50 protein-coding genes are annotated in these 57,671 nt (G+C 43.0%); 41 read left to right on the top strand and 9 right to left on the bottom strand.

What is annotated here, in order from left to right:
- Nucleotides 1-23 precede the first annotated feature (23 nt).
- The 7 genes from LIR34_RS10840 to LIR34_RS10810 all read left to right on the top strand — a co-directional run bounded on the left by LIR34_RS10840 (nucleotide 24) and on the right by LIR34_RS10810 (nucleotide 6,501).
- Entirely contained in the window at nucleotides 24-1,331 is a 1,308-nt protein-coding gene (locus LIR34_RS10840; RefSeq protein ID WP_173903183.1) for a Na+/H+ antiporter NhaC family protein, read from the top strand.
- A 79-nt stretch (nucleotides 1,332-1,410) separates the two neighbouring features.
- Nucleotides 1,411-1,890 (top strand): hypothetical protein, encoded by a 480-nt coding sequence (locus LIR34_RS10835; RefSeq protein ID WP_173903184.1) that lies wholly within the window; start codon nucleotides 1,411-1,413, stop codon nucleotides 1,888-1,890.
- Between the two features lie 112 nt (nucleotides 1,891-2,002).
- Nucleotides 2,003-2,644 carry a MerR family transcriptional regulator gene (locus LIR34_RS10830; RefSeq protein WP_161285566.1) on the top strand — a complete coding sequence of 214 codons (642 nt, stop codon included), beginning with the start codon at nucleotides 2,003-2,005 and terminating at the stop codon, nucleotides 2,642-2,644.
- Entirely contained in the window at nucleotides 2,625-2,936 is a 312-nt protein-coding gene (locus LIR34_RS10825) for a YbjQ family protein (RefSeq protein WP_161285565.1), read from the top strand. The genes LIR34_RS10830 and LIR34_RS10825 overlap by 20 nt, the downstream gene beginning before the upstream one ends.
- 153 nt (nucleotides 2,937-3,089) lie before the next feature.
- Nucleotides 3,090-4,427 (top strand): MATE family efflux transporter, encoded by a 1,338-nt coding sequence (locus LIR34_RS10820; RefSeq protein WP_161285564.1) that lies wholly within the window; start codon nucleotides 3,090-3,092, stop codon nucleotides 4,425-4,427.
- Between the two features lie 67 nt (nucleotides 4,428-4,494).
- Nucleotides 4,495-5,286: a uridine phosphorylase gene (gene udp, locus LIR34_RS10815; RefSeq protein ID WP_173903185.1), complete on the top strand. Its 792-nt coding sequence runs from the start codon at nucleotides 4,495-4,497 to the stop codon at nucleotides 5,284-5,286.
- A gap of 24 nt (nucleotides 5,287-5,310) precedes the next feature.
- Nucleotides 5,311-6,501: a phosphopentomutase gene (locus tag LIR34_RS10810; RefSeq protein WP_173903186.1), complete on the top strand. Its 1,191-nt coding sequence runs from the start codon at nucleotides 5,311-5,313 to the stop codon at nucleotides 6,499-6,501.
- A 97-nt stretch (nucleotides 6,502-6,598) separates the two neighbouring features.
- On the opposite strand, the gene LIR34_RS10805 is transcribed toward LIR34_RS10810, so the two are convergent.
- Nucleotides 6,599-7,855 carry an RNA-guided endonuclease InsQ/TnpB family protein gene (locus LIR34_RS10805; protein WP_227239925.1) on the bottom strand — a complete coding sequence of 419 codons (1,257 nt, stop codon included), beginning with the start codon at nucleotides 7,853-7,855 and terminating at the stop codon, nucleotides 6,599-6,601.
- A gap of 312 nt (nucleotides 7,856-8,167) precedes the next feature.
- Between LIR34_RS10805 and LIR34_RS10800 the strand changes: the two genes are divergently transcribed.
- Nucleotides 8,168-8,656 (top strand): DUF4867 family protein, encoded by a 489-nt coding sequence (locus tag LIR34_RS10800; RefSeq protein ID WP_173903116.1) that lies wholly within the window; start codon nucleotides 8,168-8,170, stop codon nucleotides 8,654-8,656.
- Between the two features lie 42 nt (nucleotides 8,657-8,698).
- Here LIR34_RS10800 and LIR34_RS10795 read toward each other — a convergent pair whose 3' ends face one another.
- Both LIR34_RS10795 and LIR34_RS10790 read right to left on the bottom strand, forming a co-directional pair.
- The gene (locus LIR34_RS10795; RefSeq protein WP_173903115.1) at nucleotides 8,699-9,859 is read right to left on the bottom strand and encodes a YibE/F family protein; all 1,161 of its coding nucleotides are present in this window, start codon (nucleotides 9,857-9,859) and stop codon (nucleotides 8,699-8,701) included.
- A gap of 16 nt (nucleotides 9,860-9,875) precedes the next feature.
- Nucleotides 9,876-11,495: a purple acid phosphatase family protein gene (locus tag LIR34_RS10790; protein WP_173903114.1), complete on the bottom strand. Its 1,620-nt coding sequence runs from the start codon at nucleotides 11,493-11,495 to the stop codon at nucleotides 9,876-9,878.
- Between the two features lie 282 nt (nucleotides 11,496-11,777).
- On the opposite strand from LIR34_RS10790, the gene LIR34_RS10785 reads away from it, so the two are divergent.
- The 3 genes from LIR34_RS10785 to LIR34_RS10775 all read left to right on the top strand — a co-directional run bounded on the left by LIR34_RS10785 (nucleotide 11,778) and on the right by LIR34_RS10775 (nucleotide 13,476).
- Nucleotides 11,778-12,482 (top strand): YjjG family noncanonical pyrimidine nucleotidase, encoded by a 705-nt coding sequence (locus LIR34_RS10785; RefSeq protein WP_161285558.1) that lies wholly within the window; start codon nucleotides 11,778-11,780, stop codon nucleotides 12,480-12,482.
- A 16-nt stretch (nucleotides 12,483-12,498) separates the two neighbouring features.
- On the top strand, nucleotides 12,499-12,918 hold the full coding sequence (locus tag LIR34_RS10780; RefSeq protein WP_161285557.1) for an SseB family protein: 420 nt from the start codon (nucleotides 12,499-12,501) through the stop codon (nucleotides 12,916-12,918).
- Between the two features lie 99 nt (nucleotides 12,919-13,017).
- Nucleotides 13,018-13,476 carry a ferritin-like domain-containing protein gene (locus LIR34_RS10775; RefSeq protein ID WP_173903113.1) on the top strand — a complete coding sequence of 153 codons (459 nt, stop codon included), beginning with the start codon at nucleotides 13,018-13,020 and terminating at the stop codon, nucleotides 13,474-13,476.
- Between the two features lie 98 nt (nucleotides 13,477-13,574).
- Here the strand turns inward: LIR34_RS10775 and LIR34_RS10770 are convergent, their stop codons facing one another.
- Complete coding sequence (locus tag LIR34_RS10770; RefSeq protein ID WP_173903112.1) at nucleotides 13,575-14,537, bottom strand: aldo/keto reductase; 963 nt, start codon at nucleotides 14,535-14,537, stop codon at nucleotides 13,575-13,577.
- A gap of 225 nt (nucleotides 14,538-14,762) precedes the next feature.
- Here LIR34_RS10770 and LIR34_RS10765 point away from each other — a divergent pair, with 225 nt between their 5' ends.
- From LIR34_RS10765 to LIR34_RS10740, 6 genes are all read left to right on the top strand, one after another.
- A complete protein-coding gene (locus LIR34_RS10765) occupies nucleotides 14,763-15,626 on the top strand; it encodes a substrate-binding domain-containing protein (RefSeq protein ID WP_173903111.1) in 864 nt (287 codons plus the stop codon).
- Between the two features lie 129 nt (nucleotides 15,627-15,755).
- A complete protein-coding gene (pstC, locus tag LIR34_RS10760; protein WP_161285553.1) occupies nucleotides 15,756-16,613 on the top strand; it encodes a phosphate ABC transporter permease subunit PstC in 858 nt (285 codons plus the stop codon).
- A 31-nt stretch (nucleotides 16,614-16,644) separates the two neighbouring features.
- Nucleotides 16,645-17,508: a phosphate ABC transporter permease PstA gene (pstA, locus tag LIR34_RS10755; protein WP_373090335.1), complete on the top strand. Its 864-nt coding sequence runs from the start codon at nucleotides 16,645-16,647 to the stop codon at nucleotides 17,506-17,508.
- 6 nt (nucleotides 17,509-17,514) lie between these two features.
- Entirely contained in the window at nucleotides 17,515-18,273 is a 759-nt protein-coding gene (gene pstB, locus LIR34_RS10750; RefSeq protein WP_161285551.1) for a phosphate ABC transporter ATP-binding protein PstB, read from the top strand.
- Between the two features lie 2 nt (nucleotides 18,274-18,275).
- Entirely contained in the window at nucleotides 18,276-18,938 is a 663-nt protein-coding gene (gene phoU / locus LIR34_RS10745) for a phosphate signaling complex protein PhoU (protein ID WP_173903109.1), read from the top strand.
- Complete coding sequence (locus tag LIR34_RS10740) at nucleotides 18,935-20,608, top strand: sensor histidine kinase (RefSeq protein WP_161285549.1); 1,674 nt, start codon at nucleotides 18,935-18,937, stop codon at nucleotides 20,606-20,608. Before phoU ends, LIR34_RS10740 begins: the two co-directional genes overlap by 4 nt.
- Before the next feature lie 44 nt (nucleotides 20,609-20,652).
- Here LIR34_RS10740 and LIR34_RS10735 read toward each other — a convergent pair whose 3' ends face one another.
- Both LIR34_RS10735 and LIR34_RS10730 read right to left on the bottom strand, forming a co-directional pair.
- The gene (locus tag LIR34_RS10735; protein ID WP_161285548.1) at nucleotides 20,653-20,841 is read right to left on the bottom strand and encodes a hypothetical protein; all 189 of its coding nucleotides are present in this window, start codon (nucleotides 20,839-20,841) and stop codon (nucleotides 20,653-20,655) included.
- Between the two features lie 69 nt (nucleotides 20,842-20,910).
- Entirely contained in the window at nucleotides 20,911-21,771 is an 861-nt protein-coding gene (locus LIR34_RS10730; protein ID WP_161285547.1) for a class I SAM-dependent methyltransferase, read from the bottom strand.
- 358 nt (nucleotides 21,772-22,129) lie between these two features.
- On the opposite strand from LIR34_RS10730, the gene LIR34_RS10725 reads away from it, so the two are divergent.
- From LIR34_RS10725 to LIR34_RS10700, 6 genes are all read left to right on the top strand, one after another.
- A complete protein-coding gene (locus tag LIR34_RS10725; protein WP_173903108.1) occupies nucleotides 22,130-23,419 on the top strand; it encodes an aminotransferase in 1,290 nt (429 codons plus the stop codon).
- Nucleotides 23,420-23,478: 59 nt separating this feature from the next.
- Complete coding sequence (locus LIR34_RS10720; protein WP_173903107.1) at nucleotides 23,479-24,894, top strand: L,D-transpeptidase family protein; 1,416 nt, start codon at nucleotides 23,479-23,481, stop codon at nucleotides 24,892-24,894.
- 86 nt (nucleotides 24,895-24,980) lie between these two features.
- Nucleotides 24,981-26,015 (top strand): D-alanine--D-alanine ligase family protein, encoded by a 1,035-nt coding sequence (locus LIR34_RS10715; RefSeq protein WP_173903106.1) that lies wholly within the window; start codon nucleotides 24,981-24,983, stop codon nucleotides 26,013-26,015.
- A 64-nt stretch (nucleotides 26,016-26,079) separates the two neighbouring features.
- Complete coding sequence (locus LIR34_RS10710) at nucleotides 26,080-27,450, top strand: UDP-N-acetylmuramoyl-tripeptide--D-alanyl-D-alanine ligase (RefSeq protein ID WP_173903105.1); 1,371 nt, start codon at nucleotides 26,080-26,082, stop codon at nucleotides 27,448-27,450.
- 239 nt (nucleotides 27,451-27,689) lie between these two features.
- On the top strand, nucleotides 27,690-28,316 hold the full coding sequence (locus LIR34_RS10705; RefSeq protein ID WP_161285542.1) for a hypothetical protein: 627 nt from the start codon (nucleotides 27,690-27,692) through the stop codon (nucleotides 28,314-28,316).
- Nucleotides 28,317-28,520: 204 nt separating this feature from the next.
- Entirely contained in the window at nucleotides 28,521-29,588 is a 1,068-nt protein-coding gene (locus LIR34_RS10700) for an acyltransferase (protein ID WP_173903104.1), read from the top strand.
- Nucleotides 29,589-29,716: 128 nt separating this feature from the next.
- On the opposite strand, the gene LIR34_RS10695 is transcribed toward LIR34_RS10700, so the two are convergent.
- Complete coding sequence (locus LIR34_RS10695) at nucleotides 29,717-29,983, bottom strand: hypothetical protein (RefSeq protein WP_161285540.1); 267 nt, start codon at nucleotides 29,981-29,983, stop codon at nucleotides 29,717-29,719.
- Between the two features lie 233 nt (nucleotides 29,984-30,216).
- Between LIR34_RS10695 and LIR34_RS10690 the strand changes: the two genes are divergently transcribed.
- From LIR34_RS10690 to LIR34_RS10670, 5 genes are all read left to right on the top strand, one after another.
- Nucleotides 30,217-32,475, top strand: coding sequence for a hydratase (locus LIR34_RS10690; protein ID WP_173903103.1), 2,259 nt, complete (start codon nucleotides 30,217-30,219; stop codon nucleotides 32,473-32,475).
- Between the two features lie 1,290 nt (nucleotides 32,476-33,765).
- On the top strand, nucleotides 33,766-34,470 hold the full coding sequence (locus LIR34_RS10685) for an RluA family pseudouridine synthase (protein WP_173903102.1): 705 nt from the start codon (nucleotides 33,766-33,768) through the stop codon (nucleotides 34,468-34,470).
- A 141-nt stretch (nucleotides 34,471-34,611) separates the two neighbouring features.
- On the top strand, nucleotides 34,612-35,718 hold the full coding sequence (locus LIR34_RS10680) for a substrate-binding domain-containing protein (protein ID WP_173903101.1): 1,107 nt from the start codon (nucleotides 34,612-34,614) through the stop codon (nucleotides 35,716-35,718).
- Between the two features lie 100 nt (nucleotides 35,719-35,818).
- Nucleotides 35,819-37,285 (top strand): sodium-dependent transporter, encoded by a 1,467-nt coding sequence (locus LIR34_RS10675; RefSeq protein ID WP_202017324.1) that lies wholly within the window; start codon nucleotides 35,819-35,821, stop codon nucleotides 37,283-37,285.
- Nucleotides 37,286-37,365: 80 nt separating this feature from the next.
- A complete protein-coding gene (locus LIR34_RS10670; RefSeq protein ID WP_173903100.1) occupies nucleotides 37,366-38,556 on the top strand; it encodes a pyridoxal phosphate-dependent aminotransferase in 1,191 nt (396 codons plus the stop codon).
- Nucleotides 38,557-38,646: 90 nt separating this feature from the next.
- Here LIR34_RS10670 and LIR34_RS10665 read toward each other — a convergent pair whose 3' ends face one another.
- A complete protein-coding gene (locus LIR34_RS10665; protein WP_173903099.1) occupies nucleotides 38,647-39,348 on the bottom strand; it encodes a GTP pyrophosphokinase in 702 nt (233 codons plus the stop codon).
- 571 nt (nucleotides 39,349-39,919) lie between these two features.
- On the opposite strand from LIR34_RS10665, the gene adhE reads away from it, so the two are divergent.
- On the top strand, nucleotides 39,920-42,529 hold the full coding sequence (gene adhE / locus LIR34_RS10660; protein ID WP_173903098.1) for a bifunctional acetaldehyde-CoA/alcohol dehydrogenase: 2,610 nt from the start codon (nucleotides 39,920-39,922) through the stop codon (nucleotides 42,527-42,529).
- A 321-nt stretch (nucleotides 42,530-42,850) separates the two neighbouring features.
- Nucleotides 42,851-44,158 carry an AI-2E family transporter gene (locus tag LIR34_RS10655; protein WP_227239915.1) on the top strand — a complete coding sequence of 436 codons (1,308 nt, stop codon included), beginning with the start codon at nucleotides 42,851-42,853 and terminating at the stop codon, nucleotides 44,156-44,158.
- A gap of 67 nt (nucleotides 44,159-44,225) precedes the next feature.
- Here LIR34_RS10655 and typA read toward each other — a convergent pair whose 3' ends face one another.
- Entirely contained in the window at nucleotides 44,226-46,058 is a 1,833-nt protein-coding gene (gene typA / locus LIR34_RS10650; protein WP_161285534.1) for a translational GTPase TypA, read from the bottom strand.
- Nucleotides 46,059-46,254: 196 nt separating this feature from the next.
- Between typA and LIR34_RS10645 the strand changes: the two genes are divergently transcribed.
- The 11 genes from LIR34_RS10645 to LIR34_RS10595 all read left to right on the top strand — a co-directional run bounded on the left by LIR34_RS10645 (nucleotide 46,255) and on the right by LIR34_RS10595 (nucleotide 57,512).
- Nucleotides 46,255-46,881, top strand: a complete 627-nt coding sequence (locus tag LIR34_RS10645) for a single-stranded DNA-binding protein (RefSeq protein WP_161285533.1) — start codon at nucleotides 46,255-46,257, stop codon at nucleotides 46,879-46,881.
- A gap of 152 nt (nucleotides 46,882-47,033) precedes the next feature.
- A complete protein-coding gene (locus LIR34_RS10640) occupies nucleotides 47,034-47,552 on the top strand; it encodes a cob(I)yrinic acid a,c-diamide adenosyltransferase (RefSeq protein WP_161285532.1) in 519 nt (172 codons plus the stop codon).
- Nucleotides 47,553-47,581: 29 nt separating this feature from the next.
- Nucleotides 47,582-48,475: a 4-hydroxy-tetrahydrodipicolinate synthase gene (dapA, locus tag LIR34_RS10635; protein WP_173903097.1), complete on the top strand. Its 894-nt coding sequence runs from the start codon at nucleotides 47,582-47,584 to the stop codon at nucleotides 48,473-48,475.
- Nucleotides 48,476-48,499: 24 nt separating this feature from the next.
- Nucleotides 48,500-49,258 (top strand): 4-hydroxy-tetrahydrodipicolinate reductase, encoded by a 759-nt coding sequence (dapB, locus tag LIR34_RS10630; protein WP_173903096.1) that lies wholly within the window; start codon nucleotides 48,500-48,502, stop codon nucleotides 49,256-49,258.
- Between the two features lie 384 nt (nucleotides 49,259-49,642).
- Nucleotides 49,643-50,641, top strand: a complete 999-nt coding sequence (locus tag LIR34_RS10625) for a BMP family protein (protein ID WP_161285529.1) — start codon at nucleotides 49,643-49,645, stop codon at nucleotides 50,639-50,641.
- Nucleotides 50,642-50,754: 113 nt separating this feature from the next.
- Nucleotides 50,755-52,284, top strand: a complete 1,530-nt coding sequence (locus tag LIR34_RS10620; protein WP_173903095.1) for an ABC transporter ATP-binding protein — start codon at nucleotides 50,755-50,757, stop codon at nucleotides 52,282-52,284.
- On the top strand, nucleotides 52,281-53,351 hold the full coding sequence (locus LIR34_RS10615) for an ABC transporter permease (protein ID WP_173903094.1): 1,071 nt from the start codon (nucleotides 52,281-52,283) through the stop codon (nucleotides 53,349-53,351). Before LIR34_RS10620 ends, LIR34_RS10615 begins: the two co-directional genes overlap by 4 nt.
- A 2-nt stretch (nucleotides 53,352-53,353) precedes the next feature.
- Entirely contained in the window at nucleotides 53,354-54,274 is a 921-nt protein-coding gene (locus LIR34_RS10610; RefSeq protein ID WP_161285527.1) for an ABC transporter permease, read from the top strand.
- A 157-nt stretch (nucleotides 54,275-54,431) separates the two neighbouring features.
- Nucleotides 54,432-54,884 (top strand): hypothetical protein, encoded by a 453-nt coding sequence (locus LIR34_RS10605; protein WP_173903093.1) that lies wholly within the window; start codon nucleotides 54,432-54,434, stop codon nucleotides 54,882-54,884.
- Nucleotides 54,885-55,069: 185 nt separating this feature from the next.
- Nucleotides 55,070-55,846, top strand: a complete 777-nt coding sequence (hisA, locus tag LIR34_RS10600; RefSeq protein ID WP_173903092.1) for a phosphoribosylformimino-5-aminoimidazole carboxamide ribotide isomerase — start codon at nucleotides 55,070-55,072, stop codon at nucleotides 55,844-55,846.
- A 520-nt stretch (nucleotides 55,847-56,366) separates the two neighbouring features.
- On the top strand, nucleotides 56,367-57,512 hold the full coding sequence (locus tag LIR34_RS10595; RefSeq protein ID WP_173903091.1) for a YARHG domain-containing protein: 1,146 nt from the start codon (nucleotides 56,367-56,369) through the stop codon (nucleotides 57,510-57,512).
- The last annotated feature ends 159 nt before the right edge of the window (nucleotides 57,513-57,671 follow it).

The raw sequence follows: 57,671 nt of genomic DNA, 5'->3' as shown, positions 1-57,671 counted from the left end.
AATAAAAGGAAGAGGATTTGATAATGAAAAACAAAAAAGGTAATGCCCTTGCTCTTGCTCCGATCGGGGTATTTCTCATACTGTATCTGGGGCTGGGAATTTTGTTCGAGTATGTGATGAAGATTCCGATGGGATTTTATAATGTACCGATCGTAGTCGCGTTTCTGGCAGCGATTCTGGTAGCATGTCTGCAGAACAGAACCGTATGTTTTGACAGAAAACTTGAGATCATGGCACATGGTGTCGGGGACAAGAATATTATTACAATGCTGCTGATCTTTTTGACAGCGGGATCTTTTGTTGGTGTAGTGGGAAGAAGCAGTGCGGAGAGCGTGGCATATTTTATGCTGACTTTGATTCCTGCCAGATTTTCTGTGGCAGTTCTGTTCGTAGTTGCCTGCTTTGTATCGGTGGCAATGGGAACTTCTGTTGGAACAATCACACTTCTGGTTCCAATTGCAGCTGCTGTGTCTGATGCATCAGGCTTTGATCTGGCATTTTGTGTGGCATCTGTCATGGGTGGCGCAATGTTTGGGGATAATCTTTCTTTTATTTCCGACACAACAATTGCAGCCTGTAATGGGCAGGGATGTGCGATGAAAGATAAATTCCGGGAAAACTTCTGGATCGCATTTCCGGCCGCTTTGCTAACGCTGGCTGTGATCCTGCTTCTTTCTTTTCAGACAGAAATACAGGGACATGTCAGCCAGTCCTATCATCTGCTGCAGGTACTTCCGTATGTGCTTGTACTGATCGGCGGCATTGTTGGTATTAATGTTTTTGTAGTTCTTTTGACGGGAATCGTTTCAGGAGCATTCATTATGCTTTGGGGCGGGCATATCACGCCGGTAGAACTTCTGACGAATGTGGGATCTGGTGTTAGTGGCATGTTTGAAACCTGTATGGTGGCGATCCTGGTGGCTGCAATGTGTGCACTGATCCGTGAATATGGAGGATTCGATGCTTTATTGAACTGGATCCGCAAAATTTTCCGTGGACAAAAAGGCGGCCAGCTGGGTATGGGACTTCTTGTCGGAACCATAGACATTGCAACTGCGAATAATACCGTAGCAATTGTTATGGCTAATCCAATTGCAAAAGAAATGTCACATGAGTATGGAATCACACCACGAAAAACAGCGTCCATACTGGATACTTTTTCTTGTATTTTCCAGGGGATCATTCCATATGGAGCACAGATGCTTGTAGCAATCTCGGCAGTTAATGAGCTGGGTGGAGAGATTTCTGCTTTCCAGATCATGCCGAAGCTCTTTTATCCTATGTTTCTTTTTGTGGTTTCCATCATTACCATAGCGAGAAGTGAGAAATAAAGGTATGGTTTTCAGGAACAAAAATGTAAAACAGAGAAGTATAATAAAAAATAAAGTTTTACAGGAAGGAAGAATGATCATGAAGAAAAAAATAATAATTGCGGCAGGAATTCTGGTGGTTATAGCAGTGGGAGCAGGAGTATATCTGAACCATCCATCTGGTGGAGGGGTGGATCAGGAGATTCTGGCCCGTCTTGCAGGGCAGTATGGAATTCCATATGATGATGATATGGATGAGGATGCCTATTATGATAATGAGTGTTTCTGGGAGATGGTCATTTTTACAGAACCAGATGAATTCTTTACGACAAAGCCGCCGGTTCTGATGATCTATGATGCGGAGGCCGGAGACCCTGGCCTGGCAGGAACGATCGTAGAGCTGGACACTGACACCATAAAGATAAAAATAGACAATGATATGACAGATAAAGAATACTATCCGTCCGGATGGGAAATGGAATCAAATACCATGGAGTTTACCTATGAAGAAACAGAGGATGGTCTGGAACTGACCAATCACGGCAAAACATTCACATTTGTAAAATATCAGGAAGATTAAACGTAAAAAAATAAAAAACACTTGACCTTCCACCTTATGGAAGCTGTATAAAACAAGTACAGACAGCAACAGAAACGGTTTTCAGGCTGTCGGGAAAGCAAGAGGTAGTACAATGAAGATCAAACAGGTGGAAGAGCTTGTGGGAATCACAAGAAAAAATATCCGTTTTTATGAAGAGCAGGGGCTTCTTAATGTAGAACGTGCAGAAAACGGATACAGGGAATATCATCAGGAGGATGTCATACGGCTTCAGGAAATTAAGCTGTTCCGCAAGATGGATATTTCTATAGAAGAGATGAAATCCCTCTTCGAAAAAAAGAAAAGCCTGCAGATCTGCCTGGAGCAGCATCTGAGGGAACTGGAACATCGCAAAGAAGATCTCTCAAAGATGCAGGGGATGTGTGAACGTCTGATCCTGGAACATCGATCACTGGATTCTTTGAATGCAGAGGACTGTCTGGAAGAAATCGAGAAGATGGAGAAAGAAGGTGCGAGGTTTATGGATGTAAGCAAAACAGATGTCCGAAAGAAAAAAAGAACAGGAGCAATTGCAGGTGCTGTGGTAATGATACTGCTCATGGCATTTACCATTGTATTGATCTTGTGGGCGAATACACAGGATCCGATTCCATTAGGACTGCTTCTGCTTATAACAGCGATTCCGGTTATCATAATCATAGGAACGCTCATAGCACTTGCAGGAAGAATGAAAGAGATCGAAGGAGGAGAAGAGGATGAAGCTTCTAAGTATTGAAAACATTCCTGGTGTGGATTTTGAGCCACTTGGAATTGTCAAAGGAACAGTTGTCCAGACAAAGAATATAGGAAGGGATTTCATGGCAGGCATGAAAACTCTGGTTGGCGGTGAGATCGTAGGTTACACAGAGATGCTGAATGAGGCACGACAGATTGCTACGAAACGCATGGTGGATGAAGCCAAAGAAATGGATGCAGATGCCGTGATCGGTGTGAAATACGGATCTTCACAGGTCATGTCAGGAGCAGCTGAAGTAATCGCATATGGAACAGCAGTGAAATATAAATAACCAGAAAGAACAAAAAAATCAGAGAATCCCATGTCACAGACAACAGTGATGTGGGATTCTTACTATATACCAGAAATAGGATGAAAATCTGTGCCAAACCATGTATAATAGGATTTGTGGATGATGAAAAATAAAAATGGATGAGGAATGAAAATGGAAGGAAATTTAACAAAAGGTCCTATTTTAAAAACGCTGACGAAACTTGCGGTTCCGATCATGGCGTCATCGTTTCTGGGGACTTTGTACAACATCACAGATATGGCCTGGATTGGTCTGCTTGGTTCGAAGGCAGTTGCCGGTGTAGGTGTTGGAGGTATGTTTACCTGGCTTTCGCAGGGACTTGCAGCTATGGCCAGAATGGGCGGTCAGGTGCATGTGGCACAGTGTATCGGACGTGGAGACAGAGAAAGGGCACACGGTTTTGCGCAGGCAGCAGTACAGCTTGCCGCATTTATGGGAATGGCATATGCAATTCTTTCGCTGCTGTTTACCAGACAGATGGTAGGATTTTTTCAGCTTGCAGATGCACAGGCTCATGCAGCGGCAATGTCATATACGAGGATTGCCTGTGGGCTGATCGTATTTTCATTTATGACGCTGACCCTGACAGGACTTTATACTGCACAGGGAGATTCAAAGACGCCTTTTATAGCGAATCTTGTCGGCCTGGCCACAAATATGGTCCTGGATCCTGTGCTGATCCTTGGGGTGGGAAGTTTTCCGAAGCTTGGTGTTGTCGGGGCTGCAATTGCAACGGTAACAGCACAGGCGATCGTTATGAGTATCATGATAGTTGGAATTGTCATACAGAAGAAAGAAAATGTATTAAAAGGAACCAGGCTTTTTGCAAAGATCCCGCGGGAATATCTGCAGGGGATCTGTAAGATTGGAATTCCGACAGCAATACAGGGAATGGCATATTGTGCAATCTCCATGGTGCTGACACGTATGATCTCAGGATATGGTGCAGAAGCTGTTGCAACGCAGAGAGTCGGAGGTCAGATTGAATCAATATCATGGAATACTGCAGATGGTTTTGCAGCGGCATTAAATGCTTTTATTGCACAGAACTATGGTGCAGGCAGGAATGATCGTGTCAGAAAGGGCTATAAGGCTTCTTTATGGACGGTTGGCATTTGGGGACTGCTGATCTCAGCTGTATTTATATGTGTTCCAGAGCCGATTGCCAGGATCTTTTTCCATGAACCAGCGGCAATTGCAACGGCAGTTGAATATCTGATCATCATAGGTTTCAGCGAAGCTTTTATGTGTGTGGAATTAACGACGGTTGGTGCATTATCAGGACTTGGCAGAACCCGGCTCTGCAGTATTATCAGTATAGCCTTTACCAGTGCTAGAATCCCGCTGGCGATCATTCTCGGAGGTATTATGGGGCTGAATGGAATCTGGTGGGCACTTTCTTCTACATCAATTGTAAAGGGCATTATTTTTACCTGTACATTCTTATGGATCACAAGAAAACGGAAATAAAGTCAATCGCATGTGAGACAGGGCATGTATAATACAGAACTACCAAAGGAAAGGATGGTGGACGGATATGAAAAATTATTCAGAGGATACGAGCAGGCAGTATCACATTCAGGCAGGAAAAGGAGAAGTCGGACGATATGTAATCTTACCGGGAGATCCGAAACGCTGCCAGAAAATTGCAGAGTATTTTGATGATCCGGTTTTTGTGGCGGACAACCGAGAATATGTAACCTATACAGGAATGCTGGATGGTGTAAAGGTAAGCGTAACATCTACCGGGATTGGCGGTCCGTCTGCCTCAATCGCAGTGGAAGAGCTGTATCGCTGCGGAGCAGATACATTTGTCCGTATTGGAACCTGTGGAGGAATGCAGACAGAGGTAAAGAGCGGTGACATTGTAATCGCAACAGGGGCAATCCGTATGGAAGGAACCAGTAAGGAATATGCTCCTATAGAATTTCCGGCAGTAGCGAATCTGGAAGTGACGAATGCGCTTGTAGCGGCAGCCGGGAAAAAGGGCTGTACATTTCATACAGGTGTGGTGCAGAGTAAAGATGCATTTTATGGACAGCATGAACCGGAAACAAAGCCAGTCAGCTATGAGCTTATGAATAAATGGGAGGCCTGGAAACGGATGGGATGTCTTGCATCGGAGATGGAATCTGCTGCGATTTTTGTTGTGTCAGGGTATTTAAAAGTCCGTGCAGGTGCCTGTTTTCTGGTAATGGCAAATCAGGAAAGAGAGAAACTGGGACTGGAAAATCCGGTGGTACATGACACAGATAAAGCAATCCAGATAGCTGTGGAAGCAATCCGTGAACTGATCCGTGCTGACAAGGCAAAGGCAAAGCAGAAATAGGCATAATAGCAGAAAGGAACGCTTATGGAAACGTATAAGAGAGTGTTTGTAATTGTCCTGGATTCACTTGGAATCGGAGCGATGCCGGATTCGGAAGAATTTGGTGATAAAGGTGTGGATACCTTTGGACACATCCTGGATAAAATGGGAAAACTGGATATTCCGAACCTTCAGAAGCTTGGAATGCTGAATCTGCATAAAGGCGGCACTATGGAAGGTGTAGAGAAACCTCTGGGGTGTTATATGCGGATTGCGGAAAGAAGCAATGGCAAGGATACGATGACCGGACATTGGGAAATGATGGGAATCTATACACAGAAACCATTTAAAACCTTTACAGAAACCGGATTTCCAAAGGAACTGATTGATGAACTTGAGAAAAGGTGCGGCAAACGTGTTATTGGAAATAAGAGTGCAAGTGGGACAGAGATCATTGAAGAACTTGGTGAAGAGGAAATCAATACAGGTGCGATGATCGTATATACCTCTGCTGACTCTGTACTGCAGATTTGTGGAAATGAGGAAACATTTGATCTTGCCAATCTGTATCGCTGCTGTGAGATTGCTAGAGAACTGACACTTAAAGATGAGTGGAGAGTTGGAAGAGTCATTGCAAGACCTTATATCGGAATGAAAAAAGGGGAATTTAAGCGAACCAGCAACCGTCATGATTATGCCCTCAAACCAACAGGCAGAACAGTTCTGAATGCATTGAAGGATGCGGGGCTGGATGTGATCGGTATTGGAAAGATCCATGATATTTTCTGTGGTGAGGGAATCACAAAAACCTATCATTCTGACAGTTCTGTCCAGGGGATGCAGCAGGCAGCAGAAGTCGGTGCAGAAGATTTTCATGGGCTGTGTTTTGTAAATCTGGTAGATTTTGATGCACTGTGGGGACACAGAAGAAATCCGGAAGGGTATGGTCATGAGATTGAGAAGTTCGATAAGGGACTTGGAACTTTGCTGAATAAACTGAGGGAAGATGACCTGTTGATTCTGACCGCAGATCACGGAAATGATCCAACTTATACGGGAACCGATCATACAAGAGAATATGTACCATTTATCGCATACTCTCCCAAGATGCAAGAGACAGGTCCTATAGAAGATCAGGATACATTTGCTGTGATAGGAGCATCTGTCGCAGAAAATTTCGGTGTGGAAATGCCGGAGGGTACAATTGGAAAATCGATTCTGGATCGGTTAAAGTGAACTACTCGGCAACTAAGTTACCAGAGCATCTGAAATCTGGCGGGATACCGCCTTTTTTCAGGGTGCGTCCATGACACCAATACTGCTTGCCTTTCGGCTATGCAGCTACTTTTATTATTTCTGGATTCTTTAGTCCGGTTACGGACAGTTCCTTCTGTTTTTCGGATACGGAAAGATATTTCCGCAGGATATTAAACGCGCCTACTGCATCTGCATTGTATCTTACTCCGTCAGTTATATACATGCCCCGTTCTTTTCGGTTTGATGCTTCTGCATATCTTTTTGATACTTCTGGTGATAACGGGCTACACTGGCTGGTATAGCTTTCTTCCTGCTTGATCAATTGAATCCCATACAGTTTCAACTTATATTCCAGCATGATGTATAGTTTGTTATATGGCAGTCCGTGAAACTTCTGGTTGGTCTTGTGTCCCATATCTTTTTCTTTACGGATATTTCGGATGTTCCCCACAATCATACAGCGGATGTCTTCTTTTCTACAGTATTCTGCAATCCATCTGGTCACTTTGTGAAGGTAATCCTTCACTGCATTCTGCTTTTTCCTGTAAAGTCTCTGGATATGTTTCGATGATTTTGGATATTTTATTCCTCTTTCCGATTGCTGTGCATACCATACAGACTGCACTCTGGCGATCTCTTTATGAAAATATCTTTCCAGAGAAAGATATTTTCTTCCCAGAATAAAAGTCCTGCCATTTCCAGAATCATAGCAGGTCATCAGATTATGAAGTCCCAGATCAATCGATAAATAATGTCCATTCTGAGAAAGCTGCTCCGGTTCTTCAATCTCATAGATAACAATAAGGTCGTATTTTCCATTTTCCGGCGGATAGATCCGCAGCTGCTTTATATGATCCATGTTCCTGAAAATCTTATTTTCAAGATATAGAAATTTTTCATGGATCCCGTATGTTTCTTCCATGTAGCTTTTCAGTTCCTTTGGCAGAGACAGCCTCAGCTGGTCCGAACCTTTCTCATGCCTGATCCCCATCTGCATGTATGTGACCGGTATATTTCCCTGTTTAAAACGGGGCGGATTTGGATCTTTGATCCCTCCGGTCTTTTTCAGGACATAAAAAGATTTCCATGCTTTATCCAGCTGCTTGCAGGTCTCCTGCGCTGTCTGTGACGGAAGCTGTTTATACCACAGATTTCCTTTATGTGCTTTTTTCTGATAATACCAGTCAGGATACTTTTCCAGTCCCAGTTCTTTATAATGACGCCGTTCATAGTTGCAGATATTCCAGAGTTTGGATGCTGCATAACACATATGCCCTATGATATTGGAATATTCCTGACTGATCTTTATGGATGTTTTATGTGACAGCAGCATCTCCATTCTCCTTCTGGTTCATAATTTCTACTATGGTTATAGCATAGCACAAAATGCTCTTGCTTTTCAATATAAATCTGGTCTGCTTTCTTTTGAAAACAAATACAAGAATCAGGAGATATAAGAAATCAATCTTTGTTGTTATATTTTTTGTGCGGATACGCACAATCCTGTGCTTTCATCTCGGTAATTGAATTGCAGAGGATTCCCACCTATTGTCCTAAATAGCTTGAGACTGTTTTTTTACTATGTTATACTGGATGTATTGAGAGAATCAACGGGGTTTTTATTAAAAAGAGGAGGCTTTTCTATATGAGAGAGGTAAAAGCAGTAAAAATTAACGCGGCAGATTTTGCACCGTATGGAACATTCTACAGCATGACAGAACCGGAGGGACATCCGCTGGAAGGTGAAATCCATAAATTTTATCCAGATCGTATTTCTGGTGCCTGTGTCGGAAGTATGGCATTTTCTCCGCTTGCTGTCCGCAAAGATGAGAGAATTATTAAAGCAGCGGAATATCATACAACTACATGGGAGGGAATTGTTGCGTTGGACGATGACATGATTATTCATGTTGCACCGGCATCCGGCGGCACACCTGTCCCGGAACTGACGAAGGCTTTTCTTGTGCCGAAGGGATACATGGTAAAACTGAATGCGGCAATCTGGCATCTCTGTCCGCTTCCGGCAAATAACGAAGTACTTCATGCAATGATCATTCTTCCGGAATGTACTTATGCAAATGACTGTATAGTAGTTGATTTTGACGAGAAGGACTGGTTTAAGATTACCGTATAAAAAGTCTCCGGGTTGAACCCGGAGACTTTTTTTCCACGAAGATCATAATTTTACAGCAGTTTCTTTTCTGTGAAAAAGAATTGTACAGATCAGTACAGTAAGTGGAACGGAGAGTACGATTCCGAAACTTCCGGCAAGTCCCTGCATGATCGCAATACCAATATTGTTTGAGTTGATGATCTGCTGATATGGAAGATCATAGGCATAATCCAGAAGAAGCGTACTTACACTGCTTCCTGCGAATGCAAGAATCAGGGTATTACTGTCAGTTCCCATCATATCTCTTCCGACACGCATTCCGGCCTTAAACAGTTCTTTTCGTGTGAGGGAAGAATTCTGTTTGTAAATCTCATCAATGGCACTGCTGATGGACATGGCAACATCCATGACAGCACCGAGACAGGAGATCAGAAGCCCGGAAAAAAGAAGTCCGCCAACCTGGATCCGGTTGGTATTCCACAGAGTCATCAGCGTTTCAATATCAGATACATTGTAGCCGGAAATGCCGGATGCTTTGCTGAAGCACCATGCAGAGATACCGGCAAGAACAACACCTGCCAGGGTGCCCAGTGTAGCTGCACAGGTTTTCTTTGTCGGTCCGCCGATCAGATACATAGTGACCAGTGTGGTAAGAAAACAGATAAATACTGCTGACCAGAATGGTGAATATCCAAGATACACAAGCGGAAGATATACAAAGATCACGCAGAAAAAAGTAAAGATCAGGCCAAGACATCCTTTGATCCCCTGTTTACCGCCGATGATGCATAATGCAAGAAGATAAAGAAGGGCAAAGATGTAAATAACCCACTCACGATCCTGAGAGTAAACGCTGGCGATCGTGGTCTCACCGGCAACGCTCTGCATGACAATGACCTTCATTCCTACTGTGCAGGCTGCACCAAAAAGATAACCGGAGCTGCTGGTGACATCAAGTTCTTCTCCCTTTCGTACACCAGTGAGCATTTTTACCCGTACCTTCTGTTCTCCTACACGGGTTCCGTTGGAATCGAGATTATCCTGAAGGATTTCTGTGACTTTTCCCTTTTCAAATGTCTGCCCCGTCCGGACAACCAGTTCTGTTTTTTCTACCTGATTAAGCTTAAAGACAAAAACAGCGAACACACAGACAAGTAAAAGATAAATAAGATACCGGACTGCTTTTTTTCTGGAAAGCAGCCCGGTAAATCTGGCGTGAGTCATACGAGTTCAGATCCCCTTAATTTGCAGAATCGTCGGCTTCAGTATCAGAAGCATCTGTGGTGTCAGCAGATGTATCTGTACCGGATTTCTGGATGGTAAAAGTATCATCGATAGCTTCAGTTTTGCCATCATCGGTGATCTGGTAAGTGTCGATGGAGAAGGAATCAGCACTCATTGTGATGACGGAATAACTTGGAAGCCAGTTCTGGCTGCGTACTGCTACATAATCCTGCTGTGTGGAGAGCAGTTCGTAATATTTGGAACCGGAAGCGGAGTTTGCTGTCATGTAAAGGATTCCCTGAGGATCTGTTACAGTATTTCCGTCTACATCCTCAATTGTATAGCAGTTGTTGTCCTCGTGGAATGCATCGAGAGCAGCCTGTGCATCAGTATTGCCTTCTTCCGGAGCAAGTGTGATCTGATCGCCGGTATCTACATTTGTAGCGTGATCCCAGTCATAGTCCGTGCCGTCTGCGTTTAAACTGAACTCATAGTTCTGATGAGTCTGTCCGTCACCGTAGAGCATTTTGGAACGGCTGTAGGTGTGGTCATGACCCTGGAGAACGACATCAATATCGTTAGCATCAAAGACAGGAGTAAGCTGGGTACGAAGGATCATACCATCTGTATCAGAATGATCAAGACCGGAGCCGTAAATATCCTGATGGATAGTTACGATACGCCATTTTGCATCCGGATATGCCTTTACAGCCTCCTCGATGGTTTTCTGATGCTCTGCCACGTTATAGTTGTTTGTATTAAGGACAATGAAAAGTCCTTTGCCATAGCTATAATAGTAATCACCGCCGGCAGCAGTTTTTCCGTTGTCTGTATTGTTCGGGTTGTTAAAATGGTAGGAGTAATCAGGATTCAGAGAGTCATGATTACCGATGGTTGTTGCTACCGGAAGGCTTTTCAGTGCGTCTGCACTCAGATAGGAGGCGTATTCCTCTTCTTTGGCTTCACCGGTTTTGTTTACCTGATCACCGGCAGAGATGACAAAGTTTACATCTGGATTTTCAGAAAGTGCGGTATTCAGTGTACGATTCCAGGAAAAGCCATCGTTCTCGGCAGCAGTATTAGCTTCACCGGATTCGTTGGTCAGTTCGGCACCATCCTGGGTCTGACCTTTGGAAGCACCAATCTGCGGATCGCCTACATAGAGGATTTTTACGGAATCTGTTTTCTGTGTTTTATATTCGCACACGTCTGTCTGCTGACCGTTTTTCTCTACTGTGTAGTAGTAGGTTGTCTCTGGTTCAAGTCCGGTTACAGTTACGTGATTATATTCATATGCTTTATCGCCGGTAAGTTCCTGATCTACATCGCCGGCAGTACCCTCGAAGGTTTCAAGATTGTCTTTATCGGTTCCGAAATGGACAACAGGAGTAGCAGTACTGTCACCTTTTTCGCTGTACCATGCAAAGTTAAGCTGTGTGTCATCTGCACCCGGAGTGAGAGATACTTTGGTAAAATCTGCTGCCGTATCTGCCCAGCTGGAAGTCCAGTCAGACCATCCGGAATCAGCACCGGTAACGCTGCTGTCTGTGTAGTGTTCTGTGGATGCATAAACGGAAGGACATACAGTTGTAATGGAACAAAGAGTTAAAAAACCGACAATCAATTTTCTTTTCATAATAATATAAACTCCTTTAAGAGATAGATAATTAAAATGTAATAGATATTTGTTGGATCCAATCCTTACCCTCAGTCGACGCTGTGAAGTATATCACTGTAATTTTCAGAAAACAATAGCATTTACGGAGGTTTGATTGAGATTTTACAGAATCTTCATATAAAAAATATCGACGCATTCAGTTCGGATTACAGAGAATGAAGGGAACAGAAGGCTTTTTGCTTGGAAACCTGTAAAATATGTGATATGGTAAGATGAAACAGAAAAAATGAGGAAAACTATATGAACCATAAGATAAGAGTTCTTTTTCTGGATATTGATAATACTCTGCTGGATTTTGATGCAGGTGCTGCATGGGGAATGGAGCAGTGCTTCCGGAAGGCAGGACTGGAATACAGATCAGAAATGTTTTCTGTATTTACAGAAGAAAACAACAAAATATGGCAGAGGATTGAGCGCAGAGAGCTGACTATGGACGATCTTTTTCATGTGCGCTGGCAGGCAATCCTTGCACATCTCGGACTGGAAGCGGATGGAGTCGAGATGGAAAAGGAATTCCGCAGACTGCTTCATCTGACTGCGATTCCGGTGGAAGGCGCAGAAGAACTTCTGGAATATTTATATAAGAAAGACTACTGTCTCTGTGCCGCAAGTAATGGTCCTTACGAGCAGCAGATCAATCGTCTGAAAAGTGCAGATATGCTGAAATATTTTGACTATTGCTTTGTTTCAGAAAAGATAGGGGCAGATAAGCCGGGAAAACAGTTTTTTGATGGTTGTATGAGGCTTCTTCCGGGAGTGCAGCCAGAAGAATGTATGATGATCGGAGATTCCCTGACAGCAGATATTGCAGGCGGGAAACTCTATGGGATGTCCACCTGCTGGTATGTGCCTTCGGTGGAAAAATATAACGAAGAAAAATCAAAAAGTGGAAAACCGGCAGAGTATATTATCCATGAATTGAGAGAACTAAAAAATATTCTGTAAAAGAAGAGGAAAAAACATGAACAATAACACAGACAAAGGATTACAGGGCAACGAAAAAATAGAAGAGGCGATTGCGGGACTTCAAAAAGAAACCACACAGGAAATGCTGGCACATACGCTTACCGTGATCCGCCGCTGTATGAAAGCGGACGGTCAGTTCATCATTGCTGTGGAACCACCAAAGGGAGATGGACAGATCCGACTGGAAGCGATCAAAACAGAGGATGGAAGAAGTTGGTGGGCAGCATTTACCAGTTTTGAGGAAGAACTGAAAGGGGGCGGAAATGTCAAATCTACATTTCTTACAGATATTGACAGATTATTTGAAACCGCACTTACTGCAGATGAAATCGAAGGTGTGATCCTTAATCCCTGGAACCGCACGATCATGTTGGATAAATACCTGATCAAGGTGATTCTGGGAAAAAATATATAAGATTTTTGCTGAAATAAGATTATAAGTTCAGGTATAATATTTCCCATCACAGCAGATACTGTCATCGTATTGCAAAATCAAAGAGAGGAAGCGTATACGATGATATTAAAAGAAAAGGAACGTACCACGATTGAAGACTTACAGACACAGGAAAAAAGCTGCATTGAGAAATACGGAAGATATGCGCAGCAGGCGAAAGATCCTGAACTGAAGAATCTTTTCCAGACTCTGGAAAAGAAGGAAAGGGAACATTATGATTCTCTTGAACGTGTACTCAGGGGAGAAGTCCCGCAGTGTAACTGCAACGACAATGCAGGGAAAGAGTATCAGCCGAAGGCTGTCTATACGGCGATGAGTTCACCGGAGGACAAACAGCTGGATGCTTTTCTGGCGACGGACTGTATTGCGTCAGAAAAGCTGGTATCAGGAGAATACAATTCAAATGTATTTGTCTTTGGTGACAGTGGAGTGCGTAAACTGCTCGCAGATATTCAGGTAGAAGAGCAGAATCATGCAGAGATGCTGTATAAGTACAAAACAGTAAACGGCATGGCATAAGATAACAGGTTACTGTGAACAGTAACGATAACAGAAGATGAGGGCACAGTTCAGATAAAATGAGCTGTGCCCTCTTTACTTTAGAGGAAATTAGTCAATCATACTTCCGGATAATACTCTCTGAGGAATGGAATGGAGAAGGTTTCCATGGCTTCTCTGAGATCCGCTGTATTTCGTGGCCCGTAAAGTGGCAGGCAGGTAAAATCGCGGCAGGCAAGATATCCAAGAACGGCCTGAGTAAGAGAAATCTGGTATTCTTCCATCAGTCCGTGAAGTCCCTCGGCAATCTTGAGATTCTCAGGCGTATAGTACTCGGAATCTTTTACAGCGGCTGTTCCGTCGGCATATAATTTATGGAAAAATCCACTGCACACAGACATATATGGCATGGCCAGATTCTGAGGATTTTCTGCGTGATACTTCTGCATCTCCTGATCCATGATGGCCAGGGTGTCATCTGCAGGCGGACGCATGGAGGAGGAACCGATATTAAACAATGCCTCATTTGCCGTGAAACCGCGGTATCCTTTGGATGCGGCATAGGCATCTGCTTCTTTCATACGTGCGGTACTCCAGTTGGAGCAGCCATAGTAACGGATTTTTCCCTCTTTTCGGAAATTTTCCATTATTTCAATTAATTCTCCTGCAGGAATCGCTTCATTATCTCTGTGATAAAAATAAATATCAATATAATCTGTGCCAAGTGCACGAAGAGAAAGTTCCAGATCTGTACGCATGTTTTCAGCAGAAATCCGTGAAGCGTGCATATCAGGGGTGGCAGAAGTCATATCCGGATGTCCGCCCTTGGTGAGTAATATAACGTCATGACGCTTTCCGCTCTGACGGAGCCACTGACCAAGTACACGCTCACTGCGTCCGATCTCAGAAGGAATCCAGTCAGAATAGACGCGGGCAGTATCATAAACATTGCCGCCCATATCCAGAAAAGCATCAAAAATCCGGTAAGCATCCTCGCCGTCCCATTTGATGCCGGCATTTACACAGCCCGTTCCCATTGGAGAAAGTTCGAGATCTGTATTCATAAGAGTTATTTTTTTCATATAAATAAGTACCTTTCCTGTTGTGTGATATAAAAATAGAATCAGATATATCCTTATTATAAGCTATAGCCAGCGTACAGGTCAAAGTTTTTTGAAGGTTTCTATTTTACAAAGATTTTACAGGGTTACGATTTTGTATTTTACTTTTCTTCCATATAATTGCACTTGTCAATGAGGAAAACAAAAAAATTAAATAAAGCAAAATCAAGAGGAGAGTTATTTATTATGAAGAAAAAATTTCTTGCAATCGTAACAGCAGCACTTATTGGAACTACCGCTTTCGCATCTGTAGCAAGCGCAGCAAGCGGAACCATTGATGTAATTTCCCGTGAAGATGGTTCAGGAACACGAGGAGCATTCATCGAGCTGTTTGGGATTGAAGAAAAACAGGGTGATGAAAAAGTAGATATGACAACAGAGGATGCAAGCATCACAAACAGCACTTCCGTTATGATGACAACTGTATCAGGTGATGAGAATGCAATCGGATATATTTCCCTTGGTTCTTTGAATGACACTGTAAAAGCAGTTAAGATCGACGGTGCTGAGGCATCCGCAGAGAATGTTGCAAATGATACATACAAAGTATCCCGTCCATTCAACATCGTAACAGGTGAGAAACTCAGCGATGCAGCTCAGGATTTTGAAAATTATATCATGAGTGCTGACGGACAGCAGATTGTAGAGGACAACGGATACATCAAAGTAGCAGATGATGCAAAAGCTTATGAGCAGAGCAATGCAGAGGGTAAAGTTGTTGTAGCTGGTTCTTCATCTGTAACACCGGTTATGGAAAAACTGAAAGAAGCCTATGAAAAAGCAAACGGCGGAAAAATCACAGTAGAAGTACAGCAGAGCGATTCTACAACAGGTATCACATCCGCAGCAGAAGGAATCTGCGATATCGGTATGGCTTCCCGTGAACTGAAAGATGAAGAAACAAGCGAAAATCTTACAGCAACAGAGATTGCAAGAGATGGTATCGCAGTTGTAGTAAACAATGACAATGACATTGATGATCTGACCAGTGATCAGGTAAAAGCTATCTTCACAGGTGAGACTACAGAGTGGGAAGACCTGGCTAAATAAGACATATACAGACTGACAGAACAGGGTGCCCGGTTTGTTCCGGGCTTCCTGTATGTCTGAGTACATTGATTGCATATAAAGGAAGCGCCAGCAGCGCATCCGCTAAGTTGGAGAGAGGAAGAGTCCTGTATGAATAAATTCAAAGAACAGGCCATGAAAATTGTATTTATGGTGGCTGCCTGTGCTTCTGTTCTGGCAGTATTTCTGATCTGTCTGTTCCTGTTTGCGAACGGACTTCCGGCCATCGCAAAGATAGGGCCGCTTAAGTTTCTTCTTGGAACCGTATGGAAACCATCCAATGACAAGTTTGGAATTTTTCCAATGATCATTGCAAGTATCTATGTGACAGGTGGAGCAATCCTGATTGGTGTTCCAATTGCACTGTTCACATCAGTATTTATGGCACGCTACTGTCCGCAGAAAATCTATCGTCCGCTGAAATCAGGAATTGAACTGATGGCTGGTGTACCGTCTATCGTATATGGATTTTTTGGTCTGGTCCTTATGGTACCACTGATCAGAAGTACTTTTGGCGGCACCGGAACGAGCTGGCTGGCTGCTTCACTTCTGCTGGCGATCATGATTCTGCCGACGATTATCGGACCTACAGAATCCGCACTTAGAAGTGTTCCGGAAAGCTATTATGAAGGTTCTCTGGCACTGGGAGCAACAAAAGAAAGAAGCATTTTTATGGTTATGCTTCCGGCAGCGAAATCCGGTATCCTTGCAGCAGTTGTTCTTGGTATCGGACGTGCAATAGGTGAGACAATGGCAGTTATTATGGTAGCAGGAAACCAGGCAAGAATGCCGGTAGGACTGCTCAAAGGTCTTCGTACCATGACTGCAAACATCGTAACAGAAATGGGTTATGCTACAGGGCTTCACAGAGAAGCACTGATCGCAACAGGAGTAGTACTTTTCGTGTTTATCCTGATCATCAACCTGAGTCTTTCTTTACTGAACAGGAGGTCAGAACATGCAAACTAATGCAGCAGCAATAGATCCGGAAACGGAAAATATGGAAAAGAGAAATCAGACATCAGTATCGGACCGCATCCGTTCCTATCTGAGCCATCCAGGTTCAGGAGTGCTTGCACTTCTTACGATAGGAGCAGCAGTAATTACTTTTTCTGTGCTGATCTTCCTGGTAGCATATATCCTTGTCAAAGGTATCCCATATCTGACTCCAAGTCTTTTCAGTTTGGAATATACCTCAGAGAATGTCTCTTTGATGCCTTCTCTTATCAACACCTTTATCATGACCGGATTGTCACTTGTGATCGCAGCACCACTTGGAATTTTTGCAGCAATTTATCTGGTAGAATATGCAAAAAAAGGCAACAAACTGGTACAGATCATCCGTATCACAGCGGAGACACTTTCCGGTATTCCGTCTATCGTATTTGGTCTGTTTGGTATGCTGTTTTTCGTAACAGCACTTCATTGGGGAATGTCTCTTCTGGCAGGTGCATGTACCCTTGTTATCATGGTACTTCCGCTTATTATGAGAACCTCTGAGGAGGCATTAAAGGCAGTTCCGGATTCTTACAGAGAGGCAAGCTTCGGACTGGGAGCAGGCAAGCTTCGTACGATTTTTACGATTGTGCTTCCTTCAGCAGTACCGGGAATCCTTGCAGGAATCATCCTTGCGATCGGACGTATCATTGGTGAGACAGCAGCACTTCTTTATACTTCCGGAACCGTTGCGCAGGTTCCAAATCTGATGGGATCCGGACGTACACTGGCTCTTCATATGTATGTACTTTCCAGTGAAGGTCTCCATATGAATCAGGCATCTGCGACAGCAGTTATCATTCTCTTATTTGTATTAATCATTAACGGTTTGTCCGGTATGGTGGCAAAACGTATCGCGAAAGGATAACACGAAATGAACGATAATATTAAACTTTCTATAGAGGATATGAACCTTTTTTACGGAAATTTTCATGCACTGAAGGATATCAATATGCATATTCCGGAAAAAGAAATTACCGCTTTTATCGGACCAAGTGGATGTGGTAAATCCACCCTTCTGAAGTCCCTGAATCGAATGAATGACCTGGTAGAGGGCTGCAGGATCACCGGTAGAGTAGAACTTGACGGCGAGGATATCTATGGCGATATGGATGTCAATGGCCTTCGCAAAAGAGTCGGAATGGTATTCCAGAAACCGAATCCGTTTCCAATGAGCATCTATGATAATATCGCATATGGTCCAAGAACACATGGCATTCATTCCAAAGCAAAACTGGATGAGATTGTAGAAAAATCTCTTCGTGATGCAGCAATCTGGGATGAAGTAAAGGATCGTCTGAAAAAAAGTGCTCTCGGAATGTCTGGTGGACAGCAGCAGAGACTTTGTATCGCGAGAGCACTGGCAGTACAGCCAGAAGTTCTTCTGATGGATGAGCCGACCTCCGCTCTTGACCCGATTTCCACCTCCAAAATCGAGGAACTTGCAATGGAACTTAAGGGTGACTATACAATTGTCATTGTTACACATAATATGCAGCAGGCGACACGAATTTCTGATAAAACAGCTTTTTTTCTCCTGGGAGAAGTGGTAGAATTTAACGATACAGATACCTTGTTTTCCATGCCTAAGGACAAAAGAACTGAGGACTACATTACAGGGAGGTTTGGTTGATCATGGCGACACATTTCGAAAGGCAGCTTGAGGAACTTCATGTACAGATAATCACAATGGGAAGCCTCTGTGAGAAGGTGATCTCACTTTCCAACAGGGCAATCCGGGGAGATGACTGTGTCCGGGAAATTTTTGACACAGACAGAGAGATTGATACGAAAGAGCGTGAAATAGAGAATCACTGCATGCGTATTTTGCTTCATCAGCAGCCTGTAGCGAAGGATCTGCGGGAGGTTTCAGCAGCACTGAAAATGATTTCTGATATGGAACGTATAGGAGACCAGGCTGCAGATATCGCTGATCTCTCCAAGTTTATTGAGGCCAATCATGTAGAGGTTCCGGAACTGATCGGAAGCATGGCAGAGATGACAGTTCGCATGGTGACAGAGAGTATTGACGCGTTCGTAAAGAAAGATCTGAAGCTTTGCCGTAAGGTTATTGACGATGATGATCAGGTAGATGATGCATTTAATCAGGTCAAAGAAGAACTGGCGAAGCTGATGTATCAGAACCTGGATGCAAAGGCAGGACTTGATCTTCTTATGACGGCAAAATACATGGAGCGGATCGGAGATCATGCAGTAAATATTGCGGAGTGGGTTGAGTATGCACTCACCGGTGTCCACAGAAACAACGAACATCAAATGGGAGGCAGTCAAGCTTGACAAAGAAGATATTTAAATCGACTGTGCTGGTTTCGGCAATGATCCTGATGCTGGGAAGTGCCCTGGTAATGGGAATTCTGTATCGGTATTTTGGGAAACAATTAGATGGGGAGCTGGAAAAAGAGGCTTCCTATCTGGCGTATGGAGTAGAACAAAGCGGAGTAAATTATCTGGAGCATCTGAAGCAGAAGGATGCCCGTATTACCTACATTGATGCGTCGGGGAACGTGCTTTATGACAGCCAGGCGGACATATCTTCTATGGAAAACCACAGTGACCGTAAAGAGTTTGAAGAGGCAGTGCAAAAAGGACAGGGATACGCGGAACGAATGTCCAGTACACTGTCTGAAAAAACCGTTTATTATGCACGGAAGCTTACAGATGGAACAGTTCTCAGAGTAGCTGCAGTGCATTCTTCCATATTGACACTTATGCTTCAGCTTCTTCCTTCCGTGATAGGTGTTGCAATTGTGATGCTGATTTTTGCAGGAATTGCAGCGGCACGTATATCGGCCAAAATTGTTAAACCGATCAATACACTGGATCTTGACCATCCGGAAGATAATCAGATTTATGAGGAGGTGGGACCTCTTCTCAGCCGAATCCATAAACAGAATTATCAGATACAGATGCAGCTGGAAACAGCGAGACGTAATCAGGAAGAATTCCAGATCATTACCGAGAATATGCAGGAGGGGCTTCTGGTCATTGATGCATATACAATGATCCTCTCCGGAAATTCCAGTGTGTGGAGAATGTTCCAGTTACGAGAGCCGAAGATAGGTGACAGTGTATATTCCCTTGACCGAAATGAAGATTTTCGTAAAGTAATCGAAGATGTTCTCAAAGGACAGCATGGCAGTGCCATGCTGCAGCTTGATGGAGAATATGTTCAGCTCATCGCAAATCCGGTTTCCCGAGATGACAGAGTGGTAGGTGCAGTCCTGCTTCTGGTTAATGAGACTGAGAAGGTTGAAAGAGAAAATCTCAGAAGAGAGTTTTCGGCTAATGTGTCACATGAACTGAAAACACCTCTGACTTCTATTTCTGGTTTTGCAGAGATCATACAGGATGGCATAGTACAGGGAGAAGATGTACAGAAGTTTGCCGGAAGGATTTACCGGGAGGCACAGAGACTGATCCAGCTTGTTGAGGATACGATCAAGATCTCTCAGCTGGATGAGGGCGAAAATCCGTATGAATGGGAAAAAGTGGATGCCTATGCAGTTGTAAAAAATGTATGCGGAAATCTAAGAGACATTGCGGCAAAGAAAAACGTGCATCTTTTTATTGACGGCGAGAAACTGAACTTTTGTACAGTAAGACCTATTCTGGAAGAGGTCATTTATAACCTGTGCGATAATGGAATCAAATATAACCGGGAAGATGGTACAGTAAGTATTCATCTTCAGGAACTGAAAGACAGCGTGGAGATTAGAGTTAAGGACAATGGGATAGGAATTCCCAGAGAAGACTGCAGTAGAGTATTTGAAAGGTTTTATCGTGTAGATAAAAGCCATTCTAAGGCAATCGGTGGTACAGGACTGGGACTGTCGATCGTGAAGCATGGAGTTACCTTCCTTGGTGGTACACTTAAGATGTTCAGTGAAGAAGGCAAAGGTACGGAAATTACTATGACATTTCCAAAAGAACGAAAATCTAACGAATAAAAAGCAGGAGATGCGGGCAGGTTACTGTCAGCATCTCCTGTTTTTTAATAGCAATATGCGCCCTCGTAGCGTCCACAGGCGTCTTTTTTGTGAGAAAGTTCCTTGCAGGAGCTGCAGCGATCGCAGAATTCCTGCTCATAACAGGTTGCACAGATACAGTTCCCACAGCTGCTGCGGTCATAAGCCGGAGTACAGGTGTAGGGAAGAGTTTCTTTAGGTTTTTCTTCCTTCATGATATTCACCTCTCCTGAAACATTTTGATAACTGTATTATATATCTGTGTTTCAGGAGATTCAAGAAATTTATTTTGATTCCCACCGGCCGGAAGCACCACATGGAAGAACAAGTCCGCTGGCTGTTACCGGGAGACCGATTTCCTGAGAATCCACATGTCCGTTGAAGGATTTCAGTTCTGTTGACAACATATAAGTCAGAACAGCCGGTGCAAGTCCTGTAGTGTAGGAGTTGATCAGGAAAAACAGCGGATCCTGACTCAAAAGCTTCACACACAGTTTCACAAGAGGATGGATCGCATCCTCGATCTTCCAGATTTCACCTTTGGGTCCACGTCCGTAGGACGGAGGGTCCATAATAATGGCATCGTAATGATTACCACGGCGGATCTCACGCTCAACGAATTTTACACAGTCATCGACCAGCCAGCGGATCGGTGCCTCTGAGAGACCGGATGCGGCGGCATTTTCTTTTGCCCAGTTTACCATTCCCTTGGAAGCGTCTACATGGGTAACCTGTGCGCCGGCAGCAGCCGCTGCAAGAGTTGCACCTCCTGTGTAGGCAAAAAGATTCAATACTTTGATCGGACGTCCTGCATTGCGGATCTTGTCACCAAACCAGTCCCAGTTGACTGCCTGCTCCGGAAACAGTCCGGTATGCTTGAAACTGAATGGTTTCAGGTGGAAAGTGAGATGTTTATAATGGAGATCCCACTGCTGAGGAAGATCAAAAAACTCCCATTCGCCGCCGCCCTTTTTGCTGCGGTGATAATGTGCGTTCATGTTTTTCCAGCCCTTGCTTACCTTTGGGGTATCCCAGATAACCTGCGGATCCGGACGGACCAGGGTGTATTTGCCCCAGCGCTCCAGCTTTTCACCACAGGAAGCATCAATTACTTCGTATTCTTTCCAGTCATTTGCAATCCACATATATTATAACCTTTCCTGTAACTGTAAGGGTGTTGAACAGTTACCCTTTCTTTGTATGCATTTTATAGGAATCTTTTGAAGGATCCTGTCTATTCAGTATAGGTGAAACCGCAGGATTCTGCAAGCAAAACTGTCGCGTTTTGTGTATATGTCGTGTAGTTTATGCAGAATTTACACTTTATCACTCTGATTTGAGAAAATTTTTTATAAATACAGAGGCTGTGGGACTTGACAAGCAGGAATTTAGCATACTAAAATAGACGAGATAGTAAATCAGCTTAAAAGCTGGCGCTAAAGAAGAGGGAATTTATATTTATGCCGGTACAGGATTCTGGGGATCGGCACGAGGAGGACAATTATGCAGAAGTACAGCGAAATGAGCAGAGAACAGCTGCTGGATCTGAAGAAAGAACTGGATAAGCAGTATGCAGATATCAAAGCACAGGGACTTGCCCTGGATATGTCACGTGGTAAACCGGCAGCAGATCAGCTGGATCTTTCTATGGAAATGATGGATGTTCTGTCAAGCAGCACAGATCTGAAATGTGAAACAGGGGTAGATTGTCGTAACTATGGAGTTATGGATGGTATTCCGGAGGCAAAGCGTCTTCTTGGAGAGATTTCTGAGGTATCACCGGAAAACATCATCATTTATGGTACTTCCAGTCTGAACGTTATGTTTGATACTGTGGCACGTTCTATGACACATGGTGTTATGGGAAATACACCATGGTGCAAGCTGGATAAGGTAAAATTCCTCTGCCCTGTTCCGGGATATGACCGCCATTTTAAGGTTACAGAGTTCTTTGGAATTGAGATGATCAATGTTCCGATGACTCCGCAGGGACCGGATATGGATATGGTTGAGAAACTGGTAAGTGAAGATCCGGCAATCAAGGGTATCTGGTGTGTTCCGAAATATTCCAATCCACAGGGATATACTTACTCAGAGGAAACAGTTAAACGTTTTGCCCGTCTGAAGCCGGCTGCACCGGATTTCCGTATCTACTGGGATAATGCTTACAGTGTACATCATCTCTATGACGATGAGAAGGAGCAGGATTTCCTTCTTGAAATTCTCGAAGAGTGCGCAAAAGCAGGAAATCCTGATATTGTTTATAAGTTTACTTCTACATCCAAGATCAGCTTCCCGGGTTCCGGTATCGCAGCAGTAGCTGCATCCAAGGCTAATCTGGATGATTTCCGTAAATATATGACTGTCCAGACTATCGGACATGATAAACTGAATCAGCTTCGTCATGTAAGATTCTTCAAGAATCTGGATGGTGTTCATGCACATATGAGCAAACATGCAGCAATTCTCCGTCCGAAATTCGAAATGGTAGAGGCAACTCTGGAAAAAGAACTCGGCGGACTTGGAATTGGCAGCTGGACCACACCGAAGGGTGGCTACTTTATTTCCTTTGAGTCTATGGACGGATGTGCAAAAGCAATCGTTGCCAAGGCAAAAGAAGCAGGCGTTGTTATGACAGGTGCGGGAGCAACTTATCCATATGGTAAAGATCCAAAAGACAGCAATATCCGTATTGCACCATCTTTCCCGCCACTTGAAGAGCTTGAAAAAGCAGCACAGGTATTTGTTGTCTGCGTTAAGCTTGCAAGTGTAGAGAAGCTTCTTGCTGAATAAGACATTTTTTGACCAGGCTGCTGTGAACGGAGTGAACAGCAGCTATTTCAGGAGGCATCATGGCAGAAGAAAACAGAAAAATGAGCAAGGGAAGAAAGATACTGGTAGGCTTCATTGTTGTACTGTTTTTACTGACCATCGGTGCCTACTTTTTTGGAGTATATTATTTTACAAAGCATTTCCTGCCGGGAACACAGGTAAATGGTTTTAACTGTTCCTACATGACACAGGAAGAGACAGAAAAACTTCTGGCAGAAAAGACCAGCGTATACGTTCTTGCTGTTCAGACCAGAGGAAATGGTCAGGAGAGCATTTCAGCAGATCAGATCGATCTGAAATATACTTCAGATGGCAGTGTGAACAGGATGCTGCATAAGCAGAAACGTTTTCAGTGGTTTCTTGCATTCAGTCAGCATAAATCCTGGGAGGTTTCAGCATCAGTCAGCTATAATGAAAAGCTTTTTCAGAAGGCCATAGATGGTCTGAACTGCCTGAAGGACAATCAGGAACCTTCAGATGCGTACATAAAGGAAAATGAGGACGGGTTCGAAATTGTACCGGAAGTAGAAGGCACAAAGGTTGACAGAGAGAAACTGCAGAAGGATATTTCTAATGCAGTTACAACGGGCAGAACAGTAGTAAATCTTGAAGTTGACGAATGCTATGTAAATCCGTTAATATATAGTGATGAGCTGAAAAGTGACTGTGAGCAGATGAATGAACTTACGGATGTTGTGATCACGTATGATTTCAGTGACCGAAAGGAAACGGTTGACAGGACTCTGATCAAAGAATGGCTTGGCAGAGATGAGGATGGCAGTCTGATCCTGGATAAAGATGCGATTGCGTCCTATGTAGGGCAGCTTGCATCGAAGTATGATACGGTTGGTACAGATCGTACTTTCTCGACGTATGATAACAGGGATATCACTGTATCCGGAGGCACTTATGGATGGCTGATCGACCAGCCAAAGGAGACCGACGCTTTATATCAGGCAATCCTTGATAAGAAAACTCAGGTGAGAGAACCTGTATATGCACAGAAGGCGGCAAGCCGTGATATGAATGATATCGGATATTCTTACGTGGAAGTCAGTCTGACAGATCGCAGACTTGTCCTTTATAAGAGCGGAACGCCTGTTGTGGATACCGGGATTGCGATCAGCAGCAGTACACCGGATGGTGTGTACTCGATCGAAGAAAAGAAGACAGGTGTATCTGTAGGAAATATGACCGCAGACTGCTGGCTGTCTTTTACGGATGATCTTGGTATTTATGGTGATCCGGGATTAAATCTCAGTGCGATAACAGACACAGAGGAGGACAGCTTTGGCAGTACGGATTATGTGGATTTCAGCTCAGATATGACAGACTGGACCGGCACAGAAGGCTGTATTGTACTGCCGGAAGAGGCTGCACAGGAACTGTATCAGAATGTAGAAACCGGCATGCCGGTGGTTGTTTATAAATTCTGAATGAATAACTACAAGTAAAAATGCTGCAGAGATTCGGAGGTGAATTTTTGCAGCAGTTTTTGCATTCTTTAAGGAGATGGAAGAATATGAAAATTGTTGTATTAGCAGGTGGAACCAGTACAGAAAGAGATGTCTCTATTGTATCAGGAACAGGAATCTGTCAGGCACTCAGACAGAAAGGTCATCAGGCGATTCTGGTGGATGTATTCTGTGGCCTTGAATCGGTAGACTGGGCAAATCCTTTTCCGGCAGAATATGATGTCGAAAAGGCGGCAGAGTATATCAAGAGCTTTAATTCCCAGATGAAAGAGTTAAAGAAAACCCGCAGAGATTTCTTTGGACCAAATGTCATTGAACTCTGCAAAAAAGCAGATTTTGTTTTCCTTGGACTTCACGGTGCGAACGGAGAAGACGGTAAATTACAGGCAGCCTTTGATCTGATGGGAATCCCTTATACCGGAACAGGATATTTAAGCAGTGCAATGGCGATGGATAAAGGTGTGACTAAGGCTATGTTCCAGATGAGAGGCGTGAGCACACCAGGCGGTAAATCCATGAAGAAAAAAGACCGCCAGGATTCTCTTGCAGCACTTGGTATGGAGTTTCCTGTAGTAGTTAAGACATGCTGTGGTGGTTCCAGTATTGGTGTTTATATTGTAGATGATCAGGAAGCTTACCAAAAAGCACTGGATGAGGCATTTGAATATGAGAATGAAGTAGTTGTAGAAGAGTTTATCAAGGGCGTGGAGTATACAGTTGCAGTGGTTGACGGAACGGCTTATCCGGTTGTTCAGATCGTCCCGAAAGAGGGATTCTATGATTATGAAAATAAATACAAACCAGGTGCAGTACAGGAGACCTGCCCGGCACCGATTTCTGAAGAACTGACAAAACGTCTTCAGGAAGCGGCCGTTGACGGTTATCATGCACTGGAGATGGAAAGCTATGCAAGACTTGATTTCATCGTGACAGAAGATGAGAAGATATACTGCCTGGAGGCAAATACACTTCCGGGAATGACTCCTACCAGTCTGATACCACAGGAGGCTGCCGTTCTTGGAATGGATTATCCTACTCTGTGCGAAGAATTGATTCGTGTATCACAGAAAAAATACGAATAAGGAAATATCATCACCGGAATGCCATGAACGCAAGGTGATATATGGATATGGAGAGGAAATCGATATGAAAAATCTTACTATAAAAAATCTTACAGAGGTCTGCTCCGGCATCTACCATGGTCCGGAAAACATAATGGACAGAGAGGTTTCATCCATTACCACAGACAGCCGTAAGATCGAAAAAGACAGTCTGTTTGTTCCAATCGTAGGAGAACGTGTGGATGCGCATCATTTTATTGAGGATGTCATGAGCAAAGGGGCACTTGTAACACTGTCGGAACGAGAACTTAAGAATGCTGATTTTCCGTATATTCAGATAAATTCTTCCCTTCAGGCTGTGAAGGATATCGCAGAATTTTATCTGAAACAGCTTCAGATACCGGTTGTAGGGATTACAGGAAGCGTGGGAAAGACCAGTACCAAAGAGGTGATCGCGTCTGTTCTGAAGGAGAAATACCGCACTCTTAAGACACAGGGAAATTTTAACAACGAACTGGGACTTCCACTCACAGTTTTTCGCCTGAGAGAGGAAGATCAGATTGCTGTTCTGGAAATGGGAATCAGTGATTTTGGAGAGATGAGCCGGCTGACAAAGATTGCAAGGCCAGATACCTGTGTGATCACAAACATCGGAACCTGTCATCTGGAAAATCTTGGAGACCGTGACGGTGTGCTTAAAGCAAAGACTGAAATCTTTAAATGTATGAATCCGGAAGGACATATTGTCCTGAACGGTGATGATGACAAGCTTGCCTCAGTAAGCGAATACAATGGCATTAAACCGGTATTCTTTGGACTGGATGAAAATCGTGATGTTTACGCAGACCATATTGAAAGTAAGGGACTCAAAGGTGTAGCGTGCCGTATCCATCTCGGGGAAGCTGTTTTTGATGTTCTTGTTCCGACACCGGGAATTCATATGGTCTATAATGCACTGGCTGCCGCTGCTGTCGGACGCATCTATGGTCTTACCACGGAAGAAATCAAAAAGGGCATCGAAAGCCTTGAGACGATCCGTGGCCGTTTCAAAATGATAGAGACAGATAAATTCCTTGTGGTAGATGACTGCTATAATGCAAATCCAATGTCAATGAAGGCTTCGCTGGATGTTCTTCATGATGGAGAAGGCCGCAGAGTGGCAATTCTTGGAGATATGGGTGAGCTTGGAGAAAATGAGATTGCTCTTCATGAGGAGGTTGGAGCTCATGCTGCACAGTGTGGAATAGATGCCTGCATCTGTGTCGGTGAACTTTCGGCACATATGGCAGAAGCGGCACGAAAGGCTGATCCGGATTTTGAGGTTATTTATGAAGAGAGCAGGGAAGCACTCCTTGAACATCTGAAAGATCTGGTTCAGAAGGGAGATACGATTCTCGTAAAAGCATCTCACTTTATGAAGTTTGAAGAGGTTGTTGAAGCACTGGAAAAAATGTAAAGATCTGGAATCCGTATATCTCGGATGAATATAAGAATAACGGAAACTCCCATTGAGTGGCTGAATTCTCACGAAAAACAGAGAATTCAGCTGTTTACGGGAGTTTTTTGTATTTTCAAAGGAGAATTTGATGAACGATTTTTGTTTGCAGCAGATTCCCGGAGGTGTAGAATGTGAATTAACAGCAGAAAGAGCCGGAGCGGTGAAGCCGGACAGATTGTAAAAGCAAGGAGGGGCTTATGCTGGAGAAAATCATGGACCTGCAGATACTGTTTTGTATCATGGCTGCATCCGGTGCATCCGGTGCAGTCGGTATGCTGGCAGTACACCTTACTTACAGAAGAATTTTGCGAAGAACGAATGCGGTCACAAGTCTTAAGGAAAAATGGCTGAATCTCTGGAAGACAAGAGACAAACTGCTGAATCGAATGAATCTTCTGGTCTGGATTCCGTCTCTTTTGTCAACGGGGTGTCTGGTATTGGCGGTATGGTTTGTGACAAGGCTTGACTGGACAGATGGACTGCCGCTTCGCTATCTCTATCTGGGCACAGTGATCCCGGTTGGTCTTATGATTCTCAGACAGGCACTGGATTTTGCTTACAGAGAAGAACTGGTGATGAATTCTCTTGCGGATTATATTTTGTCTGTGAAAACGCGAAGAGAAGAAACCGTCACTTCAAGAAAGTCAGAACCTGTCCCTGTCGTGCAGCCGGCAAAAGTGGATCCTGCACTTCAGGAGGAGATGGTGGAGAAGATCACAGCAAGTATCCGGCAGACTGCTGCTACCGGAAGTCATTTCAGCAAGATGCTTAGCCCGGAAGAAGAGGAGATTATGAGAGAGATCATCCGGGAATTCATGGAGTGACAGGAAACTCAGAGGAAATAGTTCTTGTAGGAAGGAGAGGTGTTTGTTATACTTTGAAGCATAACGGAAGCTGAGAAACTTGAGAATATGCGGCTGTAAAGAGGATAAACGCTACTGTGAACAGTTACGGATAAACAGCTGCAGACACACAAAATAAAGGGAGAAGAGTCTGAAAAACAGTAGACTTCAGATTCACAAGTCAAGATGAATAAAAAGAGAATTACGTGGATAGAACTTCTTCGCATTGCCGCCTGCATCGGCGTGATCGGTATTCATGCCGGATCGCAGCATTTCCGGGATACAGCACTGGATTCCGGGGTGTGGAGAGTTTCAAATTTCTATCATGGGATCTTCCGGTTTGCAGTCGCTGTGTTTGTTATGATCAGCGGTACCCTGTATCTGGACAGCAAACGGAACTGGTCCCTTAAGAAACTGTGGAGAAAGAACATTCTGCAGATTGCGGCTGCATATGCCTTCTGGCAGTTTTTTTATGCAGTATACAGAATTGTGGTTTCAGGAAATATGGAAGGTCCGGTCCTGTTTTTAAAGAAGGTCCTGATTTATTGCAGCAGTTCCTACTTTCATTTATGGTATCTTCCGATGCTGGCAGGGCTTCTGGCCGTGACGCCGCTTCTGTGGGAGATCGTAAACTGTGAACGCGGGAAGAAATGGGAGGAATATCTGATCCTGCTGTTTCTGATCTTCAAGATTCTGCCGTACACGATGAATTGTTTCTCATTTCCGCTGAAAGAGTATGTTATGGATCTGATGTATACGATTCAGCCTGGAATGATAGTGGATTATGCAGGATATTTTGTTCTGGGGCATTATCTTTCTCATTATGAGATTCCGAAAAAAATGGAAAAGACAGTTTATATTCTTGGAGTCGTTCTGATCATAACAGCAATCCTGCTCTGTCAGATCATGTCACCGCGGGAAGGAAGAGAGATACAGGCATATTATGAAAACTTCACGCTGGCCGGATTTTTCTGGGGAAGTGCAGTATTTCTGTTTTTCAAAAATTATGTATCCCGAATTCAGTGGACAGAGAAACAGGAAGAAGTGATCTGCCGGTTAGGGAGCTATACCTTTGGTATTTATCTGATCCATGCGTTTTTCCGCGATATCCTGCACAGAGCAGGGGTGGACAGTATGATGATCGGAATTACATTTATTGCGATTCCGATGGTTATGATATGTATTTTTGTACTTAGCTGTATTGGAGTAATACTTATAAAGAAAATACCGGTCTTAGGCAAATGGATCGTCTGAAAGTTTTGGGATGATTCTGCCGGCAGGAAACAAAAACAAACACTGCCGCTCACAGCAGGCTGTCAATTGGCAGCAGGGCTGCGGGCGGCAGTTTCTTACTTTATCTTGAAGCAAACCTGTCCGTTTTGTCAATCTTCTTCGATGACTTGAATCTCCAGATAATCAAATTCAATATGCTCAATAAAACTGTCCTGGCGGAATCTGGTTCTGGCATGGCGTTTAAAATCAGCAACATTGCTGTCCAGCCAGATTGGATTTTCCAGGTCAAAATCATAGCAGATTTCTTGAAGTGCCCGAAAAATCTTGTGTGTTCTTGTATCTTCAGAGTCGTCATCAATGACGATGTCTTTTAACATGTGGTTGTCTTTCCACATTTTTCCCCATAAACGAAACATATAATTAAAAACCTCCCTGTCAGAACTGCCATAGGCGGCAGAAATGTGATTCTAAGTATAACGGATTTTGATGGGAAAGTAAAGGAGTGTTATAAATTCACCAGAGTCATGTTTTTTGTGACATATCTTATGAAATCTCATTGCAGATTTTAGTGAGATAAAGTATAATTAATATACATTTTGCAAAAACAGCAAGAATGCAATGCAGAATTTACATGAATGGAGGAGTTATTATGAAGCTATACGACGGTGGCGTTTACCTTGTAAACGGTTATGATATTGTTGAAGAAGGCAAGATGGAACAGCCGGTATCCAGAGAAGACGCAGCAAAGAACACTATGGCATATGGTATTCTGGAGTCACACAATACTTCCGGAAATATGCAGAAATTACAGATCAAGTTTGATAAATTAACATCCCATGATATTACTTTTGTAGGAATTATTCAGACAGCCCGTGCTTCAGGACTCGAGAAATTCCCGATTCCTTATGTGCTCACAAACTGTCACAACTCTCTCTGTGCAGTGGGCGGAACCATCAATGAAGATGATCATATGTTCGGACTTACCTGTGCAAAGAAATATGGCGGAGTATATGTACCTCCTCATCAGGCAGTTATCCATCAGTTCGCACGTGAGATGCTTGCAGGCGGCGGCAAGATGATTCTTGGTTCTGACAGCCATACCCGTTACGGTGCACTTGGTACCATGGCTATGGGTGAAGGTGGCGGAGAACTGGTTAAGCAGCTTCTTTCCCAGACGTATGACATCAATATGCCGGGCGTAGTTGCTATTTATCTTAAGGGACAGCCAAGACCGGGCGTAGGTCCGCAGGACGTTGCACTGGCAATTATCGGTAAGGTATTTGCCAACGGCTATGTAAAGAATAAGGTTATGGAATTCGTAGGACCTGGAGTTGCCGGTTTAAGTGCAGATTTCCGTATTGGTATCGATGTTATGACAACAGAGACAACCTGTCTTTCTTCTATCTGGCAGACAGATGAGACCATTGAGGAATTCTATGAGATCCATGGCAGAAAAGAAGATTACAGAGAACTGAAGCCAGGCAAGGTTGCATACTATGACGGCTGTGTAGAGGTGGATTTAAGTGAGATCAGGCCAATGATCGCAATGCCGTTCCATCCAAGCAATACCTATACAATTGATGAACTGAAAGCAAATCTCTATGACATTCTTGATGATGTAGAGAAGAAAGCACAGATCAGCCTCGATGGCAAAGTTCCGTATTCACTTAAGGATAAAGTCGTAGATGGCAAGCTTTATGTGGAACAGGGAATCATTGCCGGATGTGCGGGCGGTGGATTTGAGAATATCTGTGCAGCAGCAGATATCCTTCGTGGAGCAAGCATCGGAGCAGATGCATTTACACTCAGTGTTTATCCTGCAAGTACACCAATCTATATGGAACTTGCAAGAAATGGTGTCCTCGCAGATCTGCTTGAAACAGGTGCCGTTGTGAAGACTGCTTTCTGCGGACCTTGTTTTGGTGCCGGAGATACTCCTGCAAACAATGCATTCAGTATCCGTCATACAACCAGAAACTTCCCGAATCGTGAAGGATCTAAGGTTCAGAACGGACAGATTTCCTCAGTTGCTCTTATGGATGCAAGATCTATTGCGGCAACAGCTGCCAATAAGGGCTTCCTGACTTCTGCCGAAGAATTTACAGGAACCTACAGACAGCAGAAATATTTCTTCGACAAGACAATTTATGATAATCGTATCTTTGACAGCAAGGGAGTAGCAGATCCGAGTGTTGAGATCCAGTTTGGTCCAAACATCAAAGACTGGCCGGAGATGCCTGCACTGGCAGAGAATCTTGTGCTTAAGGTTGTTTCTGAGATCCATGATCCTGTTACAACAACAGATGAGCTGATTCCGTCAGGTGAGACTTCTTCCTTCCGTTCCAATCCTCTTGGACTGGCAGAGTTTACCCTTTCCAGAAGAGATCCGGAGTATGTCGGACGCGCCAAAGAGATTCAGAAGGCACAGAAGGCAATTGAGGCTGGTGAATGTCCGGTTGATGCAGTTCCTGAGCTGAAACCGGTTATGGAAGCTGTAAAGAAACAGTTTGCAGACATCAGCAAAGAAAATGTTGGAGTCGGAAGTACGATCTTTGCCGTAAAACCTGGCGATGGTTCTGCGCGTGAGCAGGCTGCTTCCTGCCAGAAGGTTCTCGGTGGATGGGCAAATATTGCAAATGAGTACGCAACCAAACGTTATCGTTCTAACCTCATCAACTGGGGTATGCTTCCGTTCCTGATCCCAGAGGGAGAGCTTCCATTTGCAAACGGAGATTTCCTGTTCTTCCCACAGATCCGCAAGGCTGTTGCAGAAAAAGCAGACAGCATCACTGGATATGTAGTTAAGGAAGACGGGCTCAGAGAATTCCAGGTGACTCTTGGAGAACTGACAGATGATGAACGTGAGATTATCCTCAAAGGCTGTCTGATCAACTACAACAGAAAATAATATAACTGTTCACAGTAACAGAATAATCTGAAGGAATCGAATTTCAGTTCAGATTCTAAGGAGGGGTGCCGCACTTTGTGTGACACCCCTCCTGGCTTATATGGGAAATATATGAAAAAAATAAATTATCAGAAAATAATAAACAAAACACACAAATAAAACAAGAATAAAGTCGTAAATAAGAAATATATAAAATAAAATACAAAATAATTGAAAAATGTGTTGACAAATATGGATTGTAGTGCTATTATAATCTCATCAAAACAAAAGAAAACAAACACACAAAGTACAAAAGATACTCATTCAATTCATAGTATATAGAACACACATGAAAGGAATGAAATCAAAAAGAAAGGTTAAGGTGATACCGTTGGGACAGTAGTTATTAACGATCATCAATATAAGAAGTGATAGGAATCGAGTTTCCTGCCAGAAAGACCTGATACATATTAGCCCATTGAATTAGAAATAATCATATTCTGACAGAAGATTAATGAAAGTTATAACCTGGTGAACAGGACTTCATAAGAAGAAATGATTGTTTAAGAGTAAGTATTACAGGTATATAGAATCGATTACTTATATTGAATAACTATCACGCACCTGATACAGAGGATTTCGAAGATGTGTAAAGAAACATTTTTGAAAAAGTATAACTCCTTGTTTTAGAATTTCGTCTGAAAGAAGAGATTCAGAGAAATCCAAAGATAAACAGGCAAGATACTTTGAAATGCATATAAGATAAATTCTCATATGGATTGAAACTTTGCATCAGAAGAACATCTCCTCACAACAGATGTTAAGAAGAGATAAGAAGGAAGCTTATTTCTAAGGAAAACAATTCGAAATTTAATAAGTTAAGTTTGGAGTTGCTCTAGTCCAGCGAAAAAGATATCCGGAATTCTCTATAAATTAAATTATAATCCGTAAATTATAATTTAAATCTATAAACTTTCTAAATAAGCGAAATGATAAACATCGTATCGTTTATGAGCAGGGAATAAAATATTTTAATCATCCGATAAGACATGAATATGAGATTAATATAAAACTGAATAAAGAGAATTGAATGAAAGATATATAATGTAGATATATCACAGGAATTCAATTAGCAGACAAGACGATAAGTTTGAAAGAACTAAGAGGTTATTAAAATTGAATAGTGAAGAGTGTTAAGACGACCATCCTTTTATCATAATTCGTGAAGAATAAATAGAAGTGATGGTCGTCTTTGTTGTTGTATTCCGTGCTCTTTTACGTTATACTCTCCTCAAAAGGAGAGATTTTTTTATGCGAAATTTTAATATACAGGATTGTATCCTCTATGAGGACAGGGAAATTTTAGTATGCCATAAACCCGCAGGTATCGCTGTGCAGAATGCCAGACTGGGAGCCGCGGATATGGAGAGCAGCCTGAAAAATTACCTGGCACTCAAAAATCCCGGAAAAATGCCGTATCTTGGTGTTGTACACAGGCTGGATCAGCCGGTAGAAGGCGTTCTTGTGTTTGCTAAAACACCGAAAGCGGCATCCGGGCTGACTCGACAGATTACTGCAAAAACTGTTACGAAGGAATATCTGGCGGTGACAGCACAGATGTCGGATGAAAAGCAGGGACATTTAGAAGATTATCTCAAAAAAGACAGCAGGACAAATTCTTCGTCTGTGGTTGCTTCCAAAACACCAGGAGCAAAAAAGGCGGTTCTTGATTATTGGGTGCAGGAAGAAATAAAAGATGAAAGGACAGAAACCGGAAAGAGGATTCTGGTAAAAATTGCCCTGGATACAGGACGCCATCATCAGATCAGAGTTCAGATGGCGCATAAGGGAATGCCGCTTCTGGGAGATCGAAAATATAATGCAAAGGATCTTTCCGGCCTGCCACTGGGATTGTGTTCCTGTCATCTGGCATTTCGTCATCCGGTAACAGGAAAGAAGATGGAATTTAAGGCTGCACCGAAGGGGGAAGCATTCACTGGCTTTCAGACGCTGTGAATGCCACAGTAATCATAACCGATTTTCCCTGTAAATAATGAAAAAATTATGAAATCTATAGACTCAAAAAAGAAAATGTGTATAATGTAAAAAAAGAAGCGCATTTGTATAAAGGATATATTAAGGAAAAGAGGGAAAACGATGAGAAAAGCGGCTGCAGCCGGAATTATTCTTGCCGGAATTATTTTAGTGGCAGGAGGATTCGATAGAAAAGGCGGCTCTGATAATTTTGTAGCGGATGTGCAGGCAAATGACGAGACAACACAGAAAGAAGAAGAGAACAGCTCATCTGAAGAGACAGAACTGGAAACACAAATAGATACTTCGGCACCTGTTACAGCAGGAAGCAGGATTGCCGTTGTGAGCAAGAGCGTAGACGGTGAATTCTGGAAAGCAATCCGTACCGGCATGGAGGATGCGGTGAAGGATGTCAACGCGGCATACGGCTATACGTCAGACGATCAGATCACGATGACGTTTGAAGGTGCGAGCAATGAGCAGGATGTGGAGAAGCAGATAAATACACTGGATGCAGTTATTGCAGAGAATCCAACGGTATTATGTCTTTCAGCAGGGGATGAGGATTCCTGCCAGGCTCAGATCGAGGCAGCGAAGGAAAATGGAATTTCAGTAGTTGCTTTTGACTCTAATGTAACGGACAGTGACATGATTGCAGCTTTTAGGGGTACTGATAATACTTCTGTAGGAAAGCTTGCAGGAGAGAAGCTCGCAGATGCAATAGGAAAGAGCGGCAAGGTGGCGATTTTTTCGGCACAGGAGAAGACAGAGAGTTCCAGGAGGCGAGTAGAGGGATTTAAGGAAGCAATCTCAGCTTATTCAGATATTTCAGTTGTTCAGGAATTATACATGGACAAGGTGGAGGATATGCAGTCTGCAATAGAGAGTACGCTGCAGTCTTATCCGGATCTTGCCGGCGTTTTTTGTACCAATGCGGATGTCTCTGATCTTTATCTTGATACCGAAAAAACAGGTGATCATGTTCTGACTATGGTTGGAGTAGATGCTACATCCAAGCAGCAGGAGGCAATTCGTAATGGTGTTGAGGCAGGTGTGGTTTCGCAGGATCCATACAGAATCGGCTACCAGACAATTCTGGCTGCAGTGCAGCTGACCGTTCCAAAGGAAGAAGTCTCAGGTGTTGAGAGAACGGTGCTTTATGATCCAGCATGGATTGATTCTTCAAGTCTGGATGATCCGGAGTACAGAGATTATCTTTATGGAAAATAATATAAATATTTGTATTCTATGCATAGCACAAGGACAGTTCACATTGAACTGTCCTTGTGCTATAATAAACAGGTTCATTAAAATAAAGGAGGAAAAATTTTTGAAGGAAAGAGAAACATTTGGCTCAAGGCTTGGTTTCATTCTGGTTTCAGCCGGATGCGCGGTAGGTCTTGGAAACGTATGGAAATTTCCATATATGACAGGTAAGTATGGCGGTGCTGCATTTATCCTTATTTATCTTGTTTTTCTTGTGCTGCTTGGGCTGCCGATCCTTGTGAGTGAATTTGCAGTAGGGCGCAGCAGCAGACTGAGTACGGCGAGAGCATTTCATAAACTGGAACCGGAGGGTTCTAATTTTCATAAATACAGTTATATGGGAATGATCGGCAATTACATGCTGATGATGTTTTATACGATGGTGGCAGGCTGGATGATGTACTATTGTTATGTTATGGCATCCGGTAAGCTGAGCGGTGCTTCTTCTGATGAGATAAGTGGATTTTTTTCAAATTTGATGACGTCCACAGGTACCATGACGGGCTGGATGATTGCGGCAGTTCTGCTTGCATTTGGAGTCTGTTCGCTGGGACTTAAGAATGGAATTGAGCGTATCACCAAGGTTATGATGATCTGTCTTCTGGCACTTATCGTTGTGCTGGCTGTTCATTCTGTGACTCTGGACGGTGCAATGGAGGGTGTTAAATTCTATCTGGTGCCAAACCTTGACAATATTCGTGAGGCAGGTCTTGGAAATGTAATCTTCGGGGCACTTTCACAGGCATTCTTTACGTTGAGCATTGGTATCGGAGCTATGGAAATATTTGGAAGCTATATGGGAAAAGAACAGACGCTGGCAGGTGAGAGTGTCAACATCCTGATCCTGGATACCTTTGTTGCACTGATGGCTGGACTGATCATTATTCCTGCATGTTTTGCTTTTAATGTAGAACCGGGAGCAGGTCCGGGACTGGTATTTATCACTCTGCCGAATGTCTTTAATCAGATGGCAGGAGGAAGGCTCTGGGGAACACTGTTCTTCTTATTTATGTCATTTGCAGCATTATCCACAGTTATTGCAGTGTTTGAGAATATTCTTTCTTTTGCAATGGATTTGTGGGGCTGGAAGCGAAACAAGGCGGTTCTTGTAAATATTGTTCTGATCATCGCTCTTTCCATGCCGGCAATCCTTGGATTTGGTCCATGGTCCGGAATCCAGATTCTTGGTGAAGGGACAAACATTATGGATCTGGAGGATTTTATTATTTCCAATAATATCCTGCCGCTGGGATCTGTGATCTTTGTGATCTTCTGTGCATCCAGAAAAGGCTGGGGATGGGAGAATTTTATCAAAGAGGCCAATACAGGTTCCGGACTGAAATTTCCGACATTCATCAGAAATTATATGCTGTGGGTGATACCGGTAGTTGTAGCAGTCATTTATCTGAAAGGGTACTATGACATGTTCCAGCCAAAAGGACTTTCCTATCTGATTCCATGGATGATTGTTGGTATTGCCATGCTGGCGCTGGTTGGATGGATTGTACTCGGACACAATAAAAAGAAATAAGATATCAGGATTATGGAAGTGCATAGCATGGAATGATCAACAGGTATCATAAACGACAAACAATTAAGAGGAGGATGATTATGATAGCAGAAAAAATGAAACCTTTTGTACAGAATAACTCAGCAATTCGTATGATGTTTGAGGAGGGAAACCGTCTTCGTGCAAAGTACGGCGCGGATAAGGTATATGATTTCAGCCTGGGAAATCCGAGCGTTCCGGCACCGGACTGTGTGAGAGAGGCAATCATTGACCTTGCAAACAACGAAGAACCGACAGTTCTTCACGGTTATATGAGCAATGCCGGGTTTGAAGATGTCAGAGAAACAATTGCACAGTCTCTGAACCGTCGTTTTGGAACCAGTTTTTCTGCACATAATCTGATTATGACCGTTGGTGCGGCCAGTGGGCTGAATGTGATCCTCAAGACAATCCTGAATCCTGGAGAAGAAGTGATCGTTTTTGCACCGTATTTTCTGGAATATGGTGCATATGTACGTAATTATGACGGTCAGCTTGTGGAAATCTCCCCGAATACAGAGACTTTTCAGCCAAACTTAAGTGAACTGGAAGAGAAGATTACCGTGAATACCCGTGCAGTGATCGTGAATACACCACATAATCCTACAGGTGTTGTTTATTCCGAGGATACGATCAAAGAACTGTCTGCGATCCTTGAGAAAAAACAGCAGGAGTTTGGCTCTGTAATTTATCTGATTTCTGATGAACCATACAGAGAGTTGGCTTATGATGGAGTGGAGGTTCCATATCTGACAAAATATTACAGGAATACTGTTGTGGGATATTCCTACAGTAAATCACTCTCTTTACCGGGAGAGCGTATTGGCTATCTGGTCATTCCAGATGAACTGGAAGACAGTGCAACAGTTATTACGGCAGCAGCAATTGCAAATCGTATACTTGGAAGTGTCAACGCTCCGTCTCTGATGCAGAAGGTGATCCAGAAATGTGTAGATGCAGAGGTGGATGTGGCTGCTTATGACAGAAATCGTCTGACACTTTACAACGGGCTGACAGAATGTGGCTTTGAATGTATCAAACCACAGGGAGCTTTTTATTTATTTGTGAAATCTCCGATCGCAGATGAGAAACAGTTCTGTGAGGCCGGTAAGAAATATAACATCCTTATGGTTCCAGGAAGCTCCTTTGCCTGCCCGGGATATGTGAGACTGGCATACTGCGTCTCTTATGAGACAATCTGTAATTCCCTTCCGGAATTTCGGAAGCTGGCAGCAGAGTATGGACTTGCGTAGAGAAAAAGAATATTTTTTTAAATGCAGAGAAGCCGCATTGTGCGGCTTCTTTTATTGTGAAATAATAAACAAAGTTTTTCGGCTTTGATATCAGATTTTATCAATTTTCTTACGGATTTCCAGCATCCGGTGATCCAGCTGGCTGATCATGGAGGCACATTGCTGCAGTTCCTCGTTGATAGGAGCTGCCTGTTTCTGATCTCTTTTATAGCGAAGATGATGATCAAGATTAGCCCAGTAATCCATGGCAGCTGTTCGAAGCTGCAGCTCCAGCTTGATCCACTGATTTTCTTCCTGAAATGGAATGGCAATTTCCAGGATCAGATGGAGACTCTGATAGCCGGATTTCTTGGGCTGTCTGATATAATCTTTGATTTTGATGACACGGATATCCTGCTGCTTCTGGAGAAGGTCAGCTACTTTATAGATATCATCTACATAGGCACAGACCGCTCGGACACCGATCAGGTCGTTGATCTTGTCTAGAGCATTGGAAAAAGTCAGATCCAGCCCCTTTTTCTGCATTTTTTTGCATACGCTGTCATAGCCTTTGAGTCGTCCGGTTTTCATCTGGATAAAGTTTCTTCCATAGTGCATAAGCAGAAAGGTATTGATGATATCTATCTTGGTCATCATAAGATTGATGGCACATTGTCCTTTGATGCTGAACTCACTGTCGGTCAGCATATTCTTTAAAAGTTCTTTCTTTTTCAATTTCTGTCTTTCTTCCTCTAATTGTATCAATGTGAATGTTTCTGGTTCTGTTACTCGTACTGCATTGCCGCTTCCCATTAGAATACTCCTTCAATAATAAATTTGTAGATTGATTGTGTTAAAAGAAAGTAAAGATCTCTCATCTTTTAATTTATGTGGGGCATAATAGAGATATGACAAATAATCTTATTTGAACTTTTGAGGAATGACTCGCGGACAGTTGCGAAAGATTATGGGATATACTTGGGAGGCTGAGCGTTTGTCTGGAAAAACAGTGAGTATTTTTGCTGTATTAACGAAACGGTATAATATATTATTATATACAAAATAAACAAAAAGTATATAGAAAAACAGAAAAAAATATAAAATATTTCAAAAGAAGGTGAATGAAAAAATCTAAATTTCAAATTATATGATAATAATACACAAAAACACCCCGAAAGCACTTGAATAAAATGCATAAAAAATCGAAAAAAGAGGGATTATGTGGGATTGATTTAGATGAATAAAGTATATTGACAAATGATTAACAATCACATATAATAACCTCATCGGCAAGATTGATAAATAATTAACGATAATTCGTTAACACATACAACCAACACACTACACTATTAAGACGAAAAAGAAAAACAGGAGGATTTCAGAAATGGCAAAGAAAGAAAATAACATCCCTGCAATTATCGATACTCCAGAGGCACTTGAAGCTAAGATTGCCGCAATGAAAGAAGCTCAGAAAATTTTTGCTACCTATACACAGGAGCAGGTTGATAAGATTTTCAAAGCAGCAGCAACTGCAGCAGATAAAGCACGTATCCCGCTTGCCAAAGCAGCTGTTGAAGAAACAGGAATGGGTATCGTAGAAGATAAAGTTATCAAAAATCATTATGCATCTGAATATATCTACAACGCATACAAAAACACAAAGACATGTGGTGTAGTGGAAGAAGATCCGGTTTATGGAATTAAGAAAATTGCAGAGCCGATTGGTCTGATTGCAGCAGTTATCCCGACAACAAACCCGACTTCCACAGCAATCTTCAAAACTCTGATCGCATTAAAAACAAGAAACGCGATCATCATCAGCCCACATCCACGTGCAAAAGGAAGCACTATTGAGGCTGCAAAGGTTGTTCTGGAGGCAGCAGTTAAAGCAGGTGCTCCGGAAGGCATCATCGGATGGATCGATGTACCAAGCCTTGAACTGACAAACCTTGTAATGAAAGAAGCTGACATCATCCTTGCAACAGGTGGTCCTGGAATGGTTAAGGCTGCATACTCCTCCGGAAAACCGGCACTTGGTGTTGGAGCCGGAAATACACCGGTTATCATTGATGAGACAGCAGACGTTCGTCTTGCAGTAAACTCCATCATTCATTCCAAGACATTCGACAATGGTATGATCTGTGCTTCTGAGCAGTCTGTAACTGTTCTGGAGGGCGTATACGAAGCAGTAAAAGCAGAGTTCCAGTACAGAGGATGCTACTTCCTTAAAGAAGATGAGATCGAGAAAGTAAGAAAAACAATCCTGATCAATGGTGCACTGAATGCCAAGATCGTTGGACAGAAAGCAGCAACCATCGCTGAGATGGCAGGAGTTACTGTCCCGGCTGAAACAAAGATCCTGATCGGTGAAGTTGAATCTGTAGATATCAGTGAAGAGTTTGCACATGAGAAACTTTCTCCTGTACTTGCAATGTACAAGGCAAAAACCTTCGACGAAGCAATCGCAAAAGCAGAACAGCTTGTAGCTGATGGCGGATACGGACATACAGCTTCTCTTTACATCAATGTAAATGAGAAAGAAAAAATGGCAAAACATGCGGCAGCAATGAAGACCTGCCGTATTCTTATCAATACTCCATCTTCTCAGGGTGGTATCGGAGACCTCTACAACTTCAAACTTGCTCCGTCTCTGACACTTGGATGCGGTTCCTGGGGTGGAAACTCTGTATCTGAAAACGTTGGTGTAAAACACCTGATCAATATCAAGACTGTTGCTGAGAGGAGAGAGAACATGCTCTGGATGAGAACCCCGGAAAAAGTTTACTTCAAAAAAGGCTGCCTGCCGGTTGCTCTTGATGAACTGAAAAACGTAATGGGCAAAAAACGCTGCTTCATCGTAACTGACTCCTTCCTTTATAAGAATGGATATACAAAGAAAATCGAAGACAAACTGGATGAAATGGGAATCGTTCATACATGCTTCTCTGATGTAGAACCAGATCCGTCTCTGGCAAGTGCAAGAGCAGGTGCAGCAGCAATGCGTGCATTTGAGCCGGACTGCATCATTGCAATGGGTGGTGGTTCCGCAATGGATGCCGGTAAGATCATGTGGGTTCTTTATGAAAACCCGGATGCAGACTTCGATGATATGGCAATGGACTTCATGGATATCCGTAAGAGAATTTATACATTCCCGAAAATGGGTAAAAAAGCTTACTTCATCGCCGTACCTACATCTTCTGGTACAGGTTCTGAGGTAACACCGTTCGCGATCATCACAGATAAAGAGACAGGAATTAAATGGCCTCTGGCAGACTATGAACTGCTTCCGGATATGGCGATCGTAGATACAGACAACATGATGAGTGCACCAAAAGGACTGACAAGTGCTTCCGGTATCGACGTTATGACACATGCGATCGAAGCATATGTATCCATGATGGCATCTGACTACACAGACGGTCTTGCACTCCGTGCGATCAAACTGGTATTTGACTATCTGCCAAGAGCATACAGAAACGGAAATGATGTAGAAGCAAGAGATCATATGGCAAATGCTTCCTGCATGGCTGGTATGGCATTCGCAAATGCATTCCTCGGAGTAAACCACTCCCTTGCACACAAACTGGGTGCTTTCCACCACATTCCACACGGAATTGCAAACGCTCTGGTACTCACAGATGTTATGCGTTATAATGCAGCAGAAGTTCCGACAAAGATGGGTACTTTCCCGCAGTACCAGTATCCGAAGACTCTGGCTCGTTATGCAGAGATTGGTCGTTTTGTAGGACTGACGGGAAAAGATGACAAAGAAGTATTTGAGAAACTTCTGGAGAAACTGGAAGAACTCAAGAAGATCATCGAGATCAAACCTACTATCAAAGACTACAATGTAGATGAGAAATACTTCCTTGAGACTCTTGATGAGATGAGCGAACAGGCATTCAACGACCAGTGTACTGGTGCAAACCCGAGATACCCACTCATCGCAGAGCTGAAAGAGATTTATCTGAAAGCATACTATGGTAAATAAGAAACAAGTACATTTTCTTCCATAAAAAATTTATTATAAACGGCGGCTGCCCCGGTATTACAGGAATGTGATACCGGGGCAGTTGTTTTTTTACTCCATAAGAAACTTAAGAAACAAAACAGGAAATCTGTGTGTTGCAAATCAAGAATGTGGATGTTACAATGTACTGCAACAAGATGAGTAAAATAAATGTTACTGCTCACTCAGTTTACCTGTGAACGGTTACAAATAAATCTGTCTGTGAAAAGACAGAACAGTTACAAACAAACAGAAAATCACAGATATGTGATACAGAAAAGACAGCTTCAGGGGGCATGACTATTGAAACAGAATGAAAACACAAAATATGTAAAACTTGGAATCACAGGTGCGTCAGTCCTGGCGTTTGGCTTCGCAATTATGTATATTCTGAACCAGAGTCAGAATATCGCAGCAGGCATCAGAGGAATTTTTAACATCCTGAAACCGTTCCTGTATGGTGCGTTGATTGCCTATATTCTTGCACCAATGTGCAATCGCATGGATGACAGATTCCTGAAGTGGTTTCCAAATGCAACAGAAAAACAGAAAAAAGGTCTGAAATTCCTGTCTATCGCGATAGCAGTGATTTCTGCTGTGACGATCGTAGTCTTATTGATTCTTCTGATCCTGCCGCAGGTATGGGACAGTACGGTCAAGATTATCCGTATTCTTCCGGCGAGACTCGCGTATTGTAACCGTATGATTGATCAGATACTGCAGGACCAGCCGCAGATCCGGGCATATTTTAATCATTTCGCTTCACAGATCGAGAGTGGACTGAATGATGTCCTGAATGCAAATTCCAGCATGATGCAGACGATCCAGGGAATTATTAATAATATCACAGTACAGCTGATAGAGGTGTTCAGTGTGTTCAAGAACATGTTTCTTGGATTTTTGATCGCCGTTTATCTTCTTGCCAGCAGGAAACTGTTTGGTGCACAGGCAAAGCTGCTTCTGTATGGTATTTTTCCAAATAAGTGGGCGGCTATCATTGAGGAAGAATTTCGTTATACAGATAAGATGTTCAATGGTTTCTTTGTTGGAAAGATCATTGACTCTGCGATTATCGGTGTGATCTGCTTTGCAGGTACGACCTTGATGGGATTTGAGTCGGCCGCTTTTATCAGTGTAGTGATCGGTGTGACGAATATCATACCGTTTTTCGGACCTTTTATCGGTGCGATCCCATGTACCCTGCTGCTTCTTCTTGATAATCCATGGCAGGCACTGTATTTCGTTATCTTTATTGTGATCCTTCAGCAGGTGGACGGAAATATCATCGGACCGAAGATCCTTGGAAATACAACAGGTGTTTCCAGTTTCTGGGTATTATTCTCTATTCTTCTGTTTGGCGGATTATGGGGAATTGTCGGAATGGTTATCGCAGTTCCGCTTTTTGGAGTGATCTATGATATCATCAGGAAGCTGACGAACAGAGGTCTCCAGAAGAATCATCAAGGGGAGATGCGGGAAGCGTATGATAATTATTTCCACAAGCCTGAACAACCGAAGGAGAAACCTTCCGAGTCGAAGCTTTCCAGAGAAAAACTTCTTGAAGCGAAGGTTAAGCTTCAGAAGAAGTGGAAGCAACATTCAGATCGATAATATGACATAAAAAACGTGCGCATTGACAGCGCACGTTTTTTGTAGTCTAAAGCAGACTTGTTTGTTTTTACTGTTTACGGAATGCAGCACGTTTTCTTTCTCTAGGGTCGAGAATTCTCTTACGGATACGAAGGCTTGATGGTGTAACCTCAAGAAGCTCATCCTGATCGATAAACTCGATCGCCTGCTCCAGGCTGAGGATTCTTGGCGGGGTCAGTTTCAGAGCTTCATCAGCGGAAGAAGAACGTGTGTTGGTCAGATGTTTGGTCTTGCAGACATTCAGTTCGATGTCCTCAGCTTTACCATTCTGTCCGATAACCATACCGCTGTATACTTTTTCGCCAGGTCCGACAAAAAGTGTTCCACGATCCTGTGCGGAGAACAGACCGTATGCAACAGCCTCACCTGATTCGAATGCGATCAGGGATCCCTGTTTACGGTACTGGAAATCTCCCTTGTACGGAGCATATCCGTCGAAGGTGGTATTCAGAATACCGGTACCCTTGGTGGAAGTAAGGAACTCTCCACGGAAACCGATCAGTCCACGGGACGGGATGTGGAATTCCAGACGAACAGAACCATCGCTGGCTGTGCTCATTCCCTGAAGCTCACCTTTACGTTCGCTCAGCTTCTGGATAACAGTACCTGAGAATTCTTCCGGAACATCAACGTAAGCGATTTCCATCGGCTCGAGTTTCTTGCCGCGTTCGTCTGTGTGATACAGAACTTCCGGCTTACTTACTGCAAATTCATAACCTTCACGGCGCATATTCTCAATAAGGACAGACAGATGAAGTTCACCACGTCCGGAAACCTTGAAGCACTCAGTAGTTTCTGTATCTTCTACACGAAGGCTGACATCTGTGTTGAGTTCACGGTACAGGCGGTCACGCAGATGACGTGAAGTGATAAATTTACCTTCCTGTCCTGCAAGTGGGCTGTCGTTTACAAGGAAGTTCATGGAAAGTGTAGGTTCAGAAATCTTCTGGAACGGAATTGCTTCCGGATTGTCACCGCCGCAGAGGGTATCACCGATATGAATATCTTCAATACCAGAAATTGCAACAATAGAACCTACAGATGATTCTTTAACTTCAATCTTGTTCAGACCGTCAAATTCATAGAGCTTGCTGATCTTGACTTTCTTGCGTTTGTCAAGGTCGTGATGGTTCAGAAGGGTAAGTTCCTGGTTTACTGCGATCTTACCATTCTCTACTTTACCTACACCAATACGTCCTACATATTCATTGTAGTCGATGGTGCTGATAAGAACCTGGGTATCAGCATCCGGATCACCCTCCGGAGCCGGGATATATTTCAGGATTGTCTCAAACAGCGGAGCCATATTCTCTGGTGTATCTGCAAGATCCAGAACTGCATGACCTGCTTTTGCGGAAGCATACAGGAACGGGCAGTCAAGCTGCTCATCAGAAGCCTCAAGATCCATAAGGAGTTCGAGAACTTCATCGATAACCTCATCTGGACGTGCTTCCGGACGGTCGATCTTGTTGATGCAGACAATAACATGCAGATCCAGTTCAAGAGCCTTTTTCAGAACGAATTTAGTCTGAGGCATGGCACCTTCAAAAGCATCTACCAGAAGAATAACGCCATCGACCATCTTCAGTACACGCTCTACCTCGCCACCGAAGTCTGCATGGCCTGGGGTATCGATGATGTTGATTTTTACTCCTTTGTAGTGGACAGCAGTGTTCTTGGACAAAATAGTAATTCCGCGCTCGCGCTCAATGTCATTGGAGTCCATGACACGTTCCTGAACTTCCTGGTTTTCACGGAATACACCGCTCTGCTTCAGAAGCTGATCCACCAGTGTGGTTTTGCCGTGATCGACATGGGCGATAATGGCTACGTTGCGTACATCTTCGCGTTTGATATTCATAAAAATCGAAATCCTTTCTTTTTTCTTCTATATTAATGTGTTTTTTTCATAATACGACATTTCAGTTTACCACATTTTTCGCAGATTACAAGGTGTTAATAAAATTTTTTTTAAAAATGGTTCTAAATCTTCGTGGGACTTCATATTCATAGTTCTATAAAAAACAAAATACCCAAAGAGGAAGGAGAACTTATTTATGGCAGACAAAATCATTGAAAATAATCAGGTATCGATCATGGGAAAAATTGATACAGGCTTTACTTTTAGCCACCAGGTATTTGGTGAGGGCTTTTATACAATGGAACTTATTGTCAGACGACTCAGTGATTCGGAGGACAGAATCCCGGTTATGGTGTCTGAGCGTCTGATCGATGTCACGCAGGACTACACAGGAGAATATATCGAGATTCATGGCCAGTTTCGTTCTTATAATCGTCATGAAGAGAAACATAATCGACTGGTACTTTCTGTTTTTGCACGTGAAGTGAGATTTGTGGAAGAGGATGAAGAAAATACTCCGGTCAACCAGATCTTTATGGATGGATTTATCTGTAAACCTCCGGTTTATCGAAAGACTCCTCTTGGAAGAGAAATCGCGGATATCCTTCTGGCAGTGAACAGGCCTTATGGAAAATCAGACTACATACCATGTATCTGCTGGGGCAGGAATGCAAGATACGCTTCGGCATTTGCAGTGGGAGGGCATGTGCTTCTTTGGGGAAGAATCCAGAGCAGGGAGTATGTGAAACGTATCAGTGAAAATCAGTCCGAAAAGCGTATTGCTTATGAAGTATCCGTGAGTAAGCTGGAATATGTGGATTAGCTAAGCAGCAGTGTAACTGTTCACAGGTGATATCCCCGAGAGATGGTATCAGGAAACACCCGGCAGATACAGCTTGCTTTTTTGACTGAACTGAGGTAAGATAAAACCATTAATGCAAGGATTAGTTTTACTAACGTTAAGAGGAAGTAGTTATGGAAAGAGAATTAACAGAAGTATACTGTGGAAACGGAAAGGGCAAGACTGCGCTTGCAATCGGACAGAGTATCCGTGAAGCCGTTCAGGGCAGGAGTGTGATTGTGATCCAGTTTCTGAAAGGATGTGAGAAGCGTTCGCTGGATTTCCTGGAGGAGATGGACAATCTGGATTTCAAGATCTTCCGTTTTGAAAAGAGAGACTGCTGTTATGACCAGCTGACAGAGGAAGAGAAGGCAGAGGAGAAATCCAATATCCTTAACGGACTGAACTTTGCCCGTAAGGTTGTGGTGACTCAGGAATGTGATTTCCTGTTGCTGGATGAGATTCTGGGACTTTTGGACTGCGGAATTGTTACTGCAGATGTCATTGCTGACATTCTGAAGCAGAAGGACGAGTCCATGCATATAGTGATGACGGGATGGAATTTCCCGGATGAGCTGAGACCTTATGTGGACACAGTCACAACACTGAACACAGAGGAGATTCACTCAGCAGATCATGAAGGAATAAGATAAAATTACAGAAGAATAAAGGAGGAGTTCAAATGGCAATTTTTAAAGGTGCAGGTGTAGCGATCGTTACCCCTATGTATGAAGACGGAAAGGTGAACTACGATAAACTTGAAGAACTGCTCGAGTATCAGATTGCCAACAGTACAGATGCGATCATTATCTGCGGTACTACAGGTGAGTCTGCAACTATGACACATGGAGAGCATCTCAAGACGATTAAATTTGCAATTGATAAAGTAAACAAACGTGTTCCGGTTATCGCAGGAACAGGTTCCAACTGCACAGAGACTGCAATCATGATGTCTAAGGAAGCTGCATCTTACGGAGCAGACGCTCTGCTGATAGTAACTCCTTATTATAATAAGGCAACTCAGAAAGGCCTTATTGCTCACTATACTGCTGTAGCAAACGCAGTACCGGAGACACCGATCATCATGTACAATGTTCCAAGCCGTACAGGATGTAATCTTCAGCCGGCAACTGTTGCCACTCTTGTTAAGAATGTCAAGAACATCGTAGGTCTTAAGGCTGCAAGTGGAGACCTTTCCCAGATCGCCAAGACAGTTTCTCTGGCTGGCGAAGACCTGGAACTGTATTCCGGAAACGATGATCAGGTACTTCCGATCCTTTCACTGGGTGGACTGGGTGTTATCTCCGTACTTTCCAACGTTGCACCGAAGGAAACTCATGATATGGTAATGAAATTCCTTGAGGGAGACACCAAGGGAGCTGCCAAGATCCAGATCAATGCAATCCCGCTGATCAATGCACTCTTCTGCGAAGTAAACCCAATCCCGGTCAAGACTGCTCTGAACCTTATGGGAATGAACGTAGGACCGCTTCGTATGCCGCTTTGCGAGATGGAAGAAGCAAACAAGGAAACACTGATCAAAGCAATGAAAGATTTTGGAATCAAACTTGCATAAGAAACTCCGGAGGAAAACACAACTATGGTAAAAATTATTATGCACGGATGCTGTGGACATATGGGTCAGGTAATCTCTGATCTGGCTGCGAAGGATGCGGAGGCAGAGATCGTTGCCGGAATTGATATCTCAGACAAGGGAAACACCACATATCCGGTATTTACAGATATTAAGGCATGTCAGACAGAAGCAGATGTAGTCATTGATTTTTCTTCTGCGAAAGCGACGGATGCACTTCTTGATTTCTGCGTAGAGCGCAATCTTCCGGTTGTACTTTGCACAACAGGACTTTCCGAAGAACAGCTTGCCAAAGTAGAGGAGACGGCAAAGAAGATTCCTGTCCTTAAATCTGCAAACATGTCTCTTGGAATCAACACGCTTCTCAAACTGATCCAGGAAGCTGCCAAAGTTCTGGCAACCGCAGGATTTGACATGGAGATCGTAGAACGTCATCATCGCCTGAAACTGGATGCACCGAGCGGTACTGCTCTGGCACTTGCAGACAGTCTCAACGAAGCTATGGATAATCAGTATCACTATGTCTATGACAGAAGCCAGAAGCGAGAGATGCGTGATGATAAGGAAATCGGTATTTCTGCAGTTCGCGGCGGAACGATCGTAGGAGACCACGAAGTGATCTTTGCCGGTCCGGATGAAGTGATCGAATTCAAGCATACTGCATATTCCAAGGCTGTTTTTGGCAAAGGTGCTGTGGAAGCAGCCAAGTTCCTCGCAGGGAAACCGGCAGGACGGTATGATATGGCTGATGTGATCGAGGGATAAATAACGTCAATATGTTTTTGTGATATACAAAAGACTAAAAAAAGTTCTTGCAATCAAAAAAAGTTGTGCTATGATGACTTCATCAATCAAAGAACAACCGAATTTACAAGGGCGTAAACATCAAAAGGTGTTTACGCCTTTTTTGTATGGATCTGCCAGAACAGATATCGATTTTTTCCTTTGACTGAACAGGCCTGTAAAAAATATCCAAAAATAAAAAAGTAACCAAAAAATCATTAGACTAATTGTACAAAAAGATTATTGAACTCTTAAAATTTTTGTGATATAGTAACTACATCAATAATCGTACGTTAAACAAAAGACAAAAAAGTTACACAAAGTAATACACGGCAGGGAGACCGTGGAAAAAGGAGGAAATTCAATATGAAAAAAGCATTAGCAGCAGCGGCACTTTGTGGTGTACTGGCCACAGCAACTATGACAGTACCGGTAATGGCAGATGATCCGGATTATGCAGGAATGAAGATTGTTCTTATCCTTCCGGGAAGCATTGATGACCAGAGCTGGAATGCAAGTAACAATGCAGGTGCAAAGGAATGTGACGAAGAACTCGGAACCTCCATTGAGGTTGTTGAATCTGTTCCGGTAGAAGAATTCGAGTCCACTTTTACAGAATATGGTGAGAAAGGCTATGATCTGGTAATGGCAGCAGGAAGCCAGTTTGATGAGGCAAGTGCAGCAGTAGCACCTCAGTATCCGGAGACTGTATATACTGTTATTAACGGAACTGCAAGTGATTCTGACAACATGGTTCCTGTATTCCCGAAAGAATATGAAGGCTCTTATCTTGCAGGTATCATCGCAGGATACACTACAGAGAATGGTAAATTTGCTACAGAAGGTGGAGAATCCAATGCAGCAATGGTAAAACTTCTTGATACCTATGAAGGTGCTGCCAAGGCAGTTGCAGAAGAAAGAGGTATCGAAGGAGCAGAAGCAAACAGATCTTTCCTGAATACATGGACAGACGTTTCTGTAACAAAATCCATGACAGATCAGATGATCGACAATGGCGCAGATACTGTTTTCTGCTATTCAAATGAAGGTGCATCTGGTGCTGTTCAGTCAGCAGAAGAAAAAGGTGCAAAATTCGTTGCATTTGCAGCAAACAAAAACGATGAGAGCGATTGTGTTGTAGCATCCGTAAACATGAACTGGTCAAATGTTTATCCGTGGATTGTTAAAGGAATCGCTTCTGGTGAACTGAAAGGTGCTCAGGAAGTTGGTGTAGCAGAGGGCGTATTTGAGCCAATCTATACAGATGCAGTTACAGATGAGTGCAAGAGTGCAGTTGATCAGGCAGTACAGGATATTACAGATGGCAAGATCGATTTCACCCAGTATTTCTCCGAAGCAGAATAAAAGTTACTGTGAGCAGTTACGAATAAAAACAGTTGATGAAGAGAATATGCGTTTACGAATTGACAGTGCCGAAAGGCACTGTCAAATTTGTAAGGAGAGGAGTTGGCGAAATCATGAACGAGCCTGTTATAGAATTAAAACATATCACCAAACGTTTTGCCAAGGTATTAGCCAATGACGATGTTTCCATTACGATCCATAAGGGCGAAGTTGTAGCTCTTCTGGGTGAGAATGGGGCCGGCAAGAGTACGATCATGAAGATTTTGTATGGTCTGTATCATGCAACATCAGGAGAGATATGGATCGATGGCAAAGAACGTAAGATAGCAACACCAAAAGAAGCAATGGATGCCGGTATTTCCATGATTCAGCAGCATTTTTCACTGGTTCCGGCTCATACAGTCACAGAGAATATCATTCTTGGAAACTGTAAGGGAAAACTGGATATTAAGAAAAAAGAAAAAGAAATCCAGGCACTTGCAGAAAAGTACGGATTTCAGGTACCGGCAGGAGAGTATGTAAAGAATCTTTCCGTAGGAACTCAGCAGAAGGTTGAGATTTTAAAGGCACTTTATCTGAATGCCAGAGTCCTGATCATGGATGAACCTACTGCTGTGCTTACACCTCAGGAGATAGACACTCTGATGGAATTTGTCCGCCGTTATGTTGAGCAGGGCAACTCTGTAGTATTTATTACACATAAGATGCGAGAGGTTATGGCAGTCTCAGATACGATCGTAGTTATGAGAAACGGAAGCATTTGTGGAACTGTAAAGAAAACAGATACCTCAGAGGCTGAACTGGCACATATGATGATCGGTCGTGAACTGGAAACACTGGAAAAGCCGGGAACGGAAGATATGAGTAATCGCAGAGTACGCCTTGCGGTCAAAGATTTAAGCATTAAACCGAAGGATCATACCCCGCTTTTGGAAGATATCAATTTTGAGATCCACGAGGGAGAGGTTCTTGGATTTGCCGGAGTTTCCGACAATGGACAGCAGGAACTCTGTGAGGCAATTTATGGAGGAATCCCGATTACATCCGGAAAGATCGAGCTGGACGGAGAGGATGTCACAAACGAGTCTGTCAAAGACAGGATTAAACTTGGTATGGGATATGCGGCAGCTGACCGTTATCGTTATGGAATGGTTGCAGAGATGTCTATGTCCGAAAACATGCTTCTCAAATCCAGCTATCTGAACAAATGGGTCAATCATGGACTGATCCGCTGGTCAGCACTTCACCGTTACACAGAAGACAGTATCAAACAGTACGCGATCAAAGCACCGGATCACACGGTTACGGCGGGAAGTCTCTCTGGTGGAAATCAGCAGAAAATGGTTGTAGCCAGGGAAGTTGATATGGGCGACAAACTGATCATTTTTGACCAGCCAACCCGTGGACTTGATCTTGGTGCGATCAACTATGTTCACAAAACAATTCTTGGTGAGAGAGATAAAGGAAAAGCGGTTCTTCTTGTCTCAACAGAACTCTCAGAGATCTTTGCACTCTCCGACAGGATTGCAGTTCTTTATAAAGGAAAGATCATGGGAATTTTTAAAAACGGTGAGCTTACAACGGAGAAGATTGGACTGCTGATGGCTGGTGTGCAGCTTGAGAAAGAAGGTGCAGAATCATGAAACAACAGAAAAAAGTAGCAGAGCTTCTTTGGTGGACTGTTCTGGCGATCATCCTCGGACTGGTGATCAGCTTCGCATTTTTGCCGCTGCTTGGTGTCAATCCGATCGAGTCTCTGAAGATCATGCTTTCAGAAACATTTGCAGATAAATTTTCCATGGGAAATATTCTGGTAAAGACAACGCCTCTGATTCTTACCAGCCTTGCATTTGCTTTTACATATAAAGCAAACCTTTATAACATCGGTGCACAGGGGCAGTTTTATGTAGGATGTATCTGTGCGGTTGCAGTTACCCTGCAGCTCCAGACGAAGGTTCCGGGTCCTGTGGTTCTGATTGCTGCCTGCCTTGCAAGTATGATCGGTGGTGGTCTTACTGGATTTATCATTGGTTTTCTCAAAGCAAAATTCAATGCAAATGAGTTCCTGGTAAGTATGATGTCAACCTATGTTATTACCTATGTTATGCAGCTCCTTTTAAGAACCGTTCTTCAGGAGTCCAAACATGAATATCTAAAAACAGATTACATTGATAATTCTGCATGGCTTCCAAAAATCATCAAAGGAACTTCTGTTTCTTTGGGTATTGTGATCGCAGTTATAGCGGCAATTGTGATCTGGTTCATCCTGTACCGTACTTCTATGGGGTATCGCATCCGCGTCATGGGATTTAATCAGGATGCAGCGGCAATGTCCGGTATTAATCCGAAGACACAGTGCATGCTTGCGTTCTTTATCAGTGGTGCAGTTGCAGGTCTTGCAGGTTTTACCGAGATCAATGGTATGCAGCATATGCTTCTTACCGGACTGGAGTCTGATATCGGTTCCTATGGAATTGGTATTGCGATCATGGCAAATGCAAATCCGATCGGTGTTATTTTTGCAGCACTCCTGTTTGGTACACTTCAGGTCGGAGGTACTGCACTTGGACATTCTACAGATGCACCGGCGAGTGTTATTGACGTAATGCTTGGTTTCGTCATGCTGTTTGTACTGATGTCTTTCTTTGTAAGAAAGAAGCTTGAGATCAGAAGCATGAAGAAACAGAAACTCCAGAAAGGAGAGGTTTGAGTATGCAGATTTTTGTGAATTTGATTACAAGAGCTATTTTTATGAGTACGCCTCTTGTTCTGGGCGCATTAGGTGAGGTTCTGGCAGAACGCACCGGTATGATGGTAACAGCGATCGAGGGTATTTTCCTCGTTGGTGCATGGGGAGGATTTATCGGAGCCTATCTTTCCGGAAATCTTCTGATCGGATTTCTGTTGGCGATGGTCTGCGGACTGATCGTGGCACTTCTTTATGGCGTGACGACAATTTATATGCATCAGCATCAGATTGTAATGGGAACTGCAGTTGCGATCCTTGTAACAGGATGCTGTACATTTTTTTATCGAGTAATCTTTGGTATTCAGACGGTGCCGCTTAAGGTAAGTATTCTCAAAACCATAAAGATTCCTCTGCTGAGCAAGATTCCGATCATCGGTCAGGCAATTTTTTCACAGAATCTGGTGACTTATTTCACCTATATTCTGGTGCCGATCATGTTCTTTGTGATCTACAAGACTTCTCTTGGACTTTCCATGAGATCCTGTGGTGAAAATCCGGAGGCAGCAGATGCGGCTGGCATTAACGTAACACGTACACGTTTTCTTGCAGTGGCAATAGCAGGATGTTTAGGTGGTATCGCAGGTGCTTATTATCCACTGTGTAATGTAGGTATGTACAATGCAGAGATTATCGGCGGACGTGGATGGATCGCATTTGGTATCTGTTTCCTTGGAAACTGGAACCCGGTCGGGGCACTGATCTTTGGTGTCATCTTTGGTATTTCCGATGCACTTGGTATTTTTGTCCGTGCAATGGGAACTTCCTCTGTTCCAAGTGAGTTGTTCAGTGCATTGCCATATATTCTTGTTATCATACTGACCGTATGCAGAAAACAGTTTAATGTACCGGCAAAACTCGGTGCAAATTATGTAAAAGAGGATTAAAATTTTATGGGCATGTGTCTTTCGCGGCACATGCCTTTTATGATGAAAAGGTTCGGCTTCTATATAAAATTTTTCCATCTTCTTCCAGAATAGGATTTTAGATTTTGGTACATATTATTACCACAAGATAAAATCCATGGTAAAGGAGAATGACAGAATGAAAAAAACCAAAAGGATCCTGACAGGTACATTGCTTGTAATGGCTCTGGGAATGCTGACTGCCTGCGGAAGTAATAACAATAAAGCAGATGAGAGTGGAACTGTGACAGAAGACAAGAAAGAAGATAACACTAAGACAGATAATACCGAAACTGATACACGGAATGATGGGGAAAATAAAAGCAATGCAGATACAAATTCCGGTGCGGATGATACTGCTATAGACAATGGAGATACCGTGTCAGAGGAAACGGAAGAAAATAGCGGCACAGTGACGGACGATAGCAGTGAGAGTCAGGAAAACAATATAGATAACATGAAGGATAAAAAAAATAACGACGGAACGGTATCCGGTGCACTGGGAGATGGAGTCAAAGATCTTGGAGACGGTGTTGGCGATGCAGTGGAAGATGTTGGAGATGCTGTCGAGAATGCAGTAGACGGACGATAACAGGTTCAGGGAATAGTAGACTATGAACAGTGTCACAGAATGTTTACTTTAGCATGATAAAGTGAAAATGCTTGCATAAAATACAAATTCATATTATCATATTTTCAGGGAAAACCTGAACAGAATCATGAAAAGCCTCCGGATCTGTCAGAATCCGGGGGCTTTTCATATTAAGGAGAGATATTATGAAATTTCGTCCATGCATCGATATACATAATGGAAAAGTAAAACAGATTGTAGGCGGCAGTCTTAAGGATGCCGGAGATCAGGCAAAAGAAAACTTCGTATCCGGACAGGATGCAGCTTTTTATGCAGAATTATACAAAAACGCCGGACTGAAAGGCGGACATGTTATTCTTCTGAATGGAAAAGACTCTGAATACTATGAAGCTACCAGAAACCAGGCACTTAAGGCATTGAAAGCATATCCGGGAGGGCTTCAGATCGGCGGCGGTGTCTGCCCGGAAAATGCACAGGATTATCTGAACGCCGGAGCAAGCCATGTCATTGTTACTTCCTATGTGTTCAAAGATGGGAAACTTTCCTGGGAAAATCTCGCAAAAATGGAGCAGGCAGCAGGTAAAGAACATCTCATACTTGATCTCAGCTGCCGCAAAAAAGACAACCAGTACTTTATCGTCACAGACCGCTGGCAGAAATTCACCGATGTGCCTGTAACCCTCGAAGTGATGGAAGAACTCGGAAGCTACTGCGATGAATTCCTGGTTCATGCGGTAGATGTAGAAGGCAAAGCAAACGGTATTGAGACAGAGCTTGCAGACCTTCTTTCCGAATACCAGAAATGCCCGATCACCTATGCCGGAGGTGTGGGAAGCATGAAAGATATTGAACTTCTGAAGCTCCACGGCAAAGGCAGACTCGATGTGACCGTGGGAAGTGCGCTGGATCTGTTTGGCGGAACGATTCCATTTGAAACTCTGTGTTGTCTTCAAAAGATATGAGAAAATACAGTTGGATATAGATTGATAGTTTTCTTCAAGGTTACCCATATAGGCATATTGCAACAAATTTTGTAAAGTTGTAAATAAAAGCAAAAATCAAAATATTCGTCTGATAAATAATAACCCAAAATAAGTAGAAAATTATACAGAAATAAAAAACGGAACAAATATGTAAATAGGTTATTGTAAGATGTTAATGTAAGATCAATACAGGTTAAAGGAGAGAAAAGTGATGAAAAAAAGTATGTTTTTATTTTACTTATGGGTGCATTATTGTTGAGTTAAATGGTAATGATTATTTTTCAGGATATTTTATTTTGGAAAATGAGGATGGTGAAATAGTAGTAGAAGATAATGAAGCATTTGCTCGATTAGGACAATAAGCGGGAATCCTCGGCAATTCAATTACCGAGATGAAAGTGCAGGATTGTGCGTATCCGCACAAAAATATAACAACAAAATTTATTTCTTATCGGAAGAGAAATGAAACATGTCTATTCAAGCGAGGGAGAAAAGGTAGATGAGAAATGTAATGAAAAAGAACTTACTAAAAGTATTATTAATGGCATCTGTTTTAAGTGTGAGCCCAGTTGTGACAGCTGAAAGGAATGTGGTTTATGCGGCGGAAAACGAGTATATCCTGCCTGACAGCGACAGCAGGGCGTATACATATGATGAGCTTTCGAGCTTATCAAACGATGAACTCAGACTTGCCATAAATGAGATATATGCAAGGCATGGTAGAATTTTTGATGCAGCGGATCTGCAGAATTATTTCAATTCAAAAAGTTGGTATAACGGAACTGTAAGTGCGGATGACTTTTCGGAAAGTGTATTCAATACTTATGAAAAAAGCAATGTAGATCTGCTCAGTTCAATAAGAGAGGGAACTGCGACCGGAACTGCGGCAGGATCCGCAGATGGTCATACAGTTATTGATGATGCAGCTGTCAAAAAAATGCTGAACGGAGAAATTGTAGAACTGGGAACTGACTGTATGCTGGATCTGAATCAGGATGGAAATAAAGACTGGCTTCATCTTACGTTGATCAAAATAGAATATCCGGATACATATACATTAACTGTTGGCTCAGAATCACTGACAGATAAAGGTGAAAATGTAAAAGAAGACCTGTATGGAGTCAGCCTGAATGGAAAAGACATATTAGTTATGGTATATGAATACGGACCAAGTGATGATCCACTGACTACATTTTTCAGCTATGATGGTAATACACTGAAAAATATTGGACAGATTGCTACTGATCCGGAGAACATGAAGGTTGAAAATGGAGAGATAAAAACAAAGACCAGATGCAATATTATGGGGACAGCGGCTATCCAAACGAACTGGGCAGTGAATGGTTCCGGTTTCATAGAAGAAGTACCTCAGAATATGTATGAATACAGTTTGGACTTTTCATATCCGGGAAAATCAGAGGATTATTTTGTATATCTTAAGGAAGATATAAGCGTATATTCGGATATGGACGAAAATTCTGAAGAAACTGTAATGGAACCACAGAATGCATGTTTCACATATACAGATTCCGAGAACTGGGTTTATGTCCAGGGAGAAACAGGACAGGGTGGCTGGCTTTGCGTAGCAGGCTGGGATGCAGGTGACCAAAGAGCCACGTTTGATAATTTGCATTATGCAGATTAAGAAACTATAAAATAAAAAAATGTAACAGTTACAGTGAGTGAAACAGAAATCAACCTTCCAGAACCAAGAAAAGGATTGTTTTCCTCTTCCAAAGTGCTTATAATTAAATGAAAAGCCTAATCCCCCAGCTATGCTGGGGAGAATGGAGTAGGCGGAAGC

The organism is Blautia sp. MSK17_66, from assembly GCF_020538025.1.
Taxonomy (GTDB): domain Bacteria; phylum Bacillota; class Clostridia; order Lachnospirales; family Lachnospiraceae; genus Blautia_A.
This window is presented reverse-complemented; position numbering and strand designations above follow the sequence as displayed.

Bases quoted from the DNA above. Each gene is read 5' to 3' on its own strand.
- LIR34_RS10685 (WP_173903102.1), top strand. From the start codon at position 33,766: ATGCGAAATTTTAATATACAGGATTGTATCCTCTATGAGGACAGGGAA.
- LIR34_RS10695 (WP_161285540.1), bottom strand. From the start codon at position 29,983: ATGTTTCGTTTATGGGGAAAAATGTGGAAAGACAACCACATGTTAAAA.
- phoU (WP_173903109.1), top strand. From the start codon at position 18,276: ATGGCGACACATTTCGAAAGGCAGCTTGAGGAACTTCATGTACAGATA.
- LIR34_RS10770 (WP_173903112.1), bottom strand. From the start codon at position 14,537: ATGAAAAAAATAACTCTTATGAATACAGATCTCGAACTTTCTCCAATG.
- LIR34_RS10790 (WP_173903114.1), bottom strand. From the start codon at position 11,495: ATGAAAAGAAAATTGATTGTCGGTTTTTTAACTCTTTGTTCCATTACA.
- LIR34_RS10840 (WP_173903183.1), top strand. From the start codon at position 24: ATGAAAAACAAAAAAGGTAATGCCCTTGCTCTTGCTCCGATCGGGGTA.
- LIR34_RS10720 (WP_173903107.1), top strand. From the start codon at position 23,479: ATGGCAGAAGAAAACAGAAAAATGAGCAAGGGAAGAAAGATACTGGTA.
- hisA (WP_173903092.1), top strand. From the start codon at position 55,070: ATGAAATTTCGTCCATGCATCGATATACATAATGGAAAAGTAAAACAG.
- typA (WP_161285534.1), bottom strand. From the start codon at position 46,058: ATGAATATCAAACGCGAAGATGTACGCAACGTAGCCATTATCGCCCAT.
- LIR34_RS10805 (WP_227239925.1), bottom strand. From the start codon at position 7,855: ATGCTGCTGTCACATAAAACATCCATAAAGATCAGTCAGGAATATTCC.
- pstC (WP_161285553.1), top strand. From the start codon at position 15,756: ATGAATAAATTCAAAGAACAGGCCATGAAAATTGTATTTATGGTGGCT.
- LIR34_RS10705 (WP_161285542.1), top strand. From the start codon at position 27,690: ATGCTGGAGAAAATCATGGACCTGCAGATACTGTTTTGTATCATGGCT.
- LIR34_RS10795 (WP_173903115.1), bottom strand. From the start codon at position 9,859: ATGACTCACGCCAGATTTACCGGGCTGCTTTCCAGAAAAAAAGCAGTC.
- LIR34_RS10835 (WP_173903184.1), top strand. From the start codon at position 1,411: ATGAAGAAAAAAATAATAATTGCGGCAGGAATTCTGGTGGTTATAGCA.
- LIR34_RS10640 (WP_161285532.1), top strand. From the start codon at position 47,034: ATGGAAAGAGAATTAACAGAAGTATACTGTGGAAACGGAAAGGGCAAG.
- LIR34_RS10680 (WP_173903101.1), top strand. From the start codon at position 34,612: ATGAGAAAAGCGGCTGCAGCCGGAATTATTCTTGCCGGAATTATTTTA.
- LIR34_RS10765 (WP_173903111.1), top strand. From the start codon at position 14,763: ATGAAGAAAAAATTTCTTGCAATCGTAACAGCAGCACTTATTGGAACT.
- LIR34_RS10615 (WP_173903094.1), top strand. From the start codon at position 52,281: ATGAAACAACAGAAAAAAGTAGCAGAGCTTCTTTGGTGGACTGTTCTG.
- LIR34_RS10595 (WP_173903091.1), top strand. From the start codon at position 56,367: ATGAGAAATGTAATGAAAAAGAACTTACTAAAAGTATTATTAATGGCA.
- LIR34_RS10605 (WP_173903093.1), top strand. From the start codon at position 54,432: ATGAAAAAAACCAAAAGGATCCTGACAGGTACATTGCTTGTAATGGCT.
- LIR34_RS10710 (WP_173903105.1), top strand. From the start codon at position 26,080: ATGAAAAATCTTACTATAAAAAATCTTACAGAGGTCTGCTCCGGCATC.
- LIR34_RS10800 (WP_173903116.1), top strand. From the start codon at position 8,168: ATGAGAGAGGTAAAAGCAGTAAAAATTAACGCGGCAGATTTTGCACCG.
- LIR34_RS10810 (WP_173903186.1), top strand. From the start codon at position 5,311: ATGGAAACGTATAAGAGAGTGTTTGTAATTGTCCTGGATTCACTTGGA.
- LIR34_RS10830 (WP_161285566.1), top strand. From the start codon at position 2,003: ATGAAGATCAAACAGGTGGAAGAGCTTGTGGGAATCACAAGAAAAAAT.
- LIR34_RS10670 (WP_173903100.1), top strand. From the start codon at position 37,366: ATGATAGCAGAAAAAATGAAACCTTTTGTACAGAATAACTCAGCAATT.
- LIR34_RS10665 (WP_173903099.1), bottom strand. From the start codon at position 39,348: ATGGGAAGCGGCAATGCAGTACGAGTAACAGAACCAGAAACATTCACA.
- LIR34_RS10775 (WP_173903113.1), top strand. From the start codon at position 13,018: ATGATATTAAAAGAAAAGGAACGTACCACGATTGAAGACTTACAGACA.
- LIR34_RS10725 (WP_173903108.1), top strand. From the start codon at position 22,130: ATGCAGAAGTACAGCGAAATGAGCAGAGAACAGCTGCTGGATCTGAAG.
- LIR34_RS10820 (WP_161285564.1), top strand. From the start codon at position 3,090: ATGGAAGGAAATTTAACAAAAGGTCCTATTTTAAAAACGCTGACGAAA.
- pstA (WP_373090335.1), top strand. From the start codon at position 16,645: ATGGAAAAGAGAAATCAGACATCAGTATCGGACCGCATCCGTTCCTAT.
- adhE (WP_173903098.1), top strand. From the start codon at position 39,920: ATGGCAAAGAAAGAAAATAACATCCCTGCAATTATCGATACTCCAGAG.
- LIR34_RS10735 (WP_161285548.1), bottom strand. From the start codon at position 20,841: ATGAAGGAAGAAAAACCTAAAGAAACTCTTCCCTACACCTGTACTCCG.
- LIR34_RS10730 (WP_161285547.1), bottom strand. From the start codon at position 21,771: ATGTGGATTGCAAATGACTGGAAAGAATACGAAGTAATTGATGCTTCC.
- LIR34_RS10620 (WP_173903095.1), top strand. From the start codon at position 50,755: ATGAACGAGCCTGTTATAGAATTAAAACATATCACCAAACGTTTTGCC.
- dapA (WP_173903097.1), top strand. From the start codon at position 47,582: ATGGCAATTTTTAAAGGTGCAGGTGTAGCGATCGTTACCCCTATGTAT.
- udp (WP_173903185.1), top strand. From the start codon at position 4,495: ATGAAAAATTATTCAGAGGATACGAGCAGGCAGTATCACATTCAGGCA.
- LIR34_RS10610 (WP_161285527.1), top strand. From the start codon at position 53,354: ATGCAGATTTTTGTGAATTTGATTACAAGAGCTATTTTTATGAGTACG.
- LIR34_RS10825 (WP_161285565.1), top strand. From the start codon at position 2,625: ATGAAGCTTCTAAGTATTGAAAACATTCCTGGTGTGGATTTTGAGCCA.
- LIR34_RS10715 (WP_173903106.1), top strand. From the start codon at position 24,981: ATGAAAATTGTTGTATTAGCAGGTGGAACCAGTACAGAAAGAGATGTC.
- LIR34_RS10645 (WP_161285533.1), top strand. From the start codon at position 46,255: ATGGCAGACAAAATCATTGAAAATAATCAGGTATCGATCATGGGAAAA.
- dapB (WP_173903096.1), top strand. From the start codon at position 48,500: ATGGTAAAAATTATTATGCACGGATGCTGTGGACATATGGGTCAGGTA.
- LIR34_RS10785 (WP_161285558.1), top strand. From the start codon at position 11,778: ATGAACCATAAGATAAGAGTTCTTTTTCTGGATATTGATAATACTCTG.
- LIR34_RS10625 (WP_161285529.1), top strand. From the start codon at position 49,643: ATGAAAAAAGCATTAGCAGCAGCGGCACTTTGTGGTGTACTGGCCACA.
- LIR34_RS10700 (WP_173903104.1), top strand. From the start codon at position 28,521: ATGAATAAAAAGAGAATTACGTGGATAGAACTTCTTCGCATTGCCGCC.
- LIR34_RS10780 (WP_161285557.1), top strand. From the start codon at position 12,499: ATGAACAATAACACAGACAAAGGATTACAGGGCAACGAAAAAATAGAA.
- LIR34_RS10690 (WP_173903103.1), top strand. From the start codon at position 30,217: ATGAAGCTATACGACGGTGGCGTTTACCTTGTAAACGGTTATGATATT.
- pstB (WP_161285551.1), top strand. From the start codon at position 17,515: ATGAACGATAATATTAAACTTTCTATAGAGGATATGAACCTTTTTTAC.